The organism is Pseudomonas sihuiensis (assembly GCF_900106015.1).
Lineage (GTDB): Bacteria > Pseudomonadota > Gammaproteobacteria > Pseudomonadales > Pseudomonadaceae > Aquipseudomonas > Aquipseudomonas sihuiensis.
Genome location: NZ_LT629797.1, coordinates 2,888,401 through 2,943,809, shown reverse-complemented (window position 1 = coordinate 2,943,809; position 55,409 = coordinate 2,888,401). Strand labels below are relative to the sequence as shown.

The following is a 55,409-nucleotide window of genomic DNA, read 5'->3' as shown; positions in this document are numbered from 1 at the left end:
TGGTTCGAATAAGCGGTTGCGGCCTGAGGAGAAAGATGCATGACGCAAGTCACGGTAAAAGAACTGGCCAAAGTGGTCGACACCCCGGTTGAGCGCCTGCTGCAGCAGATGCGTGAAGCCGGCCTGTCCCATGAAAGTGCCGAACAGGTAGTGACCGATAGTGAGAAGCAGGCCTTGCTGGCCCATCTCAAGAGCAGTCACGGCGACAAGGTCGAAGAGCCGCGCAAGATTACCTTGCAGCGCAAGACCACCAGCACCCTGCGTGTTGCTGGCAGCAAGACCATCAGCGTGGAAGTGCGCAAGAAGAAGACCTTCGTCAAGCGCAGCCCGGAAGAGCTCGAAGCCGAGAAGCAGCGTGAGCTGGAAGCTCAGCAGGCTGCTGCCGAAGCCGAGCGCCTGAAAGCCGAGGAAGAAGCCAAGCGCAAGGCCGAAGAAGAAGCCAAGCGTCAGGCAGCCACGGCGACCAGCCCAGCGTCCGCACCTGCTGCTGCGCCAGCTCCGGTCAGCGAGCCGGTTGTTGCCGCTCCGGTCGTCGACGCCGAGCGCAAGAAAGAGGAAGTGCGTCGCCCCGAGAAGGCGCGCAGTGACGAAGACGAGCGCCGTGAGCGCAAGCACGCACAGCACCGCCCGACCCTCAAGGAAAAGGCGCCGGCGCCGCGTGTCGCGCCGCGTAGTGTTGACGAAGAGAGCGACGGCTTCCGTCGTGGTGGTCGTGGCAAGGCCAAGATGAAGAAGCGCAACCAGCACGGCTTCCAGAGCCCGACTGGTCCTATCGTGCGTGACGTATCGATTGGCGAGACCATCACCGTTTCCGATCTGGCCCAGCAAATGGCCATCAAGGGTGCGGAGATCGTCAAGTTCATGTTCAAGATGGGCACCCCGGTGACCATCAACCAGGTGCTGGATCAGGAAACCGCTCAACTGGTCGCCGAAGAGTTCGGTCACAAGGTCAAGCTGGTCAGCGACAACGCCCTGGAAGAACAACTGGCCGAATCCCTGAAGTTCGAGGGTGAAACCTTCCATCGTGCACCGGTCGTGACCGTGATGGGCCACGTCGACCATGGTAAGACTTCGCTGCTCGACTATATCCGTCGTGCCAAGGTGGCTTCCGGTGAAGCCGGTGGTATCACCCAGCACATCGGTGCCTACCACGTCGAAACCGAGCGCGGCATGGTCACCTTCCTCGATACCCCCGGTCACGCTGCGTTCACCCAGATGCGTGCTCGTGGTGCCAAGGCTACCGATATCGTCATTCTGGTCGTCGCCGCTGACGACGGCGTGATGCCGCAGACCCAGGAAGCCGTACAGCATGCGAAAGCAGCCGGCGTGCCGATCGTGGTCGCGGTGAACAAGATCGACAAGCCCGATGCCAATCCGGACAACATCAAGAACGGCCTGGCCGCGCTTGACGTGATCCCGGAAGAGTGGGGCGGCGATGCACCTTACGTACATGTCTCGGCGAAGATGGGTACCGGTATCGACGAGTTGCTCGAAGCCGTACTGCTGCAGGCTGAAGTCCTCGAGCTGAAAGCCACGCCGTCGGCCCCGGGTCGTGGTGTGGTGGTCGAATCGCGTCTGGACAAGGGCCGTGGCCCGGTGGCCACCGTGCTGGTTCAGGACGGTACCCTGCGTCAGGGCGACATGGTGCTGGTTGGCGTCAACTACGGCCGCGTGCGTGCCATGCTCGACGAGAACGGCAAGTCGATCAAGGAAGCCGGTCCGTCCATTCCGGTCGAGATTCTCGGCCTGGACGGTACGCCGGATGCCGGTGACGAGATGATGGTCGTGGCCGACGAGAAGAAGGCCCGCGAAGTTGCGCTGTTCCGTCAGGGCAAGTTCCGCGAGGTCAAACTGGCTCGCGCCCACGCCGGCAAGCTGGAAAACATCTTCGAGAACATGGGCCAGGAAGAGAAGAAGACCCTCAACATCGTCCTCAAGGCCGACGTTCGTGGTTCTCTGGAAGCCCTGCAAGGCTCGCTCAGCACCCTGGGCAACGACGAAGTGCAAGTGCGTGTGGTCGGTGGCGGCGTCGGTGGTATCACCGAGTCCGATGCCAACCTGGCGCTGGCTTCCAATGCCGTGCTGTTCGGCTTCAACGTCCGTGCTGACGCTGGTGCGCGCAAGATCGTCGAGGCCGAAGGCCTGGACATGCGCTACTACAACGTCATCTACGACATCATCGAAGACGTCAAGAAGGCGCTCACCGGTATGCTCGGCAGCGATGTTCGCGAGAACATCCTGGGTACCGCCGAAGTGCGTGATGTGTTCCGTTCGCCGAAGTTCGGCGCTGTCGCTGGCTGCATGGTCATCGAGGGCACCGTCTACCGCAACCGTCCGATCCGCGTACTGCGCGAGGACGTGGTGATCTTCGAAGGCGAGCTGGAATCGCTGCGTCGCTTCAAGGACGACGTTGCCGAAGTGCGCAACGGCATGGAGTGCGGTATCGGCGTGAAGAGCTACAACGACGTCAAGGTCGGCGACAAGATCGAAGTGTTCGAGAAAGTCCAGGTGGCTCGCAGCCTGTAATCGCGAGTCGCAACACGCAACGCCCGGCCCCGCATTCGCGCGGCCGGGCGTTTGCCGCTTTTGAGTCCGCTGGCGAACAGGCAGCGGAGGAAGTAAAGGTAACGAGAAAATGGCCAAAGATTACAGCCGTACCCAGCGTATCGGCGACCAGATGCAACGCGAACTGGCCCAGCTTATTCGGCGTGAGGTCAAGGATCCGCGTCTGGGGCTGGTGACCATCACCGCAGTCGACGTCAGTCGTGATATCGGTCACGCCAAGGTCTTCATCACCGTCATGGGGCAGGATGATGCCGAGGCGATCAAAGAGAGCCTCAAGGTACTCAACGACGCGGCCGGTTTCCTGCGCATGCAGCTGGGCAAGGCGATGAAGCTGCGCAGCGTGCCACAGCTGCACTTCCACTACGACGAGAGCGTCCAGCGCGGTGCTCACCTGTCGGCACTGATCGAGCGTGCCGTGGCGGAAGATCGTCTGCACGACGACACCGCGGGTTCCAAGGAGTAAGGCGTGGCGCAGGTCAAACGTATTCGCCGCAAGGTCGACGGCATCATCCTGCTCGACAAGCCGCACGGTTTCACCTCCAACGCCGCGCTGCAAAAGGTGCGTTGGCTGCTCAATGCCGAGAAGGCCGGTCACACCGGTAGCCTCGACCCGTTGGCCACCGGTGTACTGCCGCTGTGTTTCGGTGAGGCGACCAAGTTTTCTCAGTATCTGCTCGACGCTGACAAGGGCTACGAGACCGTCGCTCAGTTGGGTGTCACCACCACCACTGGTGATGCCGAAGGCGATGTTATCGAACGGCGCCCGGTGACCGTCGGTCGCGCCGAGATTGAGGCGCTGTTGCCGCGTTTTCGCGGTGAAATCAAACAGATACCGCCGATGTACTCGGCCTTGAAGAAGGACGGTCAGCCACTCTACAAGCTGGCTCGTGCGGGTGAAGTAGTGGAGCGCGAAGCGCGTTCTGTTACTATTGCGCGCCTGGAACTGCTGGCCTGCGAAGGCGAGCAGGCCCGTCTGGCGGTTGATTGCAGCAAAGGCACCTATATTCGTACGCTGGTCGAGGACCTCGGCCAGTTGCTCGGCTGCGGTGCACATGTCGCCAAGTTGCGTCGTACCAAGGCCGGCCCGTTCGACCTGACGCGTACCGTGACGCTGGAAGAACTGGAGGCTGCACACGCCGAAGGTGGTAACGAGGCGCTGGATCGCTTCCTGCTACCGGCCGATAGCGGTCTGCAGGACTGGCCGCTGCTGCAGTTCTCCGAGCACAGCGCGTTTTACTGGTTGCAAGGGCAGCCGGTGCGAGCGCCGGAAGCACCGAAGTTCGGTATGGTGCGGGTGCAGGATCACAATGGTCGCTTCATCGGCATCGGTGAAGTGAGTGACGATGGGCGTATCGCCCCGCGTCGATTGATTTATACCGGTGCGTAGCACCGAACGGTTCGGCCGAGATGGCTGAAAGCCTGATGCTGACGACGTCGTCATCAGGTGCTGCGAGGGTGGCTGTTAGTAGGCACGGTCATACCTCTTTTTAAAACACGGGAAGCGATTCCCGGCCTATTGAAACTGCTTCGGCAGTTTCCAGATGAGAGGAAGCCAACATGGCACTCAGCGTTGAAGAAAAAGCCCAGATCGTTAACGACTACAAGCAAGCTGAAGGCGATACCGGTAGCCCGGAAGTGCAGGTTGCCCTGCTGACCGCCAACATCAACAAGCTGCAAGGTCACTTCAAGGCCAACGGTAAGGATCACCACAGCCGTCGTGGTCTGATCCGTATGGTTAACCAGCGCCGCAAGCTGCTGGACTACCTGAAGGGTAAAGACTCCAGTCGTTACAGCGCCCTGATCGGTCGCCTGGGCCTGCGTCGTTAATAGACGCGAGCTGCACAAGTTGGAAGCTGGGAGTTCGGCGTCGCGAGTGGGGAGTGATCCTCACCTCGTGGCGCTGGGCTTCCAGCTTTTGGCTTTTCGAGGGATGCTCCGGGTCCGACTCCCGCGCCTCTTTCCAATTTCCCCCAAGGCAACAAAGAGAAGGAAAACACCGTGAACCCGGTAATCAAGAAATTCCAGTTCGGTCAGTCGACCGTTACCCTCGAGACTGGCCGTATCGCCCGTCAGGCCTCCGGCGCCGTGCTGGTCACCGTCGATGACGACGTCAGCGTGCTGGTCACCGTGGTAGGCGCCAAGAGCGCTGACCCGAGCAAGGGCTTCTTCCCGCTCTCCGTTCACTATCAGGAAAAGACCTACGCAGCCGGCAAGATCCCTGGCGGTTTCTTCAAGCGTGAAGCGCGTCCTTCCGAGAAGGAAACCCTGACCTCGCGCCTGATCGACCGTCCGATCCGTCCGCTGTTCCCGGAAGGCTTCCAGAACGAAGTGCAGGTCATCTGCACCGTGGTTTCCACCAGCAAGAAGACCGATCCGGACATCGCTGCGATGATCGGCACCTCGGCTGCCCTGGCCATCTCCGGTATCCCGTTCAACGGTCCGATCGGCGCCGCGCGCGTGGCTTTCCATCCGGAAACCGGCTACCTGCTGAACCCGAACTACGAGCAGCTCAAGGCTTCCAGCCTGGACATGGTCGTGGCCGGTACCAAGGACGCTGTGCTGATGGTCGAGTCGGAAGCCAAAGAGCTGACCGAAGACCAGATGCTGGGCGCCGTACTGTTTGCCCATGAAGAATTCCAGGTGGTCATCCAGGCCGTTGCCGAGTTGGCCGCCGAAGCCGGCAAGCCGACTTGGGACTGGCAGCCGAAGCCGGAAAACACCGCACTGCTGAATGCCATCCGTAGCGAGTTCGGCGAGGCGATTTCCCAGGCCTACACCATCACCGTCAAGCAGGACCGTTATGCGCGTCTGGGCGAACTGCGTGATCAGGTCGTGGCCAAGTTCTCCGGCGAAGAAGGTCAGCCTACTGCCGGTGAAGTCAAGGAAGCCTTCGGCGAGATCGAATACCGCACCGTGCGCGAGAACATCGTCAACGGCAAGCCGCGTATCGATGGTCGTGACAACCGTACCGTGCGTGGCCTGAACATCGAAGTCGGCGTTCTGGACAAGACTCACGGTTCGGCGCTGTTCACCCGTGGCGAAACCCAGGCGCTGGTCGTGGCGACCCTCGGTACCGCACGCGACGCACAGCTGCTGGACACCCTCGAAGGCGAGAAGAAAGACCCCTTCATGCTGCACTACAACTTCCCGCCGTACTCGGTGGGTGAGTGTGGTCGCATGGGCGCCACTGGCCGCCGCGAAATCGGCCACGGCCGTCTCGCCCGTCGTGGCGTTGCCGCCATGCTGCCGAGCGCCGACGAGTTCCCGTACACCATCCGCGTAGTGTCGGAAATCACCGAGTCCAACGGTTCTTCCTCCATGGCTTCGGTGTGCGGCGCCTCCCTGGCGCTGATGGACGCCGGTGTGCCGATGAAGGCACCGGTTGCCGGTATCGCCATGGGTCTGGTGCTCGAAGGTGAGAAATTCGCCGTGCTGACCGACATCCTCGGTGACGAAGATCACCTGGGCGACATGGACTTCAAAGTAGCCGGTACCGCCAAGGGTGTTACCGCGCTGCAGATGGACATCAAGATCCAGGGCATCACCGAAGAGATCATGGAGCAGGCGCTGGAGCAGGCGCTGGAAGCTCGTCTGAACATCCTTGGTCAGATGAACCAGGTCATCGCCCAATCGCGCAGCGAGCTGTCGGCTAACGCGCCAACCATGATTGCGATGAAGATCGACCAGGACAAGATCCGCGACGTCATCGGCAAGGGTGGTGCCACCATCCGCGCCATCTGCGAAGAGACCAAGGCTTCGATCGATATCGAAGACGACGGCTCGATCAAGATCTTCGGCGAAACCAAGGACGCGGCCGAGGCTGCCAAGCAGCGCGTGCTGGCCATCACTGCCGAAGCCGAGATCGGCAAGATCTACGTCGGCAAGGTCGAGCGCATCGTCGACTTCGGTGCCTTCGTCAACATCCTGCCGGGCAAGGACGGTCTGGTGCACATCTCCATGCTCAGTGATCAGCGCGTAGAGAAGGTCACCGACGTGCTGCAGGAAGGCCAGGAAGTGAAGGTACTGGTACTGGACGTGGACAACCGCGGCCGTATCAAACTGTCGATCAAGGACGTAGCTGCTGCCGAGGCCTCTGGCGTCTAAGCACGGTTCGCCTGTTCGAACGAGAGGGCTCCTGCGGGAGCCCTTTTTTGTGCGTGATCGTCAGGGTTCGTCATTGCCGACCTGAGGATGCGACTGCGATACATGCATGCGTTTACTCGTTTATTGGATCATGCAAATTGCCCGAGAGTTTTTTTGCGACTCGGCGAAATGCAATCAAAAGCATAATGGCGATTTTATTTAAGTGCTTGTTTTTAAAGGATTTAATTTAATTTAAAAACCTGGCACAGGCCCTGCAATAGTACTGGTGAACCTGCAACCAGGAGTTGGTTTGCAGATTGTCTGGAATGTACAGGAGTCGAATCATGAAACAGCCAATCAACCGTTTTGCCGCTACCACCCTGACCGCTGCCGTGCTGAGCATGTCGCTGGCCTCGGCAGCCTTCGCCGCAGAGCCGACCATGCTGGCGGCCAATGACACTGTGGATAAAGCCGAGCAGGCGGTATCCGACACCTGGATCACCAGCAAAGTGAAATCCACCTTCGTTGCTGACTCGAACCTCAGCGCGCTGGACATCAAGGTCGAGACCAACCAGGGCGTGGTTTCCCTGTCCGGCGTGGTCGCTACCGACGCCGAGCGTGATCTGGCTATCGCCAAGACCAAGGAAATCGAGGGTGTGCGTGACGTGTCCGCCGATGCCCTGAAAACTGCTGACTGATAGCCGAGCCGGCCGGGCTAGCGACCGGCCCCACCTTCTGTCACTGGGAGAATGACCATGAATAGCGACATCATCAAAGGCAAATGGAAGCAGCTCAGCGGTCGCATGAAGGAGCGTTGGGGCAACCTGACCGATGACGACCTGGACGTCGCCGAGGGCCACAGCGAATACCTGGCCGGCAAGCTGCAGGAACGTTACGGCTGGACCAAGGAAAAGGCCCAGCAAGAGCTGCGCGATTTCAGCGACAAGCTCTGAGCACGGATTGCCGGGTAAGGATGCCCACAGGTACGGACAGCTTCAGAAACGGATGTATTTTCAGCACGGATGGCTACAGGCAGGACGCCTGATCAGCACGGATAGCGACAGGCATGGATGCGTGAAGGCCCCGCCGGTGTGACCGGTGGGGCCTTGATTTTTATGCAGGGCGCACGATGCGCGTGTCGCTCCGAGTGCTTTGCATGCTACGCAGCATCAACTGCCGCGCTTGCTGCGGACTTCGGTCAGGCGGCCGCCCTCGAAGCGTAGAAAGTGGTACATGCCGCTTTTCGGGCCGTAGACCCATTCCTCGACACTCACCTCGTTGCGAAAACCGTAGCTATCGACCACTTCCTTGTAACCGAGAAAATCGCGGCTGGACGGCTCGCCACATTTGTTCAGCACTTCTGCGGTGGGCGCTGTCTTGCTGACCAGGGCGCTACCGCAGCGATAGGTGGAGGACGCCTCGGCCATCAGGGGCAGGCAGAGCAGGGTGAGCAGACAGTTGAGTTTGCGCATGAGAACCTCCTGTTCAGCGTTCGCGACGACGTTCGATGGCGGTCAGACGGTTACCCTCGAAGCGCAGGATGCTGAGCATGCCATTGCTCGGGCCGTATACCCATTCCTCGATCATGTACTCGCGGCGGTCATAGGAGCCCAGGGTGTAGCCGACCGGGTCACGGTGCACCGGCGCGCCACATTTGCGCTCGACCTCGAACGGACGGTCGCCAAGGCTGACCAGAGCGCTGCCGCAGCGTAGCGTGTCGGCCTGCGCGCTGATGCTGAGCAGGCTGGCAACCAGGCTTGTGAGCGTGATGATAGATAAGCTGCGCATGATCATTGGCTGTCCAGGTGCAGGGTGGTGAGCACGCGGCCGTCGGCTTCGGGTTCACCCAGGTTGGCATCGATCAGGTAGACACGTTCATCGTACAACCCGCCTTGTTCAACCAGATAATCCTTGATCGTTGCAGCGCGTTGCTGAGCCAGTTGGCGCAGCAGCAGCTTGCTTTGCGCCCAGGAGTCCAGCACCGCCTTGCGCATGTTCTGCTGGCGTTGCTCTTTGTCCAGTTCGGCCCACTCGGCTGGCGGTTGCTGCTTGAGGCGGGCGCGATAGATGCCTTCAAGCAGCGCGGCCTGTTCGTCCTCGGCGACCGTCAGCTCATCGGGACTGGCCGGTACCCTGTCACCACGGCGCTGCAACACCTTGTACCAGGTTTCGCGAAATTCGCGCTGCAGGCGCTGCTCGGCCAGCAGCGGGCCGTCGGCACTCTGCGCGGCCTGGCCTTCTACCTCCAGACGCAGATTCGGGCGCTCTTCGAGCGCTTTGGCCAGTGTGTCCAGGGCCTGGCGCGCGTCGCCCTGCAGCTCCGCAGAGCCAGCGACGAAGGGCACGGTGCTGAGGTCGACGTTGCTGCCACCGACCAACCCGGCGATGAACTTGAACGGCGCCTGGGCCGCGCGCAACACCAGATTGCGCAAGGTCTGCCAGACGATGGGCATGACGCTGAACTGCGGATTGTTCAGATCACCCTGTACCGGCAACTCGATGGCGATGCGCCCCTGGGTGTCCTTGAGCAGGGCGACTGCCAGGCGAATCGGCAGGTCCACGGCGTCGGGGCTGTCGACGCGCTCGCCCAGTTGCAGGTTCTCCACCAGCACCTTGTTCTCGGCATTGAGCTGGCCCTTCTCGATGCGGTAGTGCAGGTCGAGGTTGAGGCGGCCCTTGCGGATGCGATAACCGGCGAACTTGCCGGAGTAGGGGGTGATGGTGGTCAGCTCGACATTCTTGAAGCTGGTGGCGATATCCAGGCTGTTGAGCGGATCGAATGGCGTCAGCTTGCCCTTGATGCTCATCGGCGCGTAGCGGTCGACCTTGCCCTGGATATCGACGCTGGCGGCTTGCGGCTTCTGGTTGTCGAGTACACCGATGCGCCCGTTCATTTGCTGAACGGCAGTGGCGAAGCTGGGGGTCAGGCTGAAGTCGGCGAAGTTGGCGGATGGCTGGGAAGTAGTCGCTCTGGATGAACTGCATGGTCGGCAGCCCGGGATTGAGCGCGGCGTTCTCGCGGCCGACTGCCAGGTTGCCTTCGGCGAAGTCCAGGTTGACCACTTCACGGGCACCGCCCGCCGCCGCGCACAGGCCAACACCGCAGGTATAGGCGAACAGGTTGAGTACGGATTTGCCTGCGCTGTTGGCCTTGACCCAGCCGCGTGCATTGCGCAGGTCGAGAAATAGCAGCGGGTCCTGTCCGGCATGACGACCACGTACGCGGTAATTCAGCCCCCATTCGCGGCCGACCATATCCTCCAGTGCTGCATCGTCGGCCAGGAACAGTGCCGGGTCGCGATCAATCCGCGAATTGCCCTTGGAGCGGTCGTTGTAAACCAACAGCAGCGGCTGCCCGAGACAGGCTTCGACACTGCCGACGATGCTGTGCAGATCGTTGGCTTCCAGCGGTTGATGAAAACTCTGCACCAGCAGTTGCGGGCCGTAGCGATCGACGGTCAGGCCGGGCGCACCTTCCTGCGTGCCATGGAACAGGCGATAGCAGTCGGTGCCTTGCGTGTGCAGCTCACTGAAGAGGTTTTCACGGGCGTCGAGGGCGGCGCGCAGCGCCTGATCAAGAGCGGGCATGCGCGGCATCTCGGGGTAGGAAAGAGTGGCAGTTTATCAAGAAAAGCCGCTGCCCGAGGGAGCGCTCGCCTTATGAGTCAGGCAACAGACGGCGACGGGCGCGCTGCGCGGCGCTGTTGCGTACGGCCCAGCGCAGCAGGTTGGCGGTACGCTGCACGCTGGCGCGGATCAGCGGGCGGCGCCAGGCGGCCTGGTGTTCGCCGAGCAGGTCGCTGGCCCAGTCCGGCAGCAGGTCGACACCGGCCTGCATCATCAGGCCGCCGAAGGGCTTGGCGAGCAGGCTGGGCATCGGCGCGTCGTACAGCAGGCGCACCACTTCGCGCGTGCGCGCATCGCAGAGCAGCTGCGGGCGCATGCGTTGCAGATAATCGGCGATGGCCTGCGCCGATTTGGGCACGTCCTGCGCGCCGAGGCGCTCGGCGATCAGCGCCACTTCGCGGTAGTAGCGATCCTGTTCGGCCTGCGGCAACTGCGGGTCGACGTAGCGCAGGTAGCCGGCGAGGAACTGGCTGACCTCGGAGACATGCACCCAGGTCAGCAGTTCGGGATCGCTGGCGGCGTAAGGACGGCCATCCGGCGCATGACCGACCACCTGCAGGTGGATGCGGCGCACCTTGTCGAGCAACTGTTCGGCATCGTGCAGGCCGCCATAGGTGGTGCCGGCGATGAACAGGCTGGTGCGGCGCAGGCGGCCGAGCATGTCCTGGCGAAAGGTAGAGTGATCCCACACCCCGGCCAGTGCCAGTGGGTGAAGCATCTGCAGGAGCAGGGCGGAGATGCCGCCGACCATCATCGCGCTGAAGTCGGCGTGGACTTCCCAGACCATCGACTCGGGGCCGAACAGGCCAGCATCCCCGCGCGGCTGGTCGAGGTCGAGCACGCCCAGCGAGGCGCCGGTGAGGCTGTGCACCTGTTTTTCGATCTGACGACGTAGGCTTTCCATGGCGCGCAGTGTCGGCGCTTGGCAGGCACAAGACAAGATGCGCCCGGCCCTTTCAGGCCGGGCGCGAGGCTCAGCGGTTGAGGCGCTGATCGATCAGGCTGTCGACCACGCTGGGGTCGGCCAGGGTCGAGGTGTCGCCCATGTTTTCCAGTTCGTTGCAGGCGATCTTGCGCAGGATACGCCGCATGATCTTGCCCGAGCGGGTCTTGGGCAGGCCGGGCGCCCACTGGATCAGCTCCGGCTTGGCGAAGCTGCCGATCTCCTTGCCGACCAGGCTGAGCAAATCCTTCTTCAGCTCGTCGGAGGGCTCCTGATCATTCATCAGGGTGACGTAGGCGTAGATGCCCTGGCCCTTCACATCATGCGGATAGCCGACCACGGCGGCTTCGGCCACGGCATCGTGCAACACCAGCGCGCTCTCCACTTCGGCAGTGCCGATGCGGTGCCCGGATACGTTGATCACGTCGTCGACGCGGCCGGTGATCCAGTAGTAGCCGTCCTCGTCGCGGCGTGCGCCGTCGCCGGTGAAGTAGTAGCCGGGGTAGGGCTTGAAGTAGGTGTCGATCATGCGCTGGTGATCGCCATAGACGCTGCGGATCTGGCTCGGCCAGCTGGCCTTGATCGCCAGTACGCCGCTGCCGGGGCCGTCGATTTCCTTGCCCTGCTCATCCAGCAGCACCGGCTGCACGCCAAAGAAGGGGCGGGTGGCCGAGCCCGGTTTGAGGTCGGTGGCGCCGGGCAGCGGGGTGATCAGGATCGAGCCGGTTTCGGTCTGCCACCAGGTATCGACGATGGGGCAGCGCATGTCACCGACCACATGGAAATACCATTCCCAGGCTTCCGGGTTGATCGGCTCGCCCACGCTGCCGAGCAGACGCAGGCTGCTGCGCGAGGTAGCTTTCACCGGCGCCTCGCCCTCACGCATCAGTGCGCGCAGGGCGGTCGGTGCGGTGTAGAAGGTGTTGACCTGGTGCTTGTCGATCACCTGCCAGAAGCGCGAGGCGTCCGGGTAGTTCGGTACGCCCTCGAACATCAGGGTGGTGGCGGCATTGGCCAGCGGGCCGTAGACGATGTAGCTGTGCCCGGTGACCCAGCCGACATCGGCGGTGCACCAGTAGATCTCGCCTTCGTGGTAGTCGAACACGTACTTGTGGGTCATCGCCGCGCCAAGCAGGTAACCGCCGGTAGTGTGCAGCACGCCCTTGGGTTTGCCGGTGCTGCCTGAGGTGTAGAGGATGAACAGCGGATCCTCGGCGTCCATCGGCTCGGCCGGGCACACCGCGCTGACTTCCTTGAGCGCCTGGTGATACCAGAGGTCGCGGCCTTCGACCCAGGCGACGTCACCCTGGGTGCGCTCGACCACCACCACGGTGGACACGTCCGGGCAACTCTGCAGGGCCTTGTCGACGTTGGCTTTCAACGGGATGTACTTGCCGCCGCGCACGCCTTCGTCGGCAGTGATCACCGCGCGGCAGTCGGCATCGAGGATACGATCGCGCAGGGCATCGGGGGAGAAGCCGCCGAACACCACCGAATGCACGGCGCCGATGCGCGCACAGGCGAGCATGGCGTAGGCCGCCTCGGGGATCATCGGCATGTAGATGCACACCCGGTCGCCCTTCTTCACGCCACGGCTTTTCAGCACATTGGCCAGGCGACTGACGTTGTGGTGCAGCTTGTTGTAGGTGATGTGCGCCGACTCGGCCGGGTTATCGCCTTCCCAGATGATGGCGATCTGTTCGCCACGTTTTTCCAAGTGGCGATCGATGCAGTTGTAGGCGACGTTGAGCTGGCCGCCCTTGAACCATTCGGCGTGGCCCAGCTGCAGATCGCTGGCGTGCACCTGATCCCAGGGCTTGAACCAGCTGAGGAAGGCCTTGGCCTGCTCGGCCCAGAAGGTTTCGGATTGCTCGACGGACTGCTGGTACAGGCGCAGATAGGCGTCGTTATCCAGGTGCGCACGCTGGCGCACGGCATCTGGCACGGGATGGCGGGTGATCTCGAACATGGCGGGGTCCTTGTAATTGTTTGTCCGCAACAATCACAAGGGTGCACCCAAGCAGGTGCTTGGTTCAAGGGGCGATGTTCAGTGGGCCAGCACAGCGCCGCCCTGCTCTCAGGTGCCGGGCGGCGCGAAGGGCGATGGATCAGCCGCGATGGCGCTCGCGGAAGTGGTCGATCAGGCCCTGGGTCGAGGCATCCGAGGCGCTGCTGTCGACCTGGCCGGTCAGGCGCTGATAGACCTCCTTGCCCATCTCCTTGCCCAGCTCCACGCCCCATTGGTCGAAGGCGTTGATGCCCCAGATGGCGCTCTGTACGAAGACCTTGTGCTCATACAGGGCCACCAGTGCGCCCAGCTCGAACGGCGCGATGCGGTTCATCACCAGGATATTGCTCGGACGGTTGCCGGGAATGACCTTGTGCGGCGCCAGGCGCTGCACGTCGGCCTCATTCATGCCCTTGGCACGCAGTTCGGCTTCGGCCTCCTCACGCGTCTTGCCCTGCATCAGCGCCTGGGCTTGCGACAGGCAGTTGGCGAACAGCCACTGGTGATGGTCGGACAGCGGGTTGTAGCTGTTGACCGGGACGATGAAGTCCGCCGGCACCAGCAGACGGCCCTGGTGCAGCAACTGGTGGTAGGCATGCTGGCCGTTGCAGCCGACGCCGCCCCAGATGATCGGGCCGGTGGCGATGTCCAGCGGCGTGCCGTCCTGGCGCACGCTCTTGCCGTTGGATTCCATGTCCAGCTGCTGCAGGTGCTTGGTGAAGTTACGCAGGTAGTGATCGTAGGGCAGGATGGCGTGGCTCTGCGCGCCCCAGAAATTGGTATACCAGATGCCCAGCAGGGCCATCAGCACCGGCATGTTCTCGGCCAGTGGCGCCTGGGTGAAGTGCTCGTCCATGGCATAGGCGCCGGCCAGCAGTTCCTTGAAGTTGGATACGCCGATGGCCAGGGCGATGGGCAGGCCGATGGCCGACCACAGTGAGTAACGCCCGCCAACCCAGTCCCACATGGGGAAGATGTTCTCTTCGCCGATACCGAACTCGATGGCGGCCTTTCGGTTGCTGGTCACGGCGATGAAGTGGCGATGCAACTGCTCTTCCGGGCCGCCCATGGCCAGGTACCAGTCGCGCGCGGCCAGGGTGTTCTTCAGGGTTTCCAGGGTGCCGAAGGACTTGCTGGAAACGATGAACAGGGTGGTTTCCGGGTTGAGGCGGGCGGTCAGTTCGCGGAATTCGCTGCCGTCGATATTGGCCAGGTAGTGGCAGCGCACACCGCGTTGGGTGAACGGGCGTAGTGCTTCGGAAACCAGTTGCGGGCCGAGGAAGGAGCCGCCAATGCCGATGTTGACCACTTCCTTGATCGGTTTTTCGCTGTAGCCGCGCCACAGGCCGCTGTGAATGCGACTGACCAGTTCGGTGACCTGGTTCAGGACGCGATGGACCTCGGGGATGATGTCATGGCCGTCGACCAGCAGGCGGCGACCAATCGGGCTGCGCAGGGCCGTGTGCAGTGCGGCGCGGCCTTCCGAAGCATTGACCTGCTCACCGTTGAACAGGTTGGCGATGGACTCCTGCAGACCGGCCTGCTCGGCCAGTTGAATCAGCAGCTCGAGGCCGCGCTCATCGATCAGGTTTTTCGAGTAATCCAGCAGCAGCCCGCAGCTGTCGAGAGAAAATCGCTGGTAGCGCCTTGTATCCGCTGCAAAGGCCTCGCGCATGCTGAAACCGGCCATCTCGGCACGATGTTGCTGCAGGGCCTGCCAGGCGGGCAGGGTGGTGACGTCGTGAGGCTGCTGGTAATAGGCCATCGGAGCTCCTGATCCACAAAAGCAAAAGGCCCGGATCGATCCGGGCCTTTGAGAGTGTAACCGGCTGCCTTTGCAGGCAGCTACTGGCGCGGCAGTTCAACCACCAGATTGTCGATCAGACGGGTGCTACCCAGCTGTGCAGCGGTCAGAATCACCAGGTGATGGTCGTCGACCTGTGCCGGGCGCAGATTCAGCGCGTTACGAATCTCCAGGTAGTCGGGCACGAAACCAGCAGCACGCTGTTGCGCCTGGGCAGTCTCGATAAGCCGCGGGTAGTCGCGGGCGCCGCGGCGCAGTTCCTCGGCAATCGCTTGCAGGCCTCGATACAGCGCAGGGGCGGCGGCGCGTTGTTCGTCGCTGAGGTAGCCGTTGCGCGAGGACAGCGCGAGGCCGTCCTCGGCGCGTTGAGTCGGCGCACCGATGATCTGGATCGGCATGTTCAGGTCCTGCACCAGCGCGCGGATCACCGCCAGTTGCTGGTAGTCCTTCTCGCCGAACACGGCCAGATCAGGCTGGACCATGTTGAACAGCTTGGTCACCACCGTCGCCACACCTTCGAAATGCCCCGGACGGCTGGCGCCGCAGAGACCTTCGGAAACACCGGGAACGCTGATGCGGGTCTGATCACCCATGCCGTGTGGGTAGATTTCCGCAACATCGGGGTGAAACAGCAGGTGGCAGCCGGCTGCCAGCAGTTTTTCCTGGTCGGCGGCGAGGGTACGCGGATACTTGTCCAGATCTTCACCGGCGCCGAACTGCAGTGGATTGACGAAGATGCTGGCAACCACGAAGTCGGCGCGTTGGGCGGCGATCTCCACCAGCGAAACGTGACCCGCGTGCAGATTGCCCATGGTCGGCACGAAACCGATCTGCTTGCCTTCGGCCCGTGCCTGGGCGACGGCTGCGCGCAACTCGCGCAGGGTTTTCACCATGTTCATGCGGAAAAGCCATGTTCGGCGGCGGGGAAGCTGCCGTCCTTGACGGCCTTTACGTAAGCGCTGAAAGCACCCTGAATGCTGCTTTGGCCTTCCATGAAGTTGCGTACGAACTTCGGTGCGCGGCCCGATAGCGACAGCCCGAGCATGTCGTGCTGCACTAGCACCTGACCATCGGTGGCGCTGCCAGCGCCGATGCCGATCACCGGAATCTTCACTGCCTGGGTAATTTCTGCAGCCAGTTCGCTCGGCACGCATTCGAGCAGCAGCATGGCAGCGCCGGCCTGCTCCAGTGCCATGGCATCGGCGCGCATCTGCCGTGCCTGCGCTTCCTGACGGCCTTGTACCTTGTAGCCACCGAGGATGTTCACCGCCTGTGGGGTCAGGCCCAGGTGCGCGCACACCGGTACGCCACGTTCGGCCAGCAGGCGAATAGGCTCGGCCAGCCAGCCGGCGCCTTCCAGTTTGACCATATGCGCGCCGGCCTGCATCAGCTTGGCGCTGTTGTGCAGAGCCTGCTCGGTGGTGGCGTACGCCATGAATGGCAGGTCGGTGACGATCAGTGCGCCCTGGTTGCCGCGTTTGACGCAGGCGGTGTGGTAGGCCATCTCCTCGACGCTGACCGGCAGGGTGCTGTCGTGGCCCTGCAGGACCATGCCCAGGGAGTCGCCGACCAGCAACACGTCGACACCCGCCTGGCAGGCCGCATGGGCGTAGGTGGCGTCATAGCAGGTCAGCATGGCGATCTTTTCACCGTTCTGCTTGAGGCTCTGCAGGGTGGTCAGGGTAACGTCAGGCATTTCAAAGGTCCTCGCTCAGGCTCGGTATACCGCTTCTATCTGGCTGCAATCCGGCCTGGATTGGCATCAAAGGTGCGCCCCGCGCAGGGCGACGGGACGCCTATAGTCCTGATGGGGGGGCGTGAAGTCAATTGCAGGTGTTACCGCTCTGTTACTGGCGTTACCGCCAATGCGCGGGATGTCGGGTTGCGCAAGGGGCCGCCCTGTGGGAGACGCTTCAGCGGCGAGCTTGTCGGGTCACGGCTAAAGCCCGTCCCGCAGAGGCCGGCTGGGCTACTCGGCCAGGCGTTCCAGGCCGGTAAAGGGGCAGGCTTCCAGTAATGCATCGAGGCTGCGGCCGTCCGGAAGCTGCAGCTCTGCGGCCAGTTCGGCCAGCGGATAGAGCACGAAGGGGCGCGCCTGCATGTGGTAGTGCGGCACGGTCAGACGCTCATCGTCGATCAGGCGCTCACCGAACAGCAGGATATCTAGGTCCAACGTACGCGGGCCCCAGCGCTCGGCCTTGCGCACGCGCCCCTGTTCCTGCTCGATGCGTTGCAGCGCATCAAGCAGCTGCCAGGGCTCCAGCTCGGTATCCAGCGCCGCCACGGCGTTGACGTAACGCGGTTGATCGGCCGGGCCAAGGGGATCGCTGATGTAGAATGACGAGTGCGCCTGTAATTGGCTGCGCGGCAGGTGGGCGATGGCGTGCAAGGCCGCGCGCAGCTGTTGCAGGGGTTCGGCCAGGTTGCTGCCGAGGCCGATGTAAACCCGCTCCATCACTCGCCGCCGCTTTCGTCGCTGCGCTTACGGCGATTGTTGTTGCTGCGGCGACGTTTGCGCGGCGCGTTGCCGGTGCTTTCGCCTTTGCTGGCGAGGTCGCGAATCATCTGCCGACGCTCGCTGTCGTTGGCGTCCTGATAGTCCGTCCACCATTCGCCCAGGCCGCCGGTGTCTTCCCCGGCCAGTTCGCGCAGCAGGAGGAAGTCGTAGCCGGCTCGGAAGCGCGGATTTTCCAGCAGCAGGTCGGCACGTTTACCGCTGCGGCGCGGCAGGCGTTCCTGCATGTCCCAGATCTCGCGAATCGGGATGGTAAAGCGCTTGGGTACGGCAATGCGCTGGCACTGCTCGGCGATCAGTTCATGGGCGGCTTCCTGCATCGCCGGAATCGGCGGCATGCCCTTGTTCTGCAGTTGCAGCACGCGGGCCGGCAGCGCAGGCCACAGCAGCGCCGCGAAGAGAAAGGCCGGTGTGACCGACTTGCCATCGTGAATACGATCGTCGGTGTTGATCAGCGCCTGGCGGATCAGCTTCTCGGTGTACTGCGGATTCTGCTTCAGCGCTGCGCCGCTGGCCGGGAACAGCTGGGCGAACAGGTCGTGTTCGAGTAGCAGGTCGAAGGTGTATTCGGCGTAGCCGGAGAGGAACAGCTTGAGTACTTCGTCGAACAGACGCGCCGAGGGAATGTCGCGCAACATTGGCGCCAGGCGGCGAATCGGCGCGGCGCTGTGCTTCTCGATCTCGAAGTCGAGCTTGGCGGCGAAACGCACCGCACGCAGCATGCGCACCGGGTCTTCCAGGTAACGCTGTTCCGGATCACCGATCAGGCGCACCAGATGGTTGCGCACGTCGTGCATGCCGCGGGCATAGTCGAGGATATGTTCCTGGGTCGGATCGTAGTACAGCGCATTGATGGTGAAGTCGCGGCGTTGGGCATCGTCTTCCAGTGTGCCGTAGACGTTGTCGCGCAGAATGCGGCCGCTCTCGTGGCGCGACGCCAGATTGCTGTTCTCTTCCTCATCACCCTGAGGGTGATTGGCGCGGAAGGTGGCCACTTCGATGATCTCGCGACCAAAATGAACGTGTACCAGCTTGAAGCGGCGGCCGATCACCCGAGCGTTACGGAATTCCGCGCGGACCTGCTCGGGCGTGGCGCTGGTGGCCACGTCGAAATCCTTGGGGTCGATATCCAGCAGCAGGTCGCGTACGCAGCCGCCGACCAGATAGGCCTGGTAGCCGGCCTTCTGCAGGCGCTCGACCACGCTGATGGCGTGACGGCTGATCTCGTTGCGCTTGAGCGGATGTTGGCTACTGCTCAGCACTTCGGGAGTGCTGCGTGGACGTGGGGCACGGCGCAGAGGTGAATGGAAAGACTTGAACAGCTTTTTCAGCATGGGATGCACTGTTTGGAGTAGTGGTCGGCCTGCTGCGCATGCGCTTGAAAATCGAATTGCGTGAGCATCACGGCGTCAAAAGCAGTTTGCTTCGGCAAGGTTTTTCAACTGCATGCGAAACGATGACCGCATGATTGCTGCGGATTCTAGCATCGTGTCGGGAGAAGGTGTATGGACGGGCGGCAGGCGGGGATCCGAGGACCGGAAGCTACTGGGGGAGCCGAAGCTCCCCCCCAAGTTGGTGCGTGCTATTTTTTTATTGTTATTGAGGGCCTGTTGTTTTTGTTGTTCGGCCCTTCCCGGCTTGCCGTGGCTTACCGGGTGCTCCCCAGAGAGGGGAGCCAATAGCAAACGGATTTCTTTGGACGCTGATGCTGCCTTAATCAACCAGTTCCGGCGCTGCCTTGAGGCAGTTTTATTGTTCTCAGCCTGGTCGCTGGGGCGAACCCCTCGCGGCAACTCCTCTCCAAAAGAATCAGTTAGCTGCGCCTCCGTACCTTGTTGTTTTTGTTGTTCTGGAGTCGTTACGTCTTGTTCTTATTGTGTAGGGCATTGCTTGTTATTGTTGTTGTGCCAGAGATAAAGCAGATGCCGTGCCAGTTTTTGCGATTCCTTGTAAATCAAGGGTTTGCGGCAATCTTGGGTGTTTGGTGGGGGAGAAAAAGGCCGGGTTTTCGTTACCGATAGACCCGGCCTTTGTTACGAGATATTGAAACGGTAACAACCTGTGGAACCCCAGTGCGGGCAGGTTGTCACCGCAGCCGTGGCGTCAAGGGCCGCTGGTCACACCGGATTTGCGTCGCGGAATGCCCAGGCGCTGACGCCGTTCCCACAGGCATTTGCGACTGATGCCCAACTTGCGGGCCAGCTCGGTCTCGGTCATGTGGTCCTGATGCTCGAGGACGAAGTGCTGGAAGTAGTCCTCCAGTGACAGATCCTCGGTAGGTTCGTGGCTGTTGCCACTGCTCTGTCCGCCTGCCGCCGGCAGGCCGAAGTCCTCGTCATCCAGATCGTCCAGCTCGATGTCGATGCCCAGAAGGTCCGCGGAAATTTCCGTACCCTCGCAGAGAATCACCGCGCGCTCGATGGCGTTTTCCAGTTCGCGCACGTTACCCGGCCAGGGGTAATGGCGGATCGCCTGCTCGGCATCATGAGCGAAGCGCAACGGCTCGCGGCCCATACGGGTGTACTGGCGCACGAGGAACGCCTGGGCGATCTCGGTCACGTCGCTGCCTCGCTCACGCAGCGCTGGCAGCTTGAGGGCGATGACGTGCAGGCGGTAATAAAGGTCTTCACGGAACTGGCCGGTCTTGGCCAGCGTCTTCAGGTCGCGGTGCGTAGCAGCGATCAGACGTACATCGACCTTCTGCGACTGCACCGAGCCGACCCGGCGAATTTCGCCTTCCTGCAGCACGCGCAGCAGACGGGCTTGGGCTTCCAGCGGCAGCTCGCCAATTTCGTCGAGGAACAGCGTGCCACCGTCGGCCGCCTCCACCAGGCCGGCACGCCCGGCGCTGGCGCCGGTGAAGGCGCCTTTCTCGTGGCCGAACAGCTCGGACTCGATCAGGGTTTCCGGAATGGCGGCGCAGTTCACCGAAATCAGCGGTGCCTTGGCGCGCTTGGAGAGGTTGTGCAGGGCGCGCGCAACCAGCTCCTTGCCCGTGCCGGACTCACCCTGCACCAGTACATTGGAGTCGGTGGGGGCGACCTTGCGAATCTTGCTATAGAGCTCCTGCATGGCCGCGCAGGAACCGATGATGCCGATCTCGCCGTTGGCGTTGTCGACGATTTTCTCGGTATTGCCACTGCGCGTGTTGCTGTTGGCAGCTGGCGCGGGTGCGCTCTTGGCGTCCTGGCGGTCACGCAGGATGCGGGCGACCGCCTGCAGCATTTCGTCGTGATCGAAGGGCTTGGCGATGTAATCGACTGCGCCCATCTTCATCGAGTCCACCGCCGAGCGCAGGCTGGCGTAGCTGGTCATGATCAGCACCGGGGTGCCTTCGGCCAGTTTGATCAGTTCGGTGCCAGGCGCCCCGGGCAGGCGCAGGTCGCTGACGATCAGGTCGAAGGTGGGAATGCTGTAGCGTTCCTGGGCTTCCTGTACCGAGCCAGCTTCGCTGACCTGGTACTGATTGCGTTCGAGCAGGCGGCGCAAGGCAGAGCGGATAATGGTTTCGTCTTCGACGATAAGAATATGTGGCATCAATTCGGTCTCTCGACGGTCACGGAGGTGCCATTGGCAGCCTCTCTCGCTGTTTACATCGCTACGGACGTCGCCTCGACATGCCTTGGCAGGGTGACCCGAATTCGAGTGCCCAATTGGCGCTCGGGGTCAGCCGGGCTGTCGATTGTTATCTGTCCATAATGCTCTTCCACGATCGAATAGACCAGCGCGAGGCCCAGGCCGGTCCCCTCGCCGGGGTCCTTGGTGGTGAAGAAGGGTTCGAACAGGCGGTCGATGATCGCCTTGGGAATGCCGCTGCCTTCATCCTCGACGATCAGGTCGACGGTATGCTCGCTGGCCTCGCTGCGTACGCGGATGGCGCCGCCAGGTGGCGAAGCGTCACGCGCGTTGGATAGCAGGTTGATCAGTACCTGGGCCAGACGCTGCGGATCGCCACAGGCCCAGTGCTGCGGATCGCACAGGTTGTAGAACTGGATATCGAAGTTGCGTTTGTTCAGCGACAGCAGGCCGATGGCGTCCTGCGCCACGTCGGCCAGGCATACCGGCTCGTCGCTGCGCTGGTGGCTGCCGGAGTGGGCGAAGCTCATCAGCGACTGGACGATGCGCGAGACGCGCTTGGTCTGTTCGAGGATCTGCCCACTGATTTCGGTCAGCTCGCCATCGGTTTCGCGCTCTTCGCGCAGGTTCTGCGCCAGGCAGGCGATGCCGGTGATCGGGTTGCCGATCTCGTGGGCCACGCCAGCGGCCAGGCGGCCAATACTGGCTAGGCGCTCGGAATGCACCAGCTTGTCTTCGAGCATCTGGGTTTCGGTCTGATCTTCGACCAGCAGCACCAGGCCGCTGTTACCAGGGGCCAGCGGTTCGTTGATGGCCGCCTTGTGCAGGTTGAGCCAGCGGATCTGGCCGTCGAGCGCCAGGTGCTGTTTATGCAGGTGCTGATCCGGGCGTTCGATGAAGTCCTGCAGCAGGCTTTGCCAGGGTTCGCTCAGGGTGCTCAGGCGCGAGCCGACGATGCGCTGCGCGGGGATGTCGGTGAGCTCTTCCATGGCCCGGTTCCACATCAGGATCTCCTGATCCTTGGCCAGCGAGCACACGCCCATTGGCAGCTCCTGCAGGGTCTGGCGGTGGTAGCGGCGCAGGGCATCGAGCTCGGCGGCGAGGCCGGTAAGGCGCGACTGGTAGTCTTCCAGGCGGCTCTCGATGAAATGGATGTCCTCGGTGACATAACCCTCGCTGCCGGACTTGTAGGGCAGGAAGGTTTCCACGATGTCCTGCGCCACGCTCGGCCCCATCAGGCCGGACAGGTTGGCCTCGATGCGGTCGCGCAGGCGGCGCAGGGCATAGGGGCGGCTTTCGTCGAAGGGCAGATGCAGATCGCGCAGTGCCTGTTCGACTTCACGTTGTGCGGTCTTGGCGCCGAGTGGCTTGGCCAGTTGTGCGGCAAAGTCCTGAGGCGACACGGCGACCAGCTCGCGTCGTTGCGGGCGGCGCACGTTGTCCACCGCGCAGGCTTCGGCGGCGCTCTTTTCCTCGGGGCTGGCCTCGGTGAACAGCGACACCAGGGTGAACACCAGTACGTTGGCGGCGAGCGAGGCAATGGCTGCGAGGTGCCAGCTGGCGTCGTCGAGCACATAGATGACGTTGAACAGCGGCAGGTAGAAGCCTTCCAGGTTGCCCAGCAGCGGCAGCAGCATGGTCAGTGCCCAGACACTGATGCCGGCCAGCAAGCCGGCGATGAAGCCGCGGCGATTGGCCGTTTGCCAATACAGCACCGAGAGCACACCGGGCAGGAACTGCAGGGTGGCGACGAAGGCGACGATACCAAGGTTGGCCAGGTCCTGCTGGGCGCCGAGCAGCAGGTAGAAGCCGTAGCCTGCCATGATGATGCAGGCGATCAGCGTGCGGCGGGTCCACTTCAGCCAGCGGTAGATGTTGCCTTCCGCTGGTGGCTGGTACAGCGGCAGCACCAGGTGGTTCAGCGCCATGCCCGACAGCGCCAGGGTGGAAACGATGATCAGCCCGCTGGAGGCGGAGAGGCCGCCGACATAGGCCAGTAGCGCCAGCGCCTCGCTGTTCACGGCGATGCCCAGGCCCAGGGTGAAGTATTCCGGGTTGGTGGTGGCGCCAAGCTTGAGACCGGCCCAGAGAATCAGGGGCACGGCCAGGCTCATCAGCAGCAGGAACAGCGGCAGGCCCCAGCTGGCGCTGACCATGGCGCGCGGATTGAGGTTCTCGGTGAAGGTCATGTGGTACATGTGCGGCATGACGATGGCCGAGGCGAAGAACACCAGCAGCAGGGTGCGCCATGGGCCCTCCTGCAGCGGCGTGTGCAGCGTGGCCAGCGCCGCCTGGTTCTGCACCAGCCACAATTCCAGCTCACGCGGGCCGCCGAACACCTGATACAGCGCGTACCAGCCGATGACGCCGAGGGCGACCAGCTTGACCAGCGATTCGAAGGCGATGGCGAACACCAGGCCCTCGTGCTTCTCGCGCGTGGCGATATGGCGCGCGCCGAAGAGAATGGTGAACAGGATGATCAGGCCGCAGTAGCTCAGTGCCACTTTCTCCTGCAGCGGCTCGCGGCTGAGGATGCCGATGGAGTCGGCCACCGCCTGGATCTGCAGAGCCAGCAGCGGCAGCACGCCAATCAGCATGAACAGCGTGGTCAGTGCGCCGGCCCAGGTGCTGCGAAAGCGAAAGGCGAACAGGTCGGCCAACGATGACAGCTGGTAGGTACGGGTGATGCGCAGGATCGGGTAGAGCAACACTGGTGCCAGCAGGAAGGCACCGGAAACGCCCAGGTAACTGGCAAGGAAACCGTAACCGTACTGATAGGCCAGGCCCACCGTGCCGTAGAAGGCCCAGGCGCTGGCATAGACGCCCAGCGACAGGGTGTAGGTCAGCGGGTGGCGGATGATCCAGCGGGGGATAAGACCGTGTTCACTGACCCAGGCGACGCCGAACAGCACTAGCAGATAGCCGGCGCTGATCAGGATCAGTTCGCTCAGGCTAAAGCTCGTCAGCATCGCGTTGGCTCTGAAGAATGAAGGTGACGACGATCAGGATCAGCCACAGCAGATAAGGCCGATACCAGGCGCCATTGGGGTCGATCCACCAGTCCATGATGGCCGGTGAGAACAGGTAGATCCCCACTACCAGGATCAGAACCAGTCGGTAGATATACATGTGACATCTCGTCGAAAGATGCCGCGATGGTAAAGGAAGCTGCGCGCTTCAAGCCACAAACTTGAAGCCAGCTTGTCTGGCGCGTAGCCCGGATGAAATCCGGGGATGCCTGCACATCGTTCCCGGATTGCATCCGGGCTACGGCTACTTCAATTGCGCTTCGGCCAAGGTGCGGCTGCGTGGAATGCGCGTGGCGTTCCAGTTGACGATGCCCCAGGCCAGAAGCTCGGCAGGTGCCGCGCCTTGCAGGTCGCTGGGCGGTTGCTGGCCCAGGGCACGTAATGCGCGCAGCAGCAGAGGCCCGGCCTGATCGGCGGGCAGCGGTGGCGAGCGGTAGCTCTTGCCCAGCTTGTGGCCATCGGGCTGGATGATCAGCGGCACGTGCAGATAACGCGGTTGTGGCTGCCCGAGCAGTTCCTGCAGGTACAACTGGCGCGGCGTGGAGTCGAGCAGGTCGGCGCCACGCACCACGTCGGTCACACCCTGCCAGGCATCGTCCAGCACCACGGCGAGCTGATAGGCGAACAGGCCGTCACGGCGGCGAATCACGAAGTCGCCGACTTCTCGGCCCAGGTGCTGGCGAAATTCGCCCTGCACGCGGTCGATGAAGTGGTAGTCCAGCTCCGGTACGCGCAGGCGGATGGCGGCATCGTGATCAGGATGGCAGGCGTTACGGCAGAACCCCGGATAGATGCCAGCGTAGCCTTCCAGTTGCTTGCGCGAACAGGTGCACGCATAGGCCAGACCCTGACTGAACAGGCGGGCGATAACCGCTGCGTATTCGGCATGCCGCTCGCTCTGGCGCACCAGTTCGCCGTCCCACTCGAAACCGTAGGTCTCCAGCGTGCGCAGGATCGCGTCCTGGGCGCCAGGTATTTCCCGTGGCGGGTCGAGGTCCTCCATGCGCAGCAGCCAGCGGCCGCCGACGGCGCGGGCATCGAGGTAGGAGGCGAGGGCGGCGACCAGTGAACCGAAGTGCAGATAGCCGCTGGGCGTGGGGGCGAAGCGCCCGATATAGGCAGTGTTCATGGGGCCAAGGCCAGAAACAGAGCGGGGCGCCTAAGCGCCCCGTCGTCAGATCAGGAACCGATCTGCTTTTCCTTGATTTCCGCCAGCGTCTTGCAGTCGATGCAAAGAGTCGCGGTCGGGCGGGCTTCGAGGCGGCGGATGCCGATTTCGACGCCGCAGGAGTCGCACCAACCGTAATCGTTGTCTTCGATCAGTTGCAGCGTCTCGTCGATCTTCTTGATCAGCTTGCGCTCGCGGTCACGGGCGCGCAGTTCCAGGCTGAACTCTTCTTCCTGGCTGGCGCGGTCAGCCGGGTCCGGGAAGTTGGCCGCTTCGTCCTGCATGTGGTGCACGGTACGGTCGACTTCCTGCATCAGCTCCAGCTTCCACTTATTGAGGATGCTGGTGAAGTGAGCGCGCATCGGCTCGCTCATGTATTCCTCGCCCTTCTTCTCTTGATAAGGCTCGAAACCACGAATCAGCTGGCTGGTGCTTTTGGCTTTTTCTTTTGTGGGCATGGATGACGCCTCTCACTCTTTCTAATCCATCGCGCAGGTTATTCCATTGCCAGGCGTTTGTCCGGCCCTGCGACTGCAAGCCGGCGAACTTACCAGATCGAATCGGGGCGCGCTACTCCCGGTTGTCTCTGCCTTGTCCCGGGTGTGAACGAAATCTGCATGTGACTGGCCAGTAAGCGTAGCGGCGCTTTGGTGACCTTGCCGCGGGCTCAAGCTGCCCTGCTAGAATCCGCGCCTCGCAACCCTGAAGACAGACCCATGGCCCAGCTCTACAGTGCGCGCAGTCGCGCCATCGAACCCTTTCATGTGATGGCCTTGCTGGCGCGTGCCAACGAATTGCAGGCGGCTGGTCACGATGTGATTCACCTGGAGATTGGCGAGCCGGATTTCACCACCGCCGAGCCGATCATCCGCGCCGGACAGGCCGCACTGTCCGCCGGGCACACCCGCTACACCGCCGCGCGCGGCCTGCCGCAGCTGCGTGAAGCCATCGCAGGCTTCTACGCCGAACGTTACCGGTTGAATCTCGACCCGCAGCGCATTCTGGTGACGCCGGGCGGCTCCGGTGCATTGCTGCTGGCCGCCAGTCTGCTGGTCGATCCGGGCAAGCACTGGCTGCTGGCCGACCCCGGCTATCCCTGCAACCGCCACTTCCTGCGCCTGGTCGAAGGCGCCGCACAACTGGTGCCGGTCGGCCCGGACGTGCGTTACCAGCTCACTCCGCACCTGGTGGAGCGGCATTGGGACTCGGACAGTGTCGGCGCCCTGGTCGCGTCGCCGGCCAACCCGACCGGCACCCTGCTGCACAAGGACGAGCTGGCGGCGCTGTCGACCTGCCTCAAGCAGCGCGGCGGCCATCTGGTGGTGGACGAGATCTACCACGGCCTGACCTATGGTTGCGACGCGCCGAGCGTGCTGGAGGTGGATGACGACGCCTTCGTGCTCAACAGCTTCTCCAAATATTTCGGCATGACCGGCTGGCGCCTGGGTTGGCTGGTCGCGCCCGAGGCGGCCGTGCCTGAGTTGGAAAAGCTGGCGCAGAACCTCTACATCAGTGCGCCGAGCATGGCCCAGCATGCCGCGCTGGCTTGCTTCGAGCCGGCCACGTTGGCGATCCTCGAAGAGCGTCGTCACGAATTCCAGCGCCGCCGCGACTACCTGTTGCCGGCGTTGCGCGAGCTGGGCTTTGGTATCGCCGTGGAGCCGGAAGGTGCCTTCTATCTATATGCAGATATCAGCGCCTTTGGCGGCGACGCCTTCGCTTTCTGCCGGCACTTCATCGAAACCGAGCATGTGGCCTTCACCCCTGGTCTGGATTTCGGTCGCTATCAGGCTGGGCACCATGTGCGTTTCGCCTACACGCAGAATGTCGAGCGCCTGCAGCAGGCGGTCGAGCGTATCGCCCGCGGCCTGAAGAGCTGGAAGCCCGATGCGCTTTGACCCGCCGCTGGAAGAAGGGCGCCTGCTGCGTCGCTACAAGCGCTTTCTCGCCGATATCGAGACCGCCAGCGGCGAGCAGATGACCATCCACTGCGCCAACACCGGCTCGATGCTCAATTGCATGAGCGAAGGGTGCCGGGTGTGGTTCAGCCGCAGCAAGGATCCCAAACGCAAGTTACCGGGCAGTTGGGAAATCAGCGAAACGCCGCAAGGGCGCCTGGCCTGCATCAATACCGCGCGGGCCAATGCGCTGGTGGAAGAGGCGCTGCGCGCCGGGCTGATCGCGGAGCTGGCCGGCTTCACCGCGCTCAAGCGCGAGGTGGCTTACGGCGTGGAGAACAGCCGCGCCGACTTTCGTCTTGATTACCCGCACGGACCGGTCTATGTCGAGGTCAAGAGCGTGACGCTGGGTTTCGATGGCAGCGATGTGGCGGCCTTTCCCGATGCGGTGACGCAGCGCGGCGCCAAGCATCTGCGCGAGCTGGCGGCGCTGGCGCGTGCCGGTGTGCGGACCGTGCAGCTGTATTGCGTGAACCTCTCGGAAATCCGCGCTGTGCGCGCTGCCGAGGAAATCGATCCGACTTACGCTGCCGGCTTGCGCGAGGCCAAAGCCGCGGGGGTTGAGGTACTGGCCTACGGCGCCGAACTCAGTCCCGAAGGGATCGCCCTGGTTCGCCGGCTGGAGGTGCTGGAGTAGGCGCTACGGGGCGATCCAGATTCCGTTCGCATCTTCCCTGCATTCCAGCATTAGCAGTGCCTGCCCCTCGCAGGGGCCCGCCACGCATTCGCCGTTCTCGATCAGAAACAGCGCGCCATGGGTCGCGCAGCGGATCAGGCTGCCGCTGTCATCGAGAAAATCGTCCTTCTGCCATTCCAGTGCAATGCCGCGATGCGGGCAGCGGTTGAGGTAGGCATGTACCTGGCCAGCCCTGCGCACGGCGAGCAGGTTCAGCTGGTCTATGACGAAGCCCCGGCTCTGACCTTCGGCCAGTTCGTGTGGGGCGCACAAGCGGATCATCGCGGTTTCCCGTTAGCGTGGAAGTCGCTTAGTGGCGACCTCTGATGATCTTCTCCCTCCGGAGAAGGTGGCGCATAGCGCCGCAACAGGGGCGGATTATCCCGCAAGAAGAAAGAGGGCGCATCCATGCTCGGGTACGACGCCTATGCCCAAGGTTGGCGGCGTTACAGTGATTAGGGGTGGATTACTACTCTATATAAGTGATTCTCATGTAGATTATCGCTCTGTTTTGTTGGCGCTGACCTGAGGTCTGTACCGCAAAGACACTGGCAATCGCCCGCGAGGAAGGACTGTTCTCATGAGTACCGCTCCAACTGCTGCCGCTCAGGCGGTCAATCTTTACCAGGCTTGGCAGGCGCTGCGTCTGCAACAACCACGTCTGCGCGCCCGCGAGGCGGCAGCACAGCTGGGCGTGAGCGAGGCCGAGCTGACTGCTAGCCGTCTGGGTATCGATGCGCGACGGCTGCGCCCGGACTGGGCCGAGTTGCTGCCGGCACTCGGCGCGCTCGGCCATGTGATGGTGCTGACCCGCAACGAGCACTGCGTCCATGAGCGCAAGGGGCTGTACCGCGAGGTGAGTGTTGCCGCATCCGGGCAGATGGGCCTGGTGGTGTCGGCAGATATCGACCTGCGTCTTTTCCTCGGTGGCTGGGCCAGCGTGTTCGCCATCGCCGAGGAAACCGCCAAGGGCACCCAGCGCAGCATCCAGGTGTTCGACCAGCAGGGCGTTGCCGTGCACAAGGTCTACCTGACCGAACGTAGTGAGCTGAGCGCCTGGCAGCCGCTGATCGAGCGCTTCTCTGGCGAGCAGAGCGCCGAGCTGCAGTTGTTGCCGCCGCCTGCTGCGCCGCTGCGCAAGGTCGACGCCGATATCGACAGTCAGGCGCTGCGTGAGGGCTGGGCGACGCTGCAGGACACCCACCATTTCTTCGCCCTTTTGAAGAAGCATGAGGTGGCCCGTACCCAGGCGCTGCGCCTGGCTGGTGAGCAATGGGCGCAACCGTTGGCGACCTCCGAGTTGACGGCGCTGATGGAGCAGGCCGCTGCCCGTGAAGTGCCGATCATGGTGTTCGTTGGCAACCGCCACTGCATTCAGATCCACACCGGCCCGGTGCACAACCTGCGCTGGATGGACAGCTGGTTCAACGTGCTTGACCCCGACTTCAACCTGCACCTGCAGACGCGCGGTGTGGTCGAGTTGTGGCGCGTGCGCAAACCCAGCATCGACGGCGTGATCACCAGTCTGGAGGCCTTCGATGCCGAGGGCGAGCTGGTGGTCCAGCTGTTCGGTGCGCGCAAGCCGGGTATGGCCGAGCGCGCCGACTGGCGCGAGCTGGCCGAGTCACTGCCTGTGCTGGCCTGAGCCGAGTGTGCCGGTCACCTGCAACGGCTGGCCGGTCGATGTCATCTTCGAGGAGTCAAGATCATGCGTCTTGCCAATATCCTGGGCGGCCTGGCGGCCGTCCTGCTATTTCCCAATATGGTGCTGGCGGCCGAGCCGCTGCCGCAGCGCTGGGTGAGTTCCGGTGGCGCTCTGAGTGAGTGGGTGGTGCTGCTCGGCGGTGAGAGCAAGCTGGTGGGCGTCGATAGCACCAGTCGTCATCCCGCCTCGCTGACCAAGCTGCCCAGCGTCGGTTATCAGCGGCAACTGGCGGCCGAGGGCATTCTGGCCCTGCGCCCGGATCTGCTGCTGGGTAGTGAAGAAATGGGCCCGCCGCCGGTGCTCGCGCAACTGGCAGCGGCGGGTGTGCGCATCGAGCGCCTGACTGCGCGAGCCGAGCTAGACAGCCTGCAGGCCAACCTGCAGCGGCTGGGCCAGTTGCTCGGTGATGAGGCGGCAGGGCAACGCGCCTTCGCTGCTTACCAGGCGCGCTTGCAGACCCAGCAGCAGTGGGTCGAGCAGGCCCAGCGCAGCCAAGACGCGCCCGGTGTGTTGCTATTGCTCGGTCATGCCGGTGGCAGTCCGCTGGTTGGTGGTATCGACACCGCTGCCGACTGGCTGATCAGCCGTGCCGGCGGGCGCAATCTGGCCAGTCACAGCGGCTACAAGGCGTTGTCCAGCGAAGCGCTGCTGGCGCTCGATCCGCAGGTCGTGGTGGTGGCTGATCGCGCCTTGGAGGGTGACGCGGCCAGGCAGGCCCTGCTGCAGCAGAATCCTGCCCTGGCCGGTACCCGCGCGGCGCGCGAGGGACGTTTACTGGCGCTGGACCCGACCCTGCTGGTCGGCGGTCTTGGGCCGCGCGTGCCGGATGGGCTGGCGATGCTCGCTGCAGGCTTTTATCCTGCCAGCCAATTTCCGACAGCCGAAGCCAAGCGCGAGCCATGACCTCACCTTTTTCGACGCGCCCATTGTTCATCGTACTGGGCCTGCTGCTCGTGCTCGTGCTGTGGCTGTCGCTGGCGCTCGGACCGGTCAGTCTGCCACTGGGCGATACCATGCGTGCAGCACTGCGTCTGCTGGGCCTGCCTCTCACGGCGGATGCATCGCTACAGCAGGCCGAACTGATCCTGTCGCAGATCCGCATGCCGCGCACCTTGCTCGGGCTGACCGTGGGCATGGTGCTGGCGCTCTGTGGCGTGGCGATGCAGGGGCTGTTTCGCAATCCACTGGCTGACCCCGGTTTGGTGGGTGTTTCCAGCGGCGCTGCGCTGGGCGCTGCGGTGGCCATTGTCGGCGGCGCCGCGTTCGGTGGTTTACCCGAAGCCTTCGCGCCCTATCTGCTGTCGGCCTGTGCCTTCGTCGGTGGCTTGCTGGTCACGGCGTTGGTCTACCGTCTGGGCCGACGTGACGGGCAGACCAATGTGGCGACCATGTTGCTGGCGGGCATCGCCCTGACCGCGCTCGCGGGGGCGGCCATCGGTCTGTTCACCTACCTGGCGGACGATGCGACCCTGCGCACCCTGACCTTCTGGAACCTGGGCAGCCTCAACGGCGCCAGTTACGCGCGACTCTGGCCGCTGTTGCTGGCCACGCTGGCCGTGGCGCTGTGGTTGCCGCGACGGGCACGGGCGTTGAACGCGCTGCTGCTGGGCGAGTCGGAGGCGCGCCACCTTGGTTTCGATGTGGAGCGCCTCAAGCGCGAGCTGGTGTTCTGCACGGCATTGGGTGTCGGTGCTGCGGTGGCGGCCGCCGGCTTGATCGGTTTCATCGGCCTTGTGGTGCCGCATCTGATGCGCCTGCTGGTGGGCCCCGATCATCGCCTGTTGCTCCCTGCATCCGCGCTTGCCGGTGCGAGCCTGTTGCTGCTGGCCGATCTGGTCGCGCGCCTGGCACTGGCACCTGCCGAGTTGCCGATTGGCATCGTCACGGCGTTGATCGGCGCGCCGTTCTTTCTTTATCTGCTGGTGCGGGGGCGAAGCTGATGCTGCGGGTTGAACAGCTGGAAGTCCGCCGCGGCCAGGGCGTGGCGCTCAGTGGCATCGATCTGCAGTTGCACCCCGGCGAAGTGCTGGGTGTGCTGGGGCCCAACGGTGCGGGCAAGAGCACCCTGCTGGCGGCGATGACCGGCGAGCTGCCGGCCAGCGCCGGGCAGGTGACGCTGGATCAGCGCGCGCTCGATGATTGGGCCGGGCCGGAGCGGGCCAGACGTCTGGCCGTCCTGCCGCAGAGTTCCAGTCTGAATTTCGCCTTTCGTGTCGAGGAAGTGGTCGCCATGGGCCGTCTGCCGCATGACAGCGGGCGCGTGCTCGACGCGCAGATCGTCCAGCAGGCGCTGCAGGCAGCCGATGCTGTTCACCTGGCGGGGCGCAGCTACCTGGCGTTGTCCGGCGGGGAGCGCCAACGCGTGCACCTGGCGCGGGTGCTGGCGCAGCTGTGGCCGGGAGGCGAGGGGCAGATCCTGCTGCTTGATGAGCCGACCTCGATGCTCGATCCGCTGCATCAGCACACCTGCCTGCGGGCGGTTCGTCGTTTGGCCGAATCCGGCGCGGCGGTGCTGGTGATCCTCCATGACCTCAATCTGGCCGCGCGTTACTGTGATCGCCTGTTGTTGCTGGAGCAGGGCCGGGCGCATGCGCTGGGTACGCCTGCCGAAGTATTGCGGGCCGAGCCCCTGCAGGCCGTGTTCGGTCTGGAAGTGCTGGTGCAGACTCATCCCGAACGCGGCCACCCGCTGATCATCGCACGCTGAATAATGTTGGAGCCCTCGATGCGAGCTGTACTGCTGAGCTGTCTGATGCTGCTGGCTGCCTGCCAGAGCCGACCGATGCTGCCGCTGCCGGTACCGCTTGCTCCGCTGGGGCATGAGCATGCTGATCTGGGGCGTATCGTCGATCTGGCCAGCGGACGCACTATCGACCCTGAGCAACTGCTGGATCGCCTGGCACTGGCCGAGCGGGTACTGGTCGGTGAGCAGCACGACAATCCTGATCACCATGCCCTGCAGCTTTGGCTATTGCGCGAGCTATCCAGGCTGCGCCCGCAGGGCAGCGTGTTGATGGAGATGCTCAATCCTGATCAGCAGAACAAAGTCGATCAGGCCCGGACAGCTGCGCGCGCGGGGCAGGCGATTACCGATCCGTTCGATACCCTGGCCTGGCAACCTGGATGGGATTGGTCGCTTTACGGGCCGCTGGTGATGCATCAATTGCGGCAGCCCTACCCCTTGCTTGCGGCCAATCTGGATCGTGCCGAGATCATGCAGATCTATCGCCAGCGCCCGACGCTCGGGGGCGAGCGCTCTGGTGCAGCCGAGGTGCAGGAGCGTTTGCTGGCGGATATCCGTGAGTCGCACTGCGGCCTGCTGCCGGACAGCCAGTTGCCGGCGATGCTTGCTGTACAGCAACAGCGTGATCGGCGCATGGCCGAGGCTCTGTTGGCGGCGCCACAGCCAAGCCTGCTGCTGGCCGGCGCCTTTCATGTGCGCAAGGATCTCGGCGTACCCTTGCACCTGGCGGACCTCAGCGCGCAGGCTGGCAGCGCGGTGCTGATATTGGCCGAAGTCGGCCGTGCGGTGGACGCTACTATGGCCGATTACGTCTGGTTCACGGCAGCGCAGCCGGAGCAGGATCACTGCGCCAAACTGCGACCCTAGCCGCCTTTCGTGGGCTGCCTGCAAGGTATCCTCGGCGCTTTGCCGATTCGGAGCCTGACCTATGTCCACAGACGTTCGCGACCTGCTGCAAGGTTATTTCAACGCCCTCAATGATCGGGATATCCGCGCCTGTCTGGCACTGGTCAGCGACGAGCTGATTCTGCAGCCCAATCAGGGTTTCACCGAGCATGGGCGCGACGCCTTCGCGGCTTTTCTGGAGCGGCAGCTGCATTGCTATCGCGAGATGATCGAGTCGCTGGTGATCCTGGTCGAGCCACAAGGGCGACATGCGGCCTGCGAGTACCGCGTTATCGGCGAGTATCTGGCTACTGATGATGGCCTGCCGGAGGCCTGCGGGCAGCGTTACGAGATGCGCGTCGGCGCCTTCTTCGAGATCCAGCACGGGCTGATCACGCGCATCAGCCTGCATTTCAATTTGCCGGACTGGCTGGCTCAGGTCGACGACTAGACCCTGCTAAGGGCTTCGTGTGGAGACGGCATGACGCACTTTTGTCCAGGCAAAAAAAGACCCGGCAAGAGCCGGGTCAATAACCGTGATTAGCCTGATGAGGAGATAATCTGAAGAGTCCGACTGAATGGTCTCTTTAGCTTATCGGCTGATCTCGCGACCAGTTGAGATAATAATAACAATTCTCATTACATAGTCAACGCCCTTTTGAGAACTTTTCTCAGAAAGTTTTGCCGGCCTCATAAATGCAAAAACCCGGCACGGGGCCGGGGTTCGCTGATGTGGGATGGAGACTCAGGATTCCCCAGGCAAGCGCAGCTGAGTGACTTCCTTGTTCAGCAGGTCGATGCGTCGTGCCATGCTCTCGATCAGGCTGTGAGCGATGCGCGGGTTGCTTTGCATCAGGCTGAGGAATTGTTCCTTGGGAATCACCATCACCGTGCAAGGTTCGCTGGCGACAACCGTGGCGCTGCGCTTCTCGCGAGTGAATACCGCCATGGCGCCGAAGATTTCATCCTTTTGCACATCACCGACCTTCTGCCCGTCGACGTAAGCCTCGGCGTGGCCCTCGATGATGATGAACACGTGGTCAGCTTCATCGCCCTGATGAATCAGCTCCTCGCCGGCAGCGAAATGCTGGAAGCCAGTCGCCGGACGAATCTCCGGCTGTTTCAAACGTGCCAGTGCGTCGGACAGTAGGGCGGTATGGCCGATCAGATATTGAATGAACTGTTCCTGGCGCTGCTCGCTGGCATAGATGTGCTGGAACGTTTCGCTGCGCGAGTAGGGAATCAGGCTGATGGGTTCTTCGCTGCTGTAACGGCAGGAGGGGAGGTCGATGCCCTGGCGCAGGCCGACCAGATCGCCCTCTTGCAGATAGAACAACGGGCGCTCATCGACCAGCGCATGCAACAGGCCGTTCTCGATGATGAATAGCTGGTTGCCAGGCAGTACCTGAGCCAGATCATCGACACGCTCCAGACGCAGTGGCTCACCCGCGGGTTGCAGCCCTTCCAGCAGCTGAGTGGGGATACTCTGTAGGCGATTGATCAACTGATCGGCGTAGGCAGGTTGCTCCCCGAGTAAATACATAACCGTAATTCCTTGAACTGGCTGGACTGGCTGACCACACGAAGGTCCCTGAAACAATAGGCTGTGCGGCTCTTCGAGTAAATCACCTTGCACTGGTGTTGTGAGCTAGCTCTTGTTGTGGCTCTGGGCTTCGTCCAGCTTGCCGTTCAGTTCGGCTTTGTGCGCGGGGGGGAGCTCACTCCAATGCACATTGAGCAGCGCGCCCTCGATGGCGTAAAGCAGCACCTTGGATGCACGAAAACCGCGCGCCCTGACCGCGCGATAGGCTCCGACAGCGCCGTAGCGACGCAGGTCGTTGGCGCTGTGAATCCCTACGGCGTGCAGCCACTGCGCCGAGGTCTTGCCCAGGTTCTTCAAGTGTTGCAGTTCGTCGTTCATCGGGCCTCCATGCGTGCGGGGGAAAGGTTCACGTTGGCGTGCCTGCCGGAAAGTGTAGCGGCCAATGGCCTGAGTGCTTCGCGTCGTCGCTCGAAGTGCGCTACTTGGTGCGATAGCGCAGGCGAGTGCCGAAGTTGACCGACATGAGAATCTCGTCGGCGGTCAGTTCGGCTGGAAAGTAGGCGCCAGAAATCTGCGCGTGGGCCAGGCTGGCCCCTTCGATCTGGGCATTGCGGAAGTCCAGGCCGCGCAGGTCTGCCCCGCGGAAATACGCGTCGTTGAAATTGACGGCGTCGGTGTCCATGTTGCGCAGGTCTAGCCCGCGAAAGTCGCCACCGGACAGATCGACCTCCACGCCTTTTGGCTTCTGCGCATTGAAGCCTTTCACATCGTCGTTGTGCAGCAGGTGGTAGAGCGGATGATCAAGCTGGCGTGGCTGACTCATGGCGGATACCGGTGATGGCTTCACCGGCAGTATAGAAGCCCTGCCAGGGTTTGCCTGGCAGGGCGTGCTAACCGCTTGGAGCGATGATCAGATCCCTGGCAGGCGCTGGCGAATACGCTCGACCAGGCTGTCCAGGCTTGCGCTGTCATGTGTATCGACACGCTTGCTGTGGCTCTGCTCCTCATCGTCGAGCGGCTCGCGGCTGGTTTGTTGGGCCTGGATCACTTCCAGCGTCGCATCGGACGGGTCCTGGCCCTCGCTGCGGCGCTGTTCCAGCCAGCTAGCGATCACGGCTTGCGGCGCTTGGCAGTCGAGAATCAGGAAGGGCACGCCGGTCTCTTCGGCGACTTCGCTGGCGGCCTGGCGTTGCGCCGCCTTGAGATAGGTTGCGTCGATCACCACGGGGAAGCCTGCCAGTAGTGTCTGACGCGCCAGCTGATGCAGGCGCTGGTAGGTCGCCTGGCTGGCGTCAGTGCTGTAGATACCGGCGGCCAGCTGATCCTTGGCTTCGGCGCTTTGCTCGCCGAACAGGCGCTTGCGCTCGATGTCGGAGCGCAGGCGGATGGTGCCCAGTGCTTCGACCAGGCGCATGGCTACGTGGCTCTTGCCGACTGCCGAGACGCCATGGGTGATGGCCAGAAAGGGCGATGGAATGGCGCTGTAGCTTTCCGCCAGTGCAGCATAAGCGCGGTACTGGCGCAGGATCACCGCCCGTTGTACCGAACTCTCTTCTTGTCCCAGGCGAAACAGTGCGACCTTGCCGCGCACCATGGCGCGGTAGGCCTTGTAGAAGTTCAGCAGTTGCAAGGCGGCATAATCGCCAGTGCGCTCCAGCCAGCCGCTGATAAAGCGACGTGCCAGGCATTTGAGGCCGCGGTCTTCGAGGTCCATCGCGAGGAAGGCGATATCGGCGGTGACGTCGGTAAAGCGGAAGGGTTCGTTGAACTCGATGCAGTCGAACAGCACCACTCGACCGTCGATCTGAGCGGCGTTACCCAGGTGAATATCACCGTGGCATTCGCGGATGAACCCCTGTGCCTTGCGTTCGCTCAACAATGGTTGCAGGCGTTCGTAGCTGGACTGGGCCCAGGCCTCGAGGGCATCGAGTTGCTGCAGGTCTGCCTGCTCGCTGAGCATCGGGCGAATCTGGTCGAAATTCTGCTGCACCGGAACCATTACCGCTTCTGCGCTACCCAGCGGATGTTCCTGCGGCACCTTCGGTGCGTTCAGATGAAAGGTGGCGATCTGCTCGGCCAGGGCGTCGATATGGGCGTCGTTCAGTTCGCCACGTGCCTGGATGGCGCTGAGCAGTTGCTCCTGCGGGAACTGGCGCATTTTCAGCGCGTATTCGATGGCTGGTGTGCTGCCGTCGAGACTGGGCGCGTCTTCACTACCGCCGATCGGCAACACGTCCAGATACAAATCCTGGGTCAGGCGCTGGTTGAGGCGCAGCTCTTCTTCGCAGAAATGACGGCGTGCATCGAGCTCGGTGAAGTCGAGAAACCCGAAGTTAACCGGTTTTTTGATCTTGTAGGCGTAGGGGCCAGTGAGCAAAACCCAGGAAATGTGGGTCTCAATGACCTGAAACCCATCCACAGGATGCGGATACAGGGCCGGGTTCTGCAATGCGGCAATCAGGGCTTGGCTCACGTTCGATCCTTGTTCTAGACGCTGTTCGAGCTGGGCATTATGGCCGCTGTGAGCTGCTCTGCAAACCATCCAGGCGGCCTGCTGGCCCCTATGTAAAGTGCGTATAATCCCGCCATGACTCGAAAACGCTCCCCCCGCTCAAACAAAAAATCCCGCTCGTCCGGTATGCGTCCCTGGTTTGCCTGGGGCCTCAAGCTCGGTCTGGTTGGTCTGGTGATCCTTGCCGGCTTTGCCGTTTATCTCGATGCCGTGGTGCAGGAAAAGTTTTCCGGCAAGCGCTGGACGGTGCCCGCGAAGGTCTACGCCAGGCCGCTCGAACTTTTCGTCGGGCAGAAGCTGGCCAAGGACGATTTCCTGCGTGAACTCGATGCGCTGGGCTACCGCCGCGAGAGCACGGTCAACGGGCCGGGCGCAGTGTCGGTGGCCGGTAACAACATCGAACTGCACAGTCGCGGCTTTCAGTTCTATGAAGGTGCCGAACCGTCACAGAAGGTGCGTGTGCGCTTTTCTGGCGATTACGTCGCCGGTCTGACCCAGGCCAACGGCGGCAACCTGGCGGTAGCCCGACTCGAGCCGATGCTGATTGGTGGGCTTTATCCGGCGCATCAGGAGGATCGCATCCTGATCAAGCTGGATCAGGTGCCGGCCTATCTGATCGATGCGCTGGTGGCGGTCGAGGATCGCGACTATTTCGATCACTTCGGCGTGTCGCCCAAGGGCATCGCCCGCGCCATGTGGATCAACGCCACGTCCGGGCGCCTGGTGCAGGGCGGCAGCACCCTGACTCAGCAGTTGGTGAAGAACTTCTACCTGACCAACGAGCGCACCCTGGTGCGTAAAGCCACCGAAGCGATGATGGCGGTGCTGCTCGAGCTGCACTACGACAAGCGCGAGATTCTCGAGGCCTATATGAACGAGGTGTTCCTCGGTCAGGACGGTCAGCGCGCAGTGCATGGCTTCGGTCTGGCCAGCCAGTACTTCTTCAGTCAGCCGGTTTCCGAGCTGAAGCTGGAGCAGGTCGCGTTGCTGGTGGGCATGGTCAAAGGCCCCACCTACTTCAACCCGCGGCGCAATCCCGAGCGTGCGCTGGCGCGCCGCAATCTGGTGCTCGATCTGCTTGCCGAGCAAGGCTCGATCACCCCCGAGGAGGCAGCAGCAGCCAAACAGAAGCCGCTTGGCGTGAGCGCGCGCGGCAGCATGGCTGACAGCTCGTTCCCGGCTTTCCTCGATCTGGTCAAGCGTCAGTTGCGTGAAGACTATCGTGAGCAGGATCTGACCGAAGAAGGCCTGCGCATCTTCACCAGCTTCGATCCGATCCTGCAGCTCAAGGCCGAAGAGGCGCTGGCCGAGACGCTCAAGCGCCTGGCCGGGCGCAAGGGCGTGGATGAAGTGCAGGCCGGTATGGTGGTGACCAACCCTGAAACTGGGGAAATCCAGGCATTGATTGGCAGCCGTCAGCCGCGGTTTGCCGGCTTCAACCGTGCGCTGGATGCTGTGCGGCCGATTGGCTCGCTGATCAAACCGGCTATTTATCTGTCTGCGTTGGAGCGTCCGAGTCAGTACACCCTGACCAGTTGGCTGGAGGACGAAGCGTTTTCCATCAAGGGCCAGGATGGCCAGGTCTGGACGCCGCAGAATTACGACCGCAAGGCTCATGGCACCATCTACCTGTATCAGGGGCTGGCGCAGTCCTACAACCTGTCGACGGCCAAGCTCGGCCTGGAGATCGGCGTGCCCAACGTGCTCAAGACGCTCGAGCGACTGGGCGTCGAGCGCAAGTGGCCGGCCTATCCGTCGATGCTGCTCGGTGCTGGGGCACTGACGCCGATGGAAGTGGCGGGCATGTACCAGACCCTGGCCAACGGTGGCTTCAATACGCCGTTGCGCGGCATTCGCAGTGTGCTGACCGCCGATGGCGAGCCGCTCGGTCGTTATCCATTCCAGATCCAGCAGCGCTTCGATCCAGGCGCCATCTATCTGGTGCAAAACGCCATGCAGCGCACCATGCGTGAAGGCACTGGTCGCTCGGTTTACAGCCAACTGCCCAGTTCGCTGAATCTGGCGGGCAAGACCGGGACCAGTAACGACTCGCGTGATAGCTGGTTCGCTGGCTTCAGTCAGGATCTGCTGTCGGTGGTGTGGCTGGGGCGTGACGACAATGGCCCGACCCCGCTGACCGGTGCGACCGGTGCACTGCAGGTCTGGACCGGGTTCATGCGCAAGGCGGATCCGCTGCCGTTGGATATGCCGATGCCGGACAACGTCACCCAGGCCTGGGTGGATCGTCAGACTGGTCTGGGCTCGGCTTCGGGCTGCCCGAATGCGGTACAGATGCCTTATATTCGCGGCAGTGAACCTGCCGCCGGTTCCGCGTGCGGTATTCAGGCTCCGGTCGAATCCGTGATGGACTGGGTCAAAGGGTGGTTGGAATAACGGCCGGATCGAGTGATTCGGTGTTACCTGAAGAGGATTGGATGTGAACAAGAAGTGGCTTGCCACTATGCTGGCAACAGCGGTGTTGAGTGGTTGCAGCACGGTACCGCAGGGTTCGATTCCGGTGATCGATGCCGGCTCTCCACTATCGTCGGGTGGTTCTGGTCCGTCGACCAGCCCAACCCCCGCAGCTGCGCCGCAGCGTATTGAGGAGGACTCCGGTGTTGTTGTGATGGTGCCGCAGGGTGCCGTCTCGACGCCATTGCAGACCGATACGCAGCCGATTACCTCCAGTGGCGGCCTGACCTTCGAGCCGCCCGTGAGCAGCCAGCCGTCTGCGCCGAGCCAAGGCAGCTTCGGCTCCTCGGCACCGAGCATGCCCAGCGGCATTCCCAGCGGTGGCGGCCTGGCTGCTGACGAGCAACTGGATGGCCCGGTTCTCGCGCTGTTGACCACTGCTCAACAGCAGCAGGGCGGTGGCGATCTGAATGGCGCCGCCTCCAGTCTGGAACGTGCCCAGCGCATCGCCCCGCGTGAGCCGCAGGTGCTCTACCGTCTTGCCGAGGTACGTATGGCTCAGGGCGATGCAGCGCAGGCCGAGCAACTGGCCCGTCGTGGTCTGACTCAAGCCAGTGGTCGTCCGGCGCTGCAGGCCAGCCTGTGGGATCTGATTGCCCGCGCCCGCGAGCGCCAGGGTGATCCCGCTGGTGCTGCCCAGGCCCGTGAACGCGCACGAGTCAATCTCTGATGGATGCTCGTGCAAGCGCACTGGCCGAACACCTGCTGCTGATCGAGCGTGAGTTACGTGTGCAGGGTTGGTGGCAGGAGGAGGCGCCGAGTGCCGAGGCCCTGGCCAGCCCGGAGCCGTTCTGTGTAGATACGCTGGCGTTCGAGCAATGGCTGCAGTGGATTTTTCTGCCGCGTATGAAGGTTCTGCTGGAAACCGGTGCAGCATTGCCCTCGGTATCGGGTATTCAGGCGATGGCGGAGATGGTCTATCAGCAGCAGCCGCGCGTTGCGCGTCGGCTGCTCGAACTGCTTGGCGAGTTCGACCGCCTGCTTACGCGCACGCCTTGAGGGCGTGCGCGTAGTTCATTATTTGCAGCTTTCTGTGATGGACTTCTTCAGTTCCGCGATGCGCTCCTGACGTTCATCCTCGCCAATACGGCGCAGCTCGCCACCGTCTTCAATCCTGACGCGTGGGTTGTTTTCCAACTGAGCCAAGTTAGTGCGTGCTGTCTCGCAGTATTGCTTGCGCTCGGCTTCCTGCTTCGCCACATCTTCCTTGACCTTCTTGTCGATGGCCGCCTGCTCAGGGTCGAGTTGCTCATCGAAACTGGGCGCCGGCTCACTTGGCGCAGGTCGTGGAGGCGGGGCGGCAGTATTGATGGTCGTGGCTTCTTGGCCCTGCGGAGGTTGCGCGCCGAAGTGGGTCACGCCTTTTTCATCTACCCACTTGTAAACCTGGCTGGCCATGGCGGATGTGCTCAAAGCGAGCATCAGGGTGCCAGTAAGAATCATGTGGCGCATGCTGTTTCCTTTATCGAGAGCGGCGGTGCTGATGGTTACTATAACCAATAATCGCAATCGAAAAGCGAGAGCCAGTAAACACGGGGCACACAGAGCTTTTGCATTGGCCGATTGCCTACGGGCTGCCTACCGCCTGACTACAAGACGATGAAAGCGCCAGAGGATTCAAGGAAACGGCCTTGTGCAGATGCTCAGGCGCCAAGTGGGCATAAATCATTGTGGTCGAAATATCAGCATGGCCAAGTATGTCTCTCAGAGTACGCAGATCACCACCAGACATGACGAAGTGAGATGCAAAAGTGTGGCGAAGGATATGCGTCAGTTGGCCTGGCGTATTGAACTCACAACGGGCATAGCAAAGTGCGAAAGAGCCACGTGAAGAGGAAAACAAGCGATCAGTAGGCAGCCCCACAGAAAGTGCTTCCTGAATCAACGCCGGATCGACAGGCACCGTTCTGTTACGTCCACTCTTGGTAGCAGTAAACACAATACGATCACCCAACAGTTGAGAGCGCCGAAGCCCCTCAGCCTCAGACCAACGGGCGCCAGTAGCCAAGCAGATTTTGGCAATGATCAGCACATACGGATTGGTAGAGGTGGCCAATTCAGTCAGTAAACGCTGAATCTGATCCAGGGTGAGGAATGCCAGGGCTTTCTGATCAATACGGAAAAGGCGCATGCCGGAAAGCGGATTAGTACCCTGATAATGACCTTGGCGGATCAGCTCAGAGAAAACCGACGAGACGTATATATGCTCGAGGTTGATAGTGGACTTCGCAGAGACCTTGAGACGATTGGTGCGGTAGGTTGACCAACTGGCTGACGTGAAGTCGCAAGCACGAGGGTTACCCAGGCGCTCAGCTACGCGCTGAAGAGTGGCATAGCGAGCAGCACCACGTTTAAGCGTTACCCCGTGAATCTGATACCAGAGATCGAAAAGATCGCTCAGACGTTCCACAGAGAGGCGAGGGGAGGCCACATAATCACGCTCAAAACGCTGTGCATGAGCTTTACTGGCGAAGCCGCCACGGCGCACACGCTGACTGCCACGGCCATCGACATAGAAGTCTACAGACCACTTGCCATCGGGCTGACGTTTGACGGTCATACAGCGCGCCCCCACCTGATGTGGCGTTCCTCCAAAATGCCCTTGATATGCTTATACAGCCCGTCCTCATCCATACCCTTGGCGGCATAGTGATCGCGAATCACTGGCCAGCAATCCCAGCCCTTGAGGGTGTGGAAAGCCCTTCTAGCGCCCACTCGCTCCCGTGCCAGCAGGCTGACGAAGTTTCCCAGGAATAACTCGACGTTCTTGCCGGAGAAGCCCCGCGAGGTCTTGTATTGGCGCTTGTACTCGGTGTCATCCACCAGGGAATCCACCGGCAGATCCACGCGCACATCGTCACGGATCAGCGTCCAAATTGGCTCGAAATAGCCAGGGCGTGCCAGCAGCTTGAACTGGCGCAGGCCATAGCGCCAGAGGCCGTCTAGATGCGGAGCAAAGGCGGCGTAGCTGTTGGTTTCGATGGTTTCGCCGCTGTGCAGGTCAAACGAGCCCGAGGCGAATTGCTGGATCACTGAGTGGTGGTAGCGCAGCTCTACGCGCCACACGTCTTGTTCCGGGTTATAGTTGTCCGGGTCGGCTTCATCGAAGCTGTCGCGGCGTCTCCAGACGTTTTCCCAGTAGTCGAGCTTGTCGATAGCCCTGGCCTGTTCGGTCTTGTTATAGATACCCAGCTGGACGCCACCAGCCGAGCCGAACAGGTAAGACTGGCCTTTGCCGTAGGTGGCAGACTCCAGGGTCCACTGGATTTCCTTGATACCGGAGATATCACGGGAGGCGCGTGCGCGGCAGTGCATACGAGCGACGAGATCAGCAGGCGGTTGCCAGCCCTGAAGGTCTAGCGCGAGGTGGACGGCGCATTGGTTGCGCTCGACGTTGGTCAGCACGTGGCCGGCGTAGTAGTCCAGGCGCTCTTGCAGGCGCTCAGGCGAGAAGGTGTCGATGGCGTGCGGAGACACCTCGATTTTCAGGTGGGGGCCGATGTTCTCCAGCTTGGCGTTGAAGTTCTTGATCAGCAGGACGAAACCGAGGTCGGCATTCTGGAGCTTGTACTGATAGCCAGAGTCCTTGCTGACCCGCCCCGAGTGCCAGCGCTGGCCCGCGAAGTCAACGATGGTCCCTGGCTTGTCGAACAGGCACATGATTTCGGGGCGGATCAAACCACGATAGAGCTGGCGGACGGTATCGACGCCACAGCTAAGCAGGCGGATTTTCGAGAGGTCATGAATCTGGCCGGAGGAAGGGTCTACGAAGTAGCGGATGAACTCTTCTACTCGGGGAAAATCCTTGATTTTGCTCATTGGTTCCAACCTTCAACTTTTAGACTTTTGTGAGACTTCACGGTCTTTCGAAATCGGTTTATCTGACGTGCTACAGGGACGTCAGCGCGCCTAGCGGTCGGCTAGGCGCGCGGTCCCACCGGCTGCGCCGAAGTGCCCGCGCGCCTGCTCGACCGCCTGCGGAACAAGCGGACTTACTGCATCAGGGACAGCTACCCCTCTTTCTTCGGTGTGTATGGCTGCGGTGAGCAGCACAACGAGGTTGGTTCCACGGGTGCGGACAGAGGTCGAGCGGAAGACGGGACCAATCAGCGGAATATCGGAGAGGAAGGGCACGCGGGAAATGGATTCGTCCGTTTGCTCTGATCGAAGACCGCCCAGGAGAACGCCCCCGCCATCGGGCAGCTGGACCTTGGTGGTGATGCGCCGGGTGTTGGTGATGATGTCGGCAGCACTACGATCATCAGAGACGGTCGAGGCGGATTGGTTGACGCTGAGTTCGATGGCCCCTGATGGCGTGATGAAGGGCGTTACATCGAGCGATACGCCTACATCCTGGCGGACGATGGTCTGAAAGGGATCAGAGGCCGGCGTAGATCCACTGGTGGTTTGCCCGGTGATGAACGGGACATTCTGGCCGACGACGATGGAGGCGGGTTCCCGGTTGAGGGTGAGCAACTGGGGCGTTGAGAGGATGCGGTTGTTGCCGGTGACTTTTACCGCTTGCAGGAAGGCCGAGAGTGTTGGCCCGTTGAAGGTGAGGCTGAATCCCAGGTCGGATTTGTCGGAGCTGCGCAGGCTGATCCCGCCCAGCTCGGTTCGATCACGCTGGGCGGTGAGGTTGAGGCCGAGGGCTTCGAAGTCGTTGTCGGCCAGCTCAGCCACCACGGCGGTGATCACGACTTGTCGACGTGGCTTGTCGATTTCCCCGAGCAGGCTTGCGACGGTATCGAGCTGCTGTTGTGTGGCCGTGACGATGACGGCGTTTGAAGTCGGTGAGGGTGTAGCCATCAGAGACGGCATACCGCTTTCGTTGCGTTCAGTTTGAGCCCGTAGCACGTCGAGGATGGATTGATAGGCGAAGTCGGCTTGCAGGTGCTGGAGCTGGAAGACGCGGGTTTTGAGATCCAGTGGTTCGGGTATGGGCTGCGCGCTGATCAGTAACGTATTGCCGCGTGCGGTGAGGTGAAAGCCAGCGGATGCGACGGCGTTGGCGATCAGCGCTTCAAGCTCTACGTTGCCGTCATAGGTGGCAAAGATGCTGATAGGTGCATTGCGGATATCCGAGCCAACCACTACGGACTTGTTGAGCATCTGCGACGACCACTCAACGAAGTCTTGCAGGGTGGCGTCATACAGCTCGATGCGTTCGGCTGATTTGGCCGGTGCCGTGAGTACCAGGAAGAGCAGCAACGGCAGCAGGAAGAACAAGGCAAAGGACTTATCCGAACGATCAATCATGGCGGATCACCTGTAGAGGGAAATGTATTCGTCACCGCGAACCAGCAGGGCTTCGCGGGGACCTCGGTCTTTCACCACCACATCGCGAGCCATAAGGTCGTCCGAGCTGATGCGGTCGCCGCTGGGGCTGGTGAACACGTAGAAGGTCTGGCCGGCCAACAGGCCGTAAGTGGCGATGCGGTAATCGCGGAAGTCATCCGCCAGGGTGCTTTCAGGCTGAGTAGCGGTTACGGGAGCGATCTGCTGTTGGGTCTGCTGTGCAGGCAAGCGGCTGTAGGCGATGGCGCCAAACACCGGAACGCTGATGACCAGGGCGAAGAAGGCGCCCAAGGCAAAGGCGTTCAGGACGCGAGTACGACGGAAGAAGATTTTGGTAGTACGCATAAAGAACCCCGCGTTGCGCTGGGCTGGTGGGAGCGGAAGACGCCAGTACCCAGGCGGCAGCATGGAGTACGCGCCTTTGTCGTAGCCCTTGTCGTATTCCTGGGTGGTGTCGTAGTAGTCGTAGAACTCTTCGCCGCGGTAGAACCAGTCATCGACCTTGGGCGAGTTGAATTTGGCGCCGTACTTGACGATGGCCTGATGCATTTTCGGCAGGCGGCCTTTGAAGAAACCGAGGGTGGCGATACGCAGCAGCGGACCAACGGGGAACGGCAGTTTGATGCGGTCCCAGCGGTTGATATAGACGACATGTTCAGCGATGGATTCGCGGACTTGCTTGTCGATGACGTTGACGTTTTGGACGCACAGCCAGAGGTCCCAACGGCGCTTGCGCAGGAACAGGAAGAACTTGAGCAGGTCGGAGCGGCCGCCTTGGTTCCAGTCGCGGGAGTTGAGCCATACGCCGGCTTCGTCGAGGAAGATCCCGCCGAACTGTTCTTCGTCGTAGGTTTCGCAGCCCATGCCCAGGCCGATCAGGTCATCGGCGCTGGGGAGGTCTGGCAGGCGGACAAGGCGCGAGTATTTGTTATCGCGCTTGCACAGCTTGTCCATTTTCACATCGATGTTCACGGCGACCCGGCGACGCTTTTTCAGGTAGTCGAGAATGCGCATGACCAGCAGTAGGGTTTTGCCGGAACCGAGCTTGCCAGTGACGATATAGACGGCCATGGCAGGGACTCAGGTGTGCAGGAATTTTTCAGAAAGGCGGGTGACCCACATGAACACCAGCGATTTCAGGCGGGCGACGATAAGCAGCCCAAGGCAATAGCTGATGTTCGACGGCAGGAACATGCGGCCAATGTCGATCCACTCGGGTGCGGTCGCTCTGACGACTTCACTAATCAGCGCTTCCATGATGGTGGCGAAGGCAAAGATGGCGGCCGCAATAGCGGCGAGCACCAAAAAGAACAGGCCGACTTTGCGCAGGAAGCTGGTGAAGAACTGGATGAAGGGGCCGATCAGTGGCCCGAGAAAGCCCAGGATGAATTTGGACAGACCGCCGAACAGGTTGGGGAAGAACTTCTTGATGAAGCCGATAATCCAGTTCATCAGAAGCCACCCTTAGACGCTTTGGCGTCTTCCATGCGGAGGGTGGAATAAGCGATTTTCCAAAGGCCGATGGCTGTGACAACGTAGATGATCCACTCAAGCAGGGTCTTGAGACGGGAGAGGTCGCAGACAGGCAGGATGATACGGCTGTTGTAGCTGCCGAGATTGAAGACATATGCCACATCGGCGCAGCCAGTGTGAGAAGGAAGCAGGTCTTTAGCGAAGTCGAGCAGGGAGGCTACCTGGGAGTTATCACCGAACCACTGATCACCGCCTACACGGTCAGCGATTTCATCAAGGCTGAGTTCATCGGCAACTAGCTGTTCTTCTTGGGCATCGCCCATCTGGTCACCAAACATGCCGGCCAGTTCATTACCCAGGTCGGAGCCAGCGCCCTCTGTGCCATCGCCGTCAACATCGCCTGAGCCGTCGTATTCGTCGCCAAGCAAGCCTTCAGTCAGGCCTTCGATACCTTCAGCAATGCCTTCAAGGATTCCTTTGATATCGCCGAGCAGGTCGTTGCCTTCGCCGATCTTGTCGCCGAGCTCTTCGCCCAGCTTGCCAATGGCTTCATTGGTGGCCCCTTCGTCGGAGCCTTGAGGGCTTTCGCTGGTGTCGCCCGGTGCTTTGGGGTCGTTGTTTTCGTTGCCATCGGCGTTGCCGCCGTTGTTGGGATGATCAGGCGAAGTTTCGGGAATGACCTTGGTGGGGTCATTCGGGTCCATGCAGACACGTTTGCCGTTGAAGTAACCGCAGTTGTTTTTGGGCTTGTCGGTGTCCACACACTGGTAGGTGCCGTTGAAGTAGCCGCAACCGGGCTTTTCCTGAAAGCAGCCTTCTTTACCATTAACCGTGCCACAGCCTTCTTCCTGCGGCTTGTGGCAGATGGTCAGGTCGCCATTGGTGACGCACTGTTCTTCAGCTGGCGGAACGTTGGGATCACGAGGAGGGGTGCAGGATTCTTCAGTACAGGAATCAGGGCCTTCGCCTGCAGGTTGGCCGGAGCCGTAGAAGTCGCCAGTGCAGATGGCTTTGCCGCCAGTTAGGTCGGCAACGCACTTGCGATTAGGGCCGCCGGTATACAGGCAGCCATCTTGCTGAATCTGGTCAGGGCAAATGTAAGTTTTGAGGCTTGCATTGTAGGTGCATTCTTGAGCGGCGGTGATCTGCTGGCCGGAGGTGGAGGCGCAGTCTTTAGGGGCGTCACAACCACCGGTTTGACTGTTGTAGGTGGTATTGGACGGGCATGAATGACCATAGCGATTAACTGTGCCGTAATTAGCGCCAGAAGACATTAAACATGTTGCAGAAGATGGTGTCGGAAACGATAAGCCAGTAGGAGAATAGCCTTGATTACTATAATAATTACCTACTGGACCGTTCCAAAGATGCGAGCAAGCAGAAACAGCAGAACCAAAAATTGGCTGTGAAGCAGAATTGCCAGCGGTCCAATAATAATCCTCAGCAAGCGCCAAATGCCCCCACCCCATAAGGGTGAGGGCAACCAGCAGGCGACCAAGGCCGCGAATCTTGGCCGCCATCGGTTTAGGCGCCCGCAGCGCTGAACAGGCGACCTGCCAGCTTGAACAGGGCAACGCCACCACGGATGACGCCGAACAGCACGGCACCGGCAGCCATCAGGGTGCCGAAGGCAGTGGCCAGATCGACGAAGACTTCGAGGATTTCCGGTGGAACGGTGATGGCCGCATTAGCAGCACCGGCAGTCATGCCAGCAGCGGCGACGGTGAACATTGCGCCCAGCTTGGCGCCCCGTGCTTTACCGACACGGGTGTCTTCGCTGGAGTGGGCGTGGCCGATGGCCACAGCGAGTTGGGTTTGTTTCATGGTGAGTTTCCTCAGTTGGTTGATGCGTCAATCACTTCTTTCCAGCCAAGCCGGAAAGCACCCCAGGCGACGCCGATCCCGAGAGAGCCGATGAAGAGCCCAGCGATAACGAGGTATTGCCCCCAGGTGAATGCCATTGCCCGTTACCTCTGGTGCCCGTGAATGAGGCCAAGGGCGGCCAGATAGACCAGCCCTTGAAGGAATTGCAGGGCCCACAGATCACCCAGGGTGACGTTGGCGAGGTAGCTTTCGAGCGATCCCATACCGGCACCTATTGCGTTGTGTCCGTGAGCGCTGCGCCGTCTTCTTCTTGCTCAGCCAGGGCTTTGCAGTCAGGGCAGACGGCGTAGTCGGGAGCCATGCCGAAGTCAGCCGCCCAGCCGCTGGAGTCAGCGGGCTGGCCGTAGACTTGGCCCATGTTGGCCAAGCACAGGTCACAGAGGACGCGGCCGTGAATCAGCATGGCGGTGGGCAGGGTTAGGCCTTGGGAGCTTCAGCCGGCTTGGGCTGTTGCTGGCCGGGTTGGGCAGCAGGCTTGGCGGCCTGGCCTTTCGGGTTCACGGCTTCGATGTGCAGAGCCAGATTCTTGCCCTTGTTCTGGCCGCCGCGTGCCACGTCGAAGGTGATGCGCACCAGCTCCAGCGGGGCGAACTGGGCGCCGGCTGCGAATACTTCGTCGGCGGCGTCTTCAGCGATAGCCATGCCGATGATGGACAGGCCGTGCTCGGTCTTGCCGTCCGGTTCGTCGCCGTAGAAGACCTTGGCGTATTTGGTGTCATCCACCTGGGTCATCTGAGTGCCGAGAAATGCAACTTCCATAGTCGAACGTGCCATTTGTGTTTCCTCGCTTAGTTGCGCGTTATTGCGCGGTTTTGCCTTTCAGCAGGCCGAGCGATCCCGCACGGGCAAACTTTCGTTTTTCCCGAGGGTGGTTCTCGACTTGCCGGGGTTTCAGTTGCCGCTTGAGCAGCCTGTTAGTTCGTTAACACCAAGGGCCCCGCCCTTGTCATCCCGTTTCGCCACCATCGCCCGCGACTGGCGGTGATTGCGCTGTTCGGTCAGGGAGGCCGGGGTAGCCAGTCACGGACGCCGGAGGCGATTGCTCTAAAGGCTTCTGGCCAGTACCGAAGATGCGATAGACATCAAGCAGGAAGAGAGAGCAGAGCGTGAGCAACCAACCGATAAAGAGCAGCGATTCGAAAGTGATCATGCGCTCACCCCACCAGCTCGAACGGTTCGCGCAGGGGCACGAAGGGTGTGGGTTTGCCGGTGTCGCTCACAACGTGCCAGTACGCTTTCGGACGGTTGCCGGGCTTGTGTTTCGCGCAGGTATAGGCCTGCGTAACGTGGTTCCGACCATTGACCTTTGACCATTGCGCGGGGCGGCAGTCGGTGCATTGTGTGTATGGGTAAGTAGGCGCCTTGGGCGGTATCCAGTTGCGGTTTAGCCAGCAGACAGAGCAGTCGCAGTTCTCGGCGTGAGGTTGGCGCAGGTACTGGTTCAGGCTTTTCATTGGCGGCCTCCAGCGCTTGAAGCTTTGCTAGGCGGGCTTTGACTTCGAGCGCGGCTTTATGGCGATCCCACCAAACGACGAAAGGCATGCAAGGCCCGGAATTTTCGTCACAGGGGAAAGGGTCAGACGCATACTTGCCAGCATTGATCAGAAGATCACGGAAGCGATTAGCCTGGACGAAGGTAAAAACACCAAGACGCTCAGCGGCTGTTATCTGGCCGTCGGCACAAGACACACGATGCCCACCGTCATGACCGAATTTGCGAAGGTCGGTCAGCAAGGTAAGGAGACCGGACAGGAAGGTTTTCAGTTGATCGTTCATGAAATCAGCCCTCAGCTGTAATCACCGGACAGGAACTCGGTTTTTCCCGAAGCCAGGTCTTGAAGCAGTTGATGGACGTTGACCAGCTGATGGCGGCCAACCTGAACAGTGGGCAAGGTGCTTTGGTTGCACATGCCACGTACCACTTCCGGACCCTTTTCGATCAGGCCAGTCAAACGGGCGAACTCTTCGCGAGTACAGAACGGAGGAATCACAAGGTAGGCATTACCAGTGCTCATCGGGCTGCCCTCGCTTCCTTACGTGCTTCGCTTGCCATAGCCGCTAACCTCACAAAGTCTCATAATGTCTAACGAACGGGTGTGAGGAATATTTCCTCATTCGTGAGGAATAATACCTCATGAATATTTCCTCACACAGGTAATATTCCTCATTTTTAGATGAATTTAGAATATGGAAGAAAGGCTAAGAGAGGTTGTACGTTATATCGGCCCCTCGACGCTGGCCAAGCGGACGGGGAAGGAACGTCAGCGCTGGCAGACGGTGGCAACCGATACAAGAACCAAGGCGAGGCTTGAGGACTTCGCAGAGCTGATAAAGGCATACCCGGAATACGAGCTGTACATCGTTCACGGACAGGTCGACCCAGCACGAGGACAGATCAGCCCTGGCTATGACGAAGCGGATAGAAACTTGGGATAACAAAGCGCGGGCAGCAGATAACAGCAGCAGTGGCCCGGCGATGGTTTGCAAGGAAATAGGGAGGACAGCAGCATGAAAGCCGACATGGACGATATGCCGGAGTACCTGAAGACCAGGAAGCAAGAAAGCCCCTGGCGGATGGTGGCAATCGTGGCGATAGGAACGGGCGTAGTCGTTGGCGGGCTAAGCCTGTTCGGTGATGGCTTTATCGAGAGGGCCAAGACAATCGCCAGTGGCGATGGGCTTAGAGACGATATCGGCCTGCTTCAGCACCAGCCAAAGGAGCAGAATTTATCAAGGCCGAGAATTACGCATCAAGAAGAAAGAAACCCGTTAGAGTCGCTGAATAACGATAATAATCCACTGATAGTTAGCAAACACAAGCCGCAAGCCTTTGAAGAAAAAGCACCAGAAAGGCAGACCGTTTTCAACGATCAGAATTACAAGCCTAAAGGCGCTATCAACCTAGTCAATGCACGAGAGTGGGGAACAGCAGAACCCTACGAAGAAACACGCAAACGACAAGAACAGCAAAAAATAGTTGTCGTAGGACAGGAGCAAAAACCAGGCGACTGGGTTTGCACCTTTGTTGGGGGAGAGGGAAGCATTGAAAGGAGAAACTGCAAATCAGGCGTGCAGCTTCACAAAAGAAACACAAGCTACTCGGGGAATAGAAAGCCCTAAAACGATGACTACAAATCCAATTTTTCGTGCCATTTTTGTGCTGGCTTGAGAGCCTGAAAGCCGCGAAGCGCCTAAATTATGCGGGTAAGTGGCCGTTTATGTAAGGCATGCAGCCATAACCAAAAGCCGGCAATCTTCATCCTGCGCTGCGTCACAGCAGCAGGTTGAATAATAGGTCAGCCATCTCTTGACTTGCCTTCGCCGAACCCGAACAATCCAGCCTTCCCCCGTAGTGGAGTCCGCCGCAAGCGTCCTCCAGCTCGGGGAAAAGAGGCGCTACCCGCGCCGAACCGTGACACCCGCAACGCGTTACCTCGCGCTGGGAGGGTCGGCCCCGCAAGACCATGGGCTGCTCCGTTACTCGTCAAGCTGATGTTCCGAATCCACGATCACCGTCGTGCGTGTCCGCTGACAGTAAGACCTACTTAGGGCTGCCCGTTGGCGGGTGGCATACTGGCGTTCAAGAGGTGAACAACGTGGAGCTTTTATCCGGCGCTGAAATGGTCGTCCGCTTCCTGCGTGACGAAGGCGTTAAGCATATCTATGGGTACCCTGGCGGTGCTCTCCTGCATATTTACGATGCCCTGTTCAAAGAACCGGAAGTGACCCACATCCTGGTCCGTCACGAACAGGCAGCGACCCATATGGCTGACGGCTATGCCCGCGCCACCGGCAAGGCCGGTGTGGTGCTGGTGACCTCTGGCCCTGGTGCGACCAATGCCATCACTGGTATTGCCACCGCCTACATGGACTCCATTCCGATGGTGGTGATCTCCGGCCAGGTGCCGAGCGCCATGGTCGGCACCGATGCCTTCCAGGAAACCGACATGGTCGGTATTTCCCGCCCGATCGTGAAGCACAGCTTCATCATCAAGCACCCGTCGGAAATCCCCGAAGTGCTGAAAAAGGCGTTCTACCTCGCCGAATCGGGTCGTCCCGGTCCGGTCGTGGTCGACATTCCGAAGGACATGGGTGATCCCACCCAGAAGTTCGAGTACGTCTATCCGAAGAAGGTCAAGCTGCGTTCCTACAGCCCGGCGGTGCGTGGCCACTCCGGCCAGATCCGCAAGGCTGCCGAGATGCTCCTGGCCGCCAAGCGTCCGGTCATGTACTCCGGCGGTGGCGTGATCATGGGCGGCGCCTCTGCGCCGCTGACCGAGCTGGCGCAGATGCTCAACCTGCCGGTGACCAACACCTTGATGGGCCTCGGTGGCTATCCGGGTACCGATCGCCAGTTCATCGGCATGCTCGGTATGCACGGCAGCTACACCGCCAACCTGGCGATGCACCATGCCGACGTGATCCTGGCTGTCGGTGCGCGCTTCGATGACCGCGTGATCAACGGCGCGGCGAAGTTCTGCCCGAACGCCAAGATCATTCATATCGACATCGACCCGGCTTCGATCTCCAAGACCATCAAGGCTGACATCCCGATCGTTGGCCCGGTGGACAGCGTATTGACCGAGATGGTCGCCATCCTCAAGGAAATCGGCGAAACCCCGAACAAGGACACCGTTGCCAGCTGGTGGAAGCAGATCGAAGAGTGGCGTGGTAGCGGCCGTCTGTTCCCTTACAACGAGGGCGACGGTTCGATCATCAAGCCGCAGACCGTGATCGAAACCCTGTGTGACGTGACCAAGGGCGATGCCTTCATCACCTCCGATGTCGGTCAGCATCAGATGTTCGCTGCGCAGTATTACCGTTTCAACAAGCCCAACCGCTGGATCAACTCCGGTGGCCTGGGCACCATGGGCTTCGGTTTCCCGGCCGCAATGGGCATCAAGCTGAACTTCCCGGAAGCCGATGTGGCATGCGTCACCGGTGAGGGCAGCATCCAGATGAACATCCAGGAGCTGTCGACCTGCCTGCAGTACGACCTGCCGGTGAAGATCGTCAACCTGAACAACGGTACCCTCGGCATGGTCCGCCAATGGCAGGACATGCAGTACAACAGCCGTTATTCGCACTCCTACATGGAGTCGCTGCCGGACTTCGTCAAACTGGCCGAGGCTTATGGCCATGTCGGTATGCGCATCACTTCGCTGAAGGACCTCAAGCCCAAGCTGGAGGAAGCCTTTGCCTTGAAGAATCGCCTGGTGTTCCTCGACATCGCGGTGGATTCCAGCGAGCACGTCTATCCGATGCAGATCAGAGACGGTGCGATGCGTGACATGTGGCTGAGCAAGACGGAGCGGACCTAAGATGCGACACATCATTTCCCTGCTGCTGGAAAACGAGCCGGGCGCCCTGTCGCGCGTGGTTGGTCTGTTCTCCCAGCGTAACTACAACATCGAAAGCCTCACCGTTGCGCCAACCGAAGATCCGACGCTGTCGCGCCTGACCCTCACCACCGTTGGACAGGATGAGGTGATCGAGCAGATCACCAAGAACCTCAACAAACTGGTCGAGGTAGTCAAGCTGGTCAACCTGTCGGAAAGCGCCCACATCGAGCGCGAGCTGATGCTGGTCAAGATCAAGGCCACTGGCGCTCAGCGTGCCGAGGTCAAGCGTACTACCGACATCTTCCGGGGCCAGATCGTGGATGTGACCAGCAGCGTCTACACCGTGCAGCTGACCGGTACCAGCGACAAACTGGACAGCTTCATTCAGGCTGTCGGTACTGCATCGATCCTGGAAACCGTGCGCAGTGGTGTCACGGGCATCGCTCGCGGCGACAAGGTACTGAGTATCTGATCGTCATGGTAAAAAGAGCCCCGCCTGGTGCGGGGCTTTTTATTGCCTGGCATTCAGCGCTGGCGATTCCAGAAGGCCGCGATCAGCGGGTCCTTGAGGCGCTTTTCCAGCGCGAACAGGCCAATGTCATAAGCGGTGAGCGGTGGCTGGATATCATAGATACGGATGCGGGCGGTCAGCGGGCTGTTGTCCAGCACGATCTGCGGCACCACCCCGATACCGAAGCCCAGACTGACCATGCTGACGATCGCTTCGTTGCCGCTGACCTGGGCATAGATGCGCGGTTTGATGTTGTGGCTTTTCAGCCAGCGATCAGTGCGTGTCCGGGCCAGGCCTTCCTCCGAAAGAATCATCGGCACGTCTTTCCAGCTCTCGGCGGTCGGGTGCTGCAGTTGATCGTCGTTCAGCAGTTGTGGTGTCTGCGGGCCGATAAAGCGCAATTCCGAGCGAGTGATCGACTGGAATTCCACTCCGCCCGGCAGGCTGTCGGGGAGGGCGCCGATGGCCAGGTCCTCCAGTCCCTGTTGCACCCGTTCGACGGCCTTGGCCGGATCGCCGGTATGCAGTTTCATTTCGATGCGTGGGTAGTCCTGGCGAAAGCTGCTGAGGATGTCATAGAGGAAGCTGTAGCTTGCGGTAACCGAGCAGTACAGCGACAGCTCGCCATGCAGATTCAACTGGTCCTGCATGAAGGTCTGGCGAATCGCCTGCCAACCATTGATGACCTCGCTCGCATACTCGCGAAACTGTTGGCCCTCGCGAGTCAGGCGCACCGAGCGGTTGTCGCGCACGAACAGCGTGGCGCCCAGTTCGTCCTCGAGCTGCTTGATGCTGCGGCTAAGGGCGGACGGGCTGACGTGCTGTTCGCGGCTGGTGCGACCGAAGTGCAGGTTGTCAGCCAGGGAGAGAAAAAGCCGGAGGGAATGGCTGTCCATTTATGTTTCATATATCGGCATGTTGTGTTGCAAATATATCATTTTACGCAATGGTGCGGATCCCTTAAGGTGTCTTCGTCGCGGTGCCTCGCACCCCATCCCTTTCGATTCAAAAGAGCCAAGAACATGAAAGTTTATTACGACAAAGATTGCGACCTCTCCATCATCCAGGGCAAGAAAGTCGCCATCATCG

The 55,409-nt window shown here is 61.4% G+C and carries 58 protein-coding genes and 1 pseudogene (2 of these 59 only partly in view); 24 read left to right on the top strand and 35 right to left on the bottom strand.

Features of this window, described 5'->3' with window-relative positions; genetic code table 11:
* The 8 genes from nusA to BLT86_RS13850 all read left to right on the top strand — a co-directional run.
* On the top strand, positions 1–12 hold the final stretch of the coding sequence (gene nusA, locus BLT86_RS13885) for a transcription termination factor NusA (RefSeq protein WP_017675330.1). It extends 1,470 nt beyond the left edge of the window; the window shows 12 of its 1,482 coding nt (coding positions 1,471–1,482); its start codon lies off the left edge, out of view; its stop codon occupies positions 10–12.
* 27 nt (positions 13–39) lie between these two features.
* The gene (gene infB, locus BLT86_RS13880; protein WP_084340908.1) at positions 40–2,526 is read left to right on the top strand and encodes a translation initiation factor IF-2; all 2,487 of its coding nucleotides are present in this window, start codon (positions 40–42) and stop codon (positions 2,524–2,526) included.
* Between the two features lie 109 nt (positions 2,527–2,635).
* Complete coding sequence (gene rbfA / locus BLT86_RS13875) at positions 2,636–3,028, top strand: 30S ribosome-binding factor RbfA (protein ID WP_004424397.1); 393 nt, start codon at positions 2,636–2,638, stop codon at positions 3,026–3,028.
* A 3-nt stretch (positions 3,029–3,031) separates the two neighbouring features.
* Complete coding sequence (truB, locus tag BLT86_RS13870; protein WP_092377425.1) at positions 3,032–3,952, top strand: tRNA pseudouridine(55) synthase TruB; 921 nt, start codon at positions 3,032–3,034, stop codon at positions 3,950–3,952.
* Positions 3,953–4,122: 170 nt separating this feature from the next.
* Positions 4,123–4,392, top strand: a complete 270-nt coding sequence (gene rpsO / locus BLT86_RS13865; RefSeq protein WP_074860168.1) for a 30S ribosomal protein S15 — start codon at positions 4,123–4,125, stop codon at positions 4,390–4,392.
* Positions 4,393–4,563: 171 nt separating this feature from the next.
* The gene (gene pnp, locus BLT86_RS13860; protein ID WP_092377422.1) at positions 4,564–6,669 is read left to right on the top strand and encodes a polyribonucleotide nucleotidyltransferase; all 2,106 of its coding nucleotides are present in this window, start codon (positions 4,564–4,566) and stop codon (positions 6,667–6,669) included.
* Between the two features lie 323 nt (positions 6,670–6,992).
* A complete protein-coding gene (locus BLT86_RS13855) occupies positions 6,993–7,346 on the top strand; it encodes a BON domain-containing protein (RefSeq protein WP_017675327.1) in 354 nt (117 codons plus the stop codon).
* A gap of 57 nt (positions 7,347–7,403) precedes the next feature.
* A complete protein-coding gene (locus tag BLT86_RS13850) occupies positions 7,404–7,601 on the top strand; it encodes a CsbD family protein (protein ID WP_017675326.1) in 198 nt (65 codons plus the stop codon).
* Between the two features lie 216 nt (positions 7,602–7,817).
* Here the strand turns inward: BLT86_RS13850 and BLT86_RS13845 are convergent, their stop codons facing one another.
* From BLT86_RS13845 to dksA, 16 genes and pseudogenes are all read right to left on the bottom strand, one after another.
* Entirely contained in the window at positions 7,818–8,120 is a 303-nt protein-coding gene (locus BLT86_RS13845; RefSeq protein WP_017675325.1) for a DUF2845 domain-containing protein, read from the bottom strand.
* 13 nt (positions 8,121–8,133) lie between these two features.
* A complete protein-coding gene (locus BLT86_RS13840) occupies positions 8,134–8,442 on the bottom strand; it encodes a DUF2845 domain-containing protein (protein WP_017675324.1) in 309 nt (102 codons plus the stop codon).
* Positions 8,439–9,650 carry a DUF748 domain-containing protein gene (locus BLT86_RS13835; RefSeq protein ID WP_456239054.1) on the bottom strand — a complete coding sequence of 404 codons (1,212 nt, stop codon included), beginning with the start codon at positions 9,648–9,650 and terminating at the stop codon, positions 8,439–8,441. The genes BLT86_RS13840 and BLT86_RS13835 overlap by 4 nt, the downstream gene beginning before the upstream one ends.
* Positions 9,580–10,236: pseudogene (locus BLT86_RS26115) on the bottom strand (class I SAM-dependent methyltransferase); the annotation flags it as partial. The gene BLT86_RS13835 and the pseudogene BLT86_RS26115, both read right to left, overlap by 71 nt.
* Before the next feature lie 70 nt (positions 10,237–10,306).
* The gene (locus BLT86_RS13825; protein ID WP_039965002.1) at positions 10,307–11,179 is read right to left on the bottom strand and encodes an oxygenase MpaB family protein; all 873 of its coding nucleotides are present in this window, start codon (positions 11,177–11,179) and stop codon (positions 10,307–10,309) included.
* 70 nt (positions 11,180–11,249) lie between these two features.
* A complete protein-coding gene (acs, locus tag BLT86_RS13820) occupies positions 11,250–13,187 on the bottom strand; it encodes an acetate--CoA ligase (RefSeq protein WP_092377419.1) in 1,938 nt (645 codons plus the stop codon).
* A 139-nt stretch (positions 13,188–13,326) separates the two neighbouring features.
* Complete coding sequence (gene pgi / locus BLT86_RS13815) at positions 13,327–14,991, bottom strand: glucose-6-phosphate isomerase (protein ID WP_092377417.1); 1,665 nt, start codon at positions 14,989–14,991, stop codon at positions 13,327–13,329.
* 80 nt (positions 14,992–15,071) lie between these two features.
* A complete protein-coding gene (gene panC, locus BLT86_RS13810; RefSeq protein WP_092377414.1) occupies positions 15,072–15,929 on the bottom strand; it encodes a pantoate--beta-alanine ligase in 858 nt (285 codons plus the stop codon).
* A complete protein-coding gene (panB, locus tag BLT86_RS13805) occupies positions 15,926–16,726 on the bottom strand; it encodes a 3-methyl-2-oxobutanoate hydroxymethyltransferase (protein ID WP_017675315.1) in 801 nt (266 codons plus the stop codon). The genes panC and panB overlap by 4 nt, the downstream gene beginning before the upstream one ends.
* A gap of 273 nt (positions 16,727–16,999) precedes the next feature.
* Complete coding sequence (gene folK / locus BLT86_RS13800; RefSeq protein ID WP_017675314.1) at positions 17,000–17,485, bottom strand: 2-amino-4-hydroxy-6-hydroxymethyldihydropteridine diphosphokinase; 486 nt, start codon at positions 17,483–17,485, stop codon at positions 17,000–17,002.
* Positions 17,485–18,879, bottom strand: coding sequence for a polynucleotide adenylyltransferase PcnB (locus BLT86_RS13795; protein WP_017675313.1), 1,395 nt, complete (start codon positions 18,877–18,879; stop codon positions 17,485–17,487). The genes folK and BLT86_RS13795 overlap by 1 nt, the downstream gene beginning before the upstream one ends.
* Before the next feature lie 769 nt (positions 18,880–19,648).
* Positions 19,649–21,082 carry a sigma-54-dependent transcriptional regulator gene (locus BLT86_RS13790; protein ID WP_017675312.1) on the bottom strand — a complete coding sequence of 478 codons (1,434 nt, stop codon included), beginning with the start codon at positions 21,080–21,082 and terminating at the stop codon, positions 19,649–19,651.
* Between the two features lie 53 nt (positions 21,083–21,135).
* Complete coding sequence (locus tag BLT86_RS13785) at positions 21,136–24,090, bottom strand: sensor histidine kinase (protein WP_026088420.1); 2,955 nt, start codon at positions 24,088–24,090, stop codon at positions 21,136–21,138.
* Positions 24,074–24,250: a hypothetical protein gene (locus BLT86_RS13780; protein WP_003244646.1), complete on the bottom strand. Its 177-nt coding sequence runs from the start codon at positions 24,248–24,250 to the stop codon at positions 24,074–24,076. The genes BLT86_RS13785 and BLT86_RS13780 overlap by 17 nt, the downstream gene beginning before the upstream one ends.
* 144 nt (positions 24,251–24,394) lie before the next feature.
* On the bottom strand, positions 24,395–25,279 hold the full coding sequence (gene gluQRS, locus BLT86_RS13775; RefSeq protein ID WP_017675310.1) for a tRNA glutamyl-Q(34) synthetase GluQRS: 885 nt from the start codon (positions 25,277–25,279) through the stop codon (positions 24,395–24,397).
* Positions 25,280–25,329: 50 nt separating this feature from the next.
* Positions 25,330–25,776: an RNA polymerase-binding protein DksA gene (gene dksA / locus BLT86_RS13770; RefSeq protein ID WP_017675309.1), complete on the bottom strand. Its 447-nt coding sequence runs from the start codon at positions 25,774–25,776 to the stop codon at positions 25,330–25,332.
* Between the two features lie 258 nt (positions 25,777–26,034).
* Between dksA and BLT86_RS13765 the strand changes: the two genes are divergently transcribed.
* Together BLT86_RS13765 and sfsA are read left to right on the top strand one after the other, a co-directional pair.
* Complete coding sequence (locus BLT86_RS13765; RefSeq protein WP_017675308.1) at positions 26,035–27,216, top strand: pyridoxal phosphate-dependent aminotransferase; 1,182 nt, start codon at positions 26,035–26,037, stop codon at positions 27,214–27,216.
* A complete protein-coding gene (gene sfsA, locus BLT86_RS13760; protein WP_017675307.1) occupies positions 27,206–27,913 on the top strand; it encodes a DNA/RNA nuclease SfsA in 708 nt (235 codons plus the stop codon). Before BLT86_RS13765 ends, sfsA begins: the two co-directional genes overlap by 11 nt.
* Positions 27,914–27,916: 3 nt before the next feature.
* Here the strand turns inward: sfsA and BLT86_RS13755 are convergent, their stop codons facing one another.
* Complete coding sequence (locus BLT86_RS13755) at positions 27,917–28,234, bottom strand: Rieske (2Fe-2S) protein (protein ID WP_017675306.1); 318 nt, start codon at positions 28,232–28,234, stop codon at positions 27,917–27,919.
* 298 nt (positions 28,235–28,532) lie between these two features.
* On the opposite strand from BLT86_RS13755, the gene BLT86_RS13750 reads away from it, so the two are divergent.
* The 6 genes from BLT86_RS13750 (at position 28,533) to BLT86_RS13725 (ending at position 33,736) form a co-directional block, all read left to right on the top strand.
* Positions 28,533–29,597: a hemin-degrading factor gene (locus BLT86_RS13750; RefSeq protein ID WP_092377411.1), complete on the top strand. Its 1,065-nt coding sequence runs from the start codon at positions 28,533–28,535 to the stop codon at positions 29,595–29,597.
* Positions 29,598–29,660: 63 nt separating this feature from the next.
* Positions 29,661–30,560: a heme/hemin ABC transporter substrate-binding protein gene (locus BLT86_RS13745; RefSeq protein WP_017675304.1), complete on the top strand. Its 900-nt coding sequence runs from the start codon at positions 29,661–29,663 to the stop codon at positions 30,558–30,560.
* Positions 30,561–30,610: 50 nt separating this feature from the next.
* Positions 30,611–31,597 carry a FecCD family ABC transporter permease gene (locus BLT86_RS13740; protein ID WP_162237624.1) on the top strand — a complete coding sequence of 329 codons (987 nt, stop codon included), beginning with the start codon at positions 30,611–30,613 and terminating at the stop codon, positions 31,595–31,597.
* Positions 31,597–32,364 carry a heme ABC transporter ATP-binding protein gene (locus BLT86_RS13735; protein ID WP_017675302.1) on the top strand — a complete coding sequence of 256 codons (768 nt, stop codon included), beginning with the start codon at positions 31,597–31,599 and terminating at the stop codon, positions 32,362–32,364. The genes BLT86_RS13740 and BLT86_RS13735 overlap by 1 nt, the downstream gene beginning before the upstream one ends.
* 18 nt (positions 32,365–32,382) lie before the next feature.
* Positions 32,383–33,267 (top strand): ChaN family lipoprotein, encoded by an 885-nt coding sequence (locus BLT86_RS13730; protein ID WP_017675301.1) that lies wholly within the window; start codon positions 32,383–32,385, stop codon positions 33,265–33,267.
* Between the two features lie 61 nt (positions 33,268–33,328).
* On the top strand, positions 33,329–33,736 hold the full coding sequence (locus BLT86_RS13725) for a nuclear transport factor 2 family protein (RefSeq protein ID WP_017675300.1): 408 nt from the start codon (positions 33,329–33,331) through the stop codon (positions 33,734–33,736).
* Between the two features lie 294 nt (positions 33,737–34,030).
* Here the strand turns inward: BLT86_RS13725 and BLT86_RS13720 are convergent, their stop codons facing one another.
* From BLT86_RS13720 to BLT86_RS13705, 4 genes are all read right to left on the bottom strand, one after another.
* The gene (locus BLT86_RS13720; RefSeq protein ID WP_017675299.1) at positions 34,031–34,828 is read right to left on the bottom strand and encodes a cyclic nucleotide-binding domain-containing protein; all 798 of its coding nucleotides are present in this window, start codon (positions 34,826–34,828) and stop codon (positions 34,031–34,033) included.
* 105 nt (positions 34,829–34,933) lie between these two features.
* The gene (locus tag BLT86_RS13715) at positions 34,934–35,206 is read right to left on the bottom strand and encodes a TfoX/Sxy family protein (RefSeq protein WP_017675298.1); all 273 of its coding nucleotides are present in this window, start codon (positions 35,204–35,206) and stop codon (positions 34,934–34,936) included.
* 100 nt (positions 35,207–35,306) lie between these two features.
* Positions 35,307–35,651, bottom strand: a complete 345-nt coding sequence (locus BLT86_RS13710; protein ID WP_017675297.1) for a pentapeptide repeat-containing protein — start codon at positions 35,649–35,651, stop codon at positions 35,307–35,309.
* Between the two features lie 87 nt (positions 35,652–35,738).
* Entirely contained in the window at positions 35,739–37,301 is a 1,563-nt protein-coding gene (locus tag BLT86_RS13705; RefSeq protein WP_017675296.1) for a bifunctional aminoglycoside phosphotransferase/ATP-binding protein, read from the bottom strand.
* A gap of 114 nt (positions 37,302–37,415) precedes the next feature.
* Between BLT86_RS13705 and mrcB the strand changes: the two genes are divergently transcribed.
* The 3 genes from mrcB (at position 37,416) to BLT86_RS13690 (ending at position 40,811) form a co-directional block, all read left to right on the top strand.
* A complete protein-coding gene (gene mrcB, locus BLT86_RS13700) occupies positions 37,416–39,734 on the top strand; it encodes a penicillin-binding protein 1B (RefSeq protein WP_026088419.1) in 2,319 nt (772 codons plus the stop codon).
* Between the two features lie 67 nt (positions 39,735–39,801).
* Positions 39,802–40,482, top strand: a complete 681-nt coding sequence (locus BLT86_RS13695; protein WP_033377261.1) for a tetratricopeptide repeat protein — start codon at positions 39,802–39,804, stop codon at positions 40,480–40,482.
* A complete protein-coding gene (locus tag BLT86_RS13690; protein WP_017675293.1) occupies positions 40,482–40,811 on the top strand; it encodes a YqcC family protein in 330 nt (109 codons plus the stop codon). The genes BLT86_RS13695 and BLT86_RS13690 overlap by 1 nt, the downstream gene beginning before the upstream one ends.
* An 18-nt stretch (positions 40,812–40,829) precedes the next feature.
* On the opposite strand, the gene BLT86_RS13685 is transcribed toward BLT86_RS13690, so the two are convergent.
* The 12 genes from BLT86_RS13685 to pflM form a co-directional block, all read right to left on the bottom strand.
* Entirely contained in the window at positions 40,830–41,264 is a 435-nt protein-coding gene (locus BLT86_RS13685; RefSeq protein WP_017675292.1) for a DUF4124 domain-containing protein, read from the bottom strand.
* 115 nt (positions 41,265–41,379) lie between these two features.
* Entirely contained in the window at positions 41,380–42,372 is a 993-nt protein-coding gene (locus tag BLT86_RS13680) for a phage integrase (RefSeq protein WP_092377408.1), read from the bottom strand.
* Positions 42,369–43,631, bottom strand: coding sequence for a hypothetical protein (locus BLT86_RS13675; protein WP_092377405.1), 1,263 nt, complete (start codon positions 43,629–43,631; stop codon positions 42,369–42,371). The genes BLT86_RS13680 and BLT86_RS13675 overlap by 4 nt, the downstream gene beginning before the upstream one ends.
* 90 nt (positions 43,632–43,721) lie before the next feature.
* Positions 43,722–45,071 (bottom strand): secretin N-terminal domain-containing protein, encoded by a 1,350-nt coding sequence (locus tag BLT86_RS13670; protein WP_231976543.1) that lies wholly within the window; start codon positions 45,069–45,071, stop codon positions 43,722–43,724.
* Between the two features lie 6 nt (positions 45,072–45,077).
* Positions 45,078–46,181 carry a zonular occludens toxin domain-containing protein gene (locus BLT86_RS13665; RefSeq protein ID WP_092377402.1) on the bottom strand — a complete coding sequence of 368 codons (1,104 nt, stop codon included), beginning with the start codon at positions 46,179–46,181 and terminating at the stop codon, positions 45,078–45,080.
* A gap of 9 nt (positions 46,182–46,190) precedes the next feature.
* The gene (locus tag BLT86_RS13660; RefSeq protein ID WP_092377398.1) at positions 46,191–46,562 is read right to left on the bottom strand and encodes a DUF5455 family protein; all 372 of its coding nucleotides are present in this window, start codon (positions 46,560–46,562) and stop codon (positions 46,191–46,193) included.
* Positions 46,562–48,103, bottom strand: a complete 1,542-nt coding sequence (locus tag BLT86_RS13655) for a hypothetical protein (RefSeq protein WP_157719684.1) — start codon at positions 48,101–48,103, stop codon at positions 46,562–46,564. The genes BLT86_RS13660 and BLT86_RS13655 overlap by 1 nt, the downstream gene beginning before the upstream one ends.
* Before the next feature lie 4 nt (positions 48,104–48,107).
* Positions 48,108–48,407: a hypothetical protein gene (locus tag BLT86_RS13650; RefSeq protein ID WP_092377391.1), complete on the bottom strand. Its 300-nt coding sequence runs from the start codon at positions 48,405–48,407 to the stop codon at positions 48,108–48,110.
* 11 nt (positions 48,408–48,418) lie between these two features.
* On the bottom strand, positions 48,419–48,544 hold the full coding sequence (locus tag BLT86_RS26235; RefSeq protein ID WP_269458102.1) for a hypothetical protein: 126 nt from the start codon (positions 48,542–48,544) through the stop codon (positions 48,419–48,421).
* A 340-nt stretch (positions 48,545–48,884) separates the two neighbouring features.
* The gene (locus BLT86_RS13640; RefSeq protein WP_092377385.1) at positions 48,885–49,241 is read right to left on the bottom strand and encodes a hypothetical protein; all 357 of its coding nucleotides are present in this window, start codon (positions 49,239–49,241) and stop codon (positions 48,885–48,887) included.
* A gap of 172 nt (positions 49,242–49,413) precedes the next feature.
* Positions 49,414–49,617, bottom strand: a complete 204-nt coding sequence (locus BLT86_RS25805) for a hypothetical protein (protein WP_157719683.1) — start codon at positions 49,615–49,617, stop codon at positions 49,414–49,416.
* Between the two features lie 4 nt (positions 49,618–49,621).
* Positions 49,622–49,921, bottom strand: a complete 300-nt coding sequence (pflM, locus tag BLT86_RS13635; RefSeq protein ID WP_157719682.1) for a lysogeny maintenance protein PflM — start codon at positions 49,919–49,921, stop codon at positions 49,622–49,624.
* Between the two features lie 58 nt (positions 49,922–49,979).
* Between pflM and BLT86_RS25800 the strand changes: the two genes are divergently transcribed.
* Positions 49,980–50,264, top strand: coding sequence for a hypothetical protein (locus BLT86_RS25800; RefSeq protein WP_157719681.1), 285 nt, complete (start codon positions 49,980–49,982; stop codon positions 50,262–50,264).
* Here the strand turns inward: BLT86_RS25800 and BLT86_RS13630 are convergent.
* Positions 50,255–50,482, bottom strand: coding sequence for a hypothetical protein (locus BLT86_RS13630; RefSeq protein ID WP_092377382.1), 228 nt, complete (start codon positions 50,480–50,482; stop codon positions 50,255–50,257). The two genes, BLT86_RS25800 and BLT86_RS13630, sit on opposite strands and share 10 nt — an antisense overlap.
* A gap of 493 nt (positions 50,483–50,975) precedes the next feature.
* Between BLT86_RS13630 and BLT86_RS13620 the strand changes: the two genes are divergently transcribed.
* From BLT86_RS13620 to ilvN, 3 genes are all read left to right on the top strand, one after another.
* Positions 50,976–51,587: a hypothetical protein gene (locus tag BLT86_RS13620; protein ID WP_092377377.1), complete on the top strand. Its 612-nt coding sequence runs from the start codon at positions 50,976–50,978 to the stop codon at positions 51,585–51,587.
* A 476-nt stretch (positions 51,588–52,063) separates the two neighbouring features.
* The gene (locus BLT86_RS13615) at positions 52,064–53,788 is read left to right on the top strand and encodes an acetolactate synthase 3 large subunit (RefSeq protein ID WP_026088417.1); all 1,725 of its coding nucleotides are present in this window, start codon (positions 52,064–52,066) and stop codon (positions 53,786–53,788) included.
* A 1-nt stretch (position 53,789) separates the two neighbouring features.
* Positions 53,790–54,281: an acetolactate synthase small subunit gene (ilvN, locus tag BLT86_RS13610; RefSeq protein WP_003462832.1), complete on the top strand. Its 492-nt coding sequence runs from the start codon at positions 53,790–53,792 to the stop codon at positions 54,279–54,281.
* A 53-nt stretch (positions 54,282–54,334) separates the two neighbouring features.
* Here the strand turns inward: ilvN and ilvY are convergent, their stop codons facing one another.
* The gene (ilvY, locus tag BLT86_RS13605) at positions 54,335–55,216 is read right to left on the bottom strand and encodes an HTH-type transcriptional activator IlvY (protein ID WP_017675290.1); all 882 of its coding nucleotides are present in this window, start codon (positions 55,214–55,216) and stop codon (positions 54,335–54,337) included.
* 126 nt (positions 55,217–55,342) lie between these two features.
* Between ilvY and ilvC the strand changes: the two genes are divergently transcribed.
* Positions 55,343–55,409, top strand: partial view of a ketol-acid reductoisomerase gene (gene ilvC / locus BLT86_RS13600; RefSeq protein ID WP_017675289.1) — the 5' end (the start) only. The gene runs 950 nt beyond the window's last position; only the first 67 of its 1,017 coding nucleotides appear in the window; the start codon lies at positions 55,343–55,345; its stop codon lies off the right edge, out of view.

Coding starts and splice junctions, on each gene's coding strand:
- BLT86_RS13840 (WP_017675324.1), bottom strand. CDS start 8,442: ATGATCATGCGCAGCTTATCTATCATCACGCTCACAAGCCTGGTTGCC.
- BLT86_RS13750 (WP_092377411.1), top strand. CDS start 28,533: ATGAGTACCGCTCCAACTGCTGCCGCTCAGGCGGTCAATCTTTACCAG.
- BLT86_RS13720 (WP_017675299.1), bottom strand. CDS start 34,828: ATGTATTTACTCGGGGAGCAACCTGCCTACGCCGATCAGTTGATCAAT.
- dksA (WP_017675309.1), bottom strand. CDS start 25,776: ATGCCCACAAAAGAAAAAGCCAAAAGCACCAGCCAGCTGATTCGTGGT.
- BLT86_RS13710 (WP_017675297.1), bottom strand. CDS start 35,651: ATGAGTCAGCCACGCCAGCTTGATCATCCGCTCTACCACCTGCTGCAC.
- BLT86_RS13725 (WP_017675300.1), top strand. CDS start 33,329: ATGTCCACAGACGTTCGCGACCTGCTGCAAGGTTATTTCAACGCCCTC.
- rbfA (WP_004424397.1), top strand. CDS start 2,636: ATGGCCAAAGATTACAGCCGTACCCAGCGTATCGGCGACCAGATGCAA.
- mrcB (WP_026088419.1), top strand. CDS start 37,416: ATGACTCGAAAACGCTCCCCCCGCTCAAACAAAAAATCCCGCTCGTCC.
- sfsA (WP_017675307.1), top strand. CDS start 27,206: ATGCGCTTTGACCCGCCGCTGGAAGAAGGGCGCCTGCTGCGTCGCTAC.
- rpsO (WP_074860168.1), top strand. CDS start 4,123: ATGGCACTCAGCGTTGAAGAAAAAGCCCAGATCGTTAACGACTACAAG.
- BLT86_RS13680 (WP_092377408.1), bottom strand. CDS start 42,372: ATGACCGTCAAACGTCAGCCCGATGGCAAGTGGTCTGTAGACTTCTAT.
- BLT86_RS13670 (WP_231976543.1), bottom strand. CDS start 45,071: ATGATTGATCGTTCGGATAAGTCCTTTGCCTTGTTCTTCCTGCTGCCG.
- ilvN (WP_003462832.1), top strand. CDS start 53,790: ATGCGACACATCATTTCCCTGCTGCTGGAAAACGAGCCGGGCGCCCTG.
- BLT86_RS13850 (WP_017675326.1), top strand. CDS start 7,404: ATGAATAGCGACATCATCAAAGGCAAATGGAAGCAGCTCAGCGGTCGC.
- BLT86_RS13845 (WP_017675325.1), bottom strand. CDS start 8,120: ATGCGCAAACTCAACTGTCTGCTCACCCTGCTCTGCCTGCCCCTGATG.
- BLT86_RS13730 (WP_017675301.1), top strand. CDS start 32,383: ATGCGAGCTGTACTGCTGAGCTGTCTGATGCTGCTGGCTGCCTGCCAG.
- BLT86_RS13755 (WP_017675306.1), bottom strand. CDS start 28,234: ATGATCCGCTTGTGCGCCCCACACGAACTGGCCGAAGGTCAGAGCCGG.
- BLT86_RS13690 (WP_017675293.1), top strand. CDS start 40,482: ATGGATGCTCGTGCAAGCGCACTGGCCGAACACCTGCTGCTGATCGAG.
- BLT86_RS13735 (WP_017675302.1), top strand. CDS start 31,597: ATGCTGCGGGTTGAACAGCTGGAAGTCCGCCGCGGCCAGGGCGTGGCG.
- BLT86_RS13655 (WP_157719684.1), bottom strand. CDS start 48,103: ATGGCGGCCAAGATTCGCGGCCTTGGTCGCCTGCTGGTTGCCCTCACC.
- BLT86_RS13675 (WP_092377405.1), bottom strand. CDS start 43,631: ATGAGCAAAATCAAGGATTTTCCCCGAGTAGAAGAGTTCATCCGCTAC.
- pflM (WP_157719682.1), bottom strand. CDS start 49,921: ATGAAAAGCCTGAACCAGTACCTGCGCCAACCTCACGCCGAGAACTGC.
- folK (WP_017675314.1), bottom strand. CDS start 17,485: ATGGAGCGGGTTTACATCGGCCTCGGCAGCAACCTGGCCGAACCCCTG.
- acs (WP_092377419.1), bottom strand. CDS start 13,187: ATGTTCGAGATCACCCGCCATCCCGTGCCAGATGCCGTGCGCCAGCGT.
- gluQRS (WP_017675310.1), bottom strand. CDS start 25,279: ATGAACACTGCCTATATCGGGCGCTTCGCCCCCACGCCCAGCGGCTAT.
- BLT86_RS13780 (WP_003244646.1), bottom strand. CDS start 24,250: ATGTATATCTACCGACTGGTTCTGATCCTGGTAGTGGGGATCTACCTG.
- ilvY (WP_017675290.1), bottom strand. CDS start 55,216: ATGGACAGCCATTCCCTCCGGCTTTTTCTCTCCCTGGCTGACAACCTG.
- BLT86_RS13660 (WP_092377398.1), bottom strand. CDS start 46,562: ATGAACTGGATTATCGGCTTCATCAAGAAGTTCTTCCCCAACCTGTTC.
- BLT86_RS13620 (WP_092377377.1), top strand. CDS start 50,976: ATGAAAGCCGACATGGACGATATGCCGGAGTACCTGAAGACCAGGAAG.
- BLT86_RS13695 (WP_033377261.1), top strand. CDS start 39,802: ATGCTGGCAACAGCGGTGTTGAGTGGTTGCAGCACGGTACCGCAGGGT.
- BLT86_RS13650 (WP_092377391.1), bottom strand. CDS start 48,407: ATGAAACAAACCCAACTCGCTGTGGCCATCGGCCACGCCCACTCCAGC.
- BLT86_RS25805 (WP_157719683.1), bottom strand. CDS start 49,617: ATGATCACTTTCGAATCGCTGCTCTTTATCGGTTGGTTGCTCACGCTC.
- BLT86_RS13790 (WP_017675312.1), bottom strand. CDS start 21,082: ATGCCACATATTCTTATCGTCGAAGACGAAACCATTATCCGCTCTGCC.
- BLT86_RS13640 (WP_092377385.1), bottom strand. CDS start 49,241: ATGGCACGTTCGACTATGGAAGTTGCATTTCTCGGCACTCAGATGACC.
- BLT86_RS13630 (WP_092377382.1), bottom strand. CDS start 50,482: ATGAGCACTGGTAATGCCTACCTTGTGATTCCTCCGTTCTGTACTCGC.
- BLT86_RS26235 (WP_269458102.1), bottom strand. CDS start 48,544: ATGGCATTCACCTGGGGGCAATACCTCGTTATCGCTGGGCTCTTCATC.
- panC (WP_092377414.1), bottom strand. CDS start 15,929: ATGAACATGGTGAAAACCCTGCGCGAGTTGCGCGCAGCCGTCGCCCAG.
- BLT86_RS13665 (WP_092377402.1), bottom strand. CDS start 46,181: ATGGCCGTCTATATCGTCACTGGCAAGCTCGGTTCCGGCAAAACCCTA.
- BLT86_RS13745 (WP_017675304.1), top strand. CDS start 29,661: ATGCGTCTTGCCAATATCCTGGGCGGCCTGGCGGCCGTCCTGCTATTT.
- infB (WP_084340908.1), top strand. CDS start 40: ATGACGCAAGTCACGGTAAAAGAACTGGCCAAAGTGGTCGACACCCCG.
- BLT86_RS13855 (WP_017675327.1), top strand. CDS start 6,993: ATGAAACAGCCAATCAACCGTTTTGCCGCTACCACCCTGACCGCTGCC.
- BLT86_RS13785 (WP_026088420.1), bottom strand. CDS start 24,090: ATGCTGACGAGCTTTAGCCTGAGCGAACTGATCCTGATCAGCGCCGGC.
- BLT86_RS13765 (WP_017675308.1), top strand. CDS start 26,035: ATGGCCCAGCTCTACAGTGCGCGCAGTCGCGCCATCGAACCCTTTCAT.
- BLT86_RS13825 (WP_039965002.1), bottom strand. CDS start 11,179: ATGGAAAGCCTACGTCGTCAGATCGAAAAACAGGTGCACAGCCTCACC.
- BLT86_RS13715 (WP_017675298.1), bottom strand. CDS start 35,206: ATGAACGACGAACTGCAACACTTGAAGAACCTGGGCAAGACCTCGGCG.
- pgi (WP_092377417.1), bottom strand. CDS start 14,991: ATGGCCTATTACCAGCAGCCTCACGACGTCACCACCCTGCCCGCCTGG.
- BLT86_RS13685 (WP_017675292.1), bottom strand. CDS start 41,264: ATGCGCCACATGATTCTTACTGGCACCCTGATGCTCGCTTTGAGCACA.
- BLT86_RS13795 (WP_017675313.1), bottom strand. CDS start 18,879: ATGCTGAAAAAGCTGTTCAAGTCTTTCCATTCACCTCTGCGCCGTGCC.
- panB (WP_017675315.1), bottom strand. CDS start 16,726: ATGCCTGACGTTACCCTGACCACCCTGCAGAGCCTCAAGCAGAACGGT.
- BLT86_RS25800 (WP_157719681.1), top strand. CDS start 49,980: ATGGCGATCCCACCAAACGACGAAAGGCATGCAAGGCCCGGAATTTTC.